Origin of the sequence: Klebsiella sp. GN_Kp190 (assembly GCF_040061795.1) — a bacterium.
GTDB classification, from domain to species: domain Bacteria; phylum Pseudomonadota; class Gammaproteobacteria; order Enterobacterales; family Enterobacteriaceae; genus Klebsiella; species Klebsiella michiganensis.
In genome coordinates, this window is the sequence record NZ_JBEAFN010000030.1 from 57,672 (window position 1) to 115,342 (window position 57,671).

The window sequence follows — 57,671 nt, forward strand, 5'->3', positions numbered from 1 at the left end:
CTTATTCTTGATATGTGGACAACGAATATAAAGTCTGATGGCACTCCGTCTTTTAGATGGCCCATCAAAGTTGATATAGCGAACTTAGATAAGATGATGGCCAGATGTACATGATCAGCCTGAACATTCAGTTCCAAAACCTCACAATTCTTTATTCCACAAAGAATATAGATCGACCTGTACAGCTCCTTAAATTGGTACTTGGGCGTCAAGACTGTGCGGTATTTACAACGCCAGTATACATATGATGAGCTCCTTTAAAGTCCCATGTCGGTTTGTCTCGTTTTACTTGTGGCTAGTAGGTAGAGATATTCCGACATGGGCATTCTTCAGGCTATAGCTTTACAGAAGCAATCACCAACTCCCTAGGAGATGGTTTAAAGATAACAATTACAAAACCCCAATTAAGAGTTTTTTAAGCAAAAACACCGTTATAGCTTGTGTATAACTGCCTAGCGGCGTACAACACTATAATCATAAATATCATAAATCTTGAATTTATTGCAAACTCTTTAATGAAGAAAGCTGGGAGTATGACGAATGTAAGAACACCTATATATGTGTATACTCGATTAGAAAACTCAACATTAAACATTAAAAGAAACCCAAGAAATAGCTGTACAGATGTTATTTTTAAAATGAAGTTTAACGCTCTATAATAAGCATCATCAAGGCTTTTATTTTTTACTCTAAAAAACATAAAAACCATGAGAATATAGTAAATCACACTTCCAAATCCAATTGCCACTGGTTTTACATCATCCAACTTTCCTGATGTAACTAGGTCAAAATACAATGATGCTTTGTAACTTATGAACTCAGGCATTATATTGAAAAAGGCACTAGCTATAGAAGGATTAGCTTTTATTATAAAGCCTGCCAACCCACCCAATATTGGTAAAATAATATAAAACTTACCAATCATCTTTCTTGGACGCACAAAAAAGAACAAAAAAGCTATCACTGTGGAATAATGGAATAAAACCGAAATGATACTTATACCAATCGCCTTTGATTTTTTTTCTGTCACCAAAAAATAAAAAATAAAAAATATAAAGCCACTAGCGAGTCCGATTCTAATCTGCATCATTTCGTGCACAATAAAATAAAGACCCACATAAAGAATAAAGCTTACAGGAAATGAAGGTGAAACTTTGTACATACCCCAAATTTTCAAAACCAATGCAATAAATGCATACAGCGTGAAGAATGTACCAACATTTCCATTTATAAGTTTATTTAAATATACGATTAACCAAAAACCGGGCTCTTTACTAAGAAATGACGTAACATTTCCCTCAAAGCTGTCCTTAACTATGTAAGCATACATTAATGAGTCATTATCAACGCCGATTTTCCTAGCACCTGCAATATATGCCATAACACAAATTAAAGATACACAAAAGAAAATAAGAATTATCCTCCATGCATATTTACCACTTAGCATATGTTATCTCACTGTTTATTTAGAAAAAAACATGATACGCAATCTATCACGTAGCCCTATATGCATCAATCGGAAGATTGATACGATCACCTCTTTGAGGTGTGAGGAGATCCGTGTCAATCTTACCTAATTTGTTGATTATAACAAAAAAAAGCATAAAAAAACCTATTGAAACAAAGTTTATTACAATTTACTTATTATTCATTGACTGAGTCAAATGGATGAGGTTATCTCACTGTGTAAAGCTAACTTGAGGATTCCGTATGAAAAGAAGAGATTTGCTGCTAGGTGCAGGTATTCTTGGTGCGTTCAGGCCAATGCTTGCAAAGGCTGATGCTGATGCTGATAGGAGAACTATTTGTCCGATACAAGATATTTCTGAAGTTATAGTTTTTAAAACTCCAGAAATGTTTGGCGCCATTGGTAACGGTATTACTGATGATACGGATGCTATTCAGAAGGCTGCGGAATGGTTAACTTCACATTCATTCTACAAGCTTATCTTCAACCCTGGCAAGACATACAGGATTACAAAGACTATTAATTTCGATTTTGATAAAGATGTTTTTGGATGCTGTATCGATATGCAAGGGCCAATAAAACCAGATAACCACACTGGAGATTGCATGGTTTTTAACCGCGCCGTTGGAGCAATTCTACATCTAAGTGTCATTGGCGATGGTGTAAGTGATGATGATGAGATACCAGATTATTCAAAGCCAGATCCTAAAAATGCACAACAGGCATTTGTAATCAATGCTTCAAGATCAACAAGAATAACCTGCATTGGTTTTGGATTCAAAGGTAGGGTTCTGCGGACTAAGTCAACAGGTGGATTAAAAACTTCATTTTTGGAGATAAATCTGTGGACTGGGGATAAAGATTTTGTATTCAAAAACGGTAGGTGTGGGCAAGCTGCATACCTCATAGGTGATACAGATGCATTTGGGCTAATAACAAATGCATATACAAACTGGGATGTTTACGGAAGTGTTCTCTATAAGTTAACCGACTTGACGATTGGTCATTGGGAGTTCGGCGCAGGAACTAAAAACCCAGCACTTAATATAATTGGATGCCAAACAGTTCATGCAGTTGTTCTTTCCGGCGGCGCATCATCAGCTAATTATCCAGTACTTAAAATTGAACCGGCGAAAGATCAAAAATGTATTGGGATAAACATACAACGGTTATTTATGACAAGTGGTAAAAACAACCTAGAGATTATTGGTGGTGGTATGGATGACATAACTAGAAAACCGCTAACTATAAATAGTCTGTATAGTTATAAATCAATAGAAAATGCAGTTTTAATTGATGGCGCTAGTAATATAGAAATTCACAACGCATATATTGACGATACTAAGAATGGAATTGCTATAAGTGGTATTTGCAGCAACATACAATTGAGTGGGTATATAAAAAATCCAACCGACTATGGCATTGTGTCATTTGAAGGTTCTGAGTTACGAGGTCTCCTTTTCTCGGGAAGAATATTATCATCCTCAACAACAAAATCGTGCATTGACTTTAGTAGATCCTTATTATCAAGAGCAACATTTAGGGATTCATATATTTTCGGTTCGCATGCAATATTTGAGTTAAACGAAAGAAATGAAGTAAGTGTTTTTGGTGGCCATATCGAAGGCGGTACCATATTCGTTGGTAGTAGGCCAAAGATTTTTAAAGACATCAGTGGAATTTTAACAAAAGCTACTGGAATTGTAAGAACTAACAAAGAAACTGTTATTACGCATGGATTAATAATGAGACCACACGAAATATATGTAACCCCTATGGGCATAAATAATGGTTTTTACATTTCTGATATTAATAATAAAACATTCACAGTAATAATAAATAATTCAAGCGATGAGTATGTAGATGTCATATGGACTGCAAGCTGCGAAAATCAGTAAAAGAAGCCACGACACACTTAACACCACATCTTAACATGTTAAATCAGAGTATCTGATTTAACATACTTTACAAAGAACCACGCACGATATGAAAAATGTATGCTACCCCATAAATAAACAATATAAATGAATGGGTTAACAGAGAGACACTGTAAGAGATAAAGAACCACTCAGAACCACTCAGAACCACTAAACAGTGAATATTCTACTTAGAACTTACACATTCATCACCGGTTCAATAATAGCAATGTACTTTAATTCAAAGCCTAACTATTTAACGACATTGAACATTTATTAGTGTTTTCAAATAACGATGTATAATACCTCATGCTTAACTTTCTGAATCAAGGTTGAGAAAATCGCGTCATATAACACACGATTAAATATCTATTATAAAAGAAAATACTTACTAACGATTTAAGAGAGCGAACAGTGCAAGGAATTTAAATTTTTGATTAATGACAATGAATGAAAAGTTGAAGCATTTTAGCCCAAGTTGATATAATAAATTTATTATTATTGTATAAACAGTTCTGCACACAAAGATTAACAAAGGAGGGTTGATAGAAATTCAAAAAAATGGAGAAGATAAACATAGCATTACTTACAATTAATTTGTAAGCGTTCTTAATTATTTACACAAAAAAATCCACTTAAAAAAAATAACAAAAATATGGATAATGACAAGCTTTAAATTTTTTAACATCCAGTTGGGTGACCGCTTGTTCGATCACCTTTACTGGATTACATATAACCTATTAATTATATAAAACAAAAATATTATGAAACATTTTTTATATCAGATTTATAGTATGCTTTATACCATTCAACAAAACTCTGTACTCCTTGTTTGACTGATGTCTGCGGCTTAAAACCAACAATGTCATAGAGCTGTTTTGTATCAGCACTTGTTTCAAGTACATCGCCAGGTTGAATAGGCAGCATATTTTTCTCCGCCACCATCCCCAGAGCCTCTTCCAGAGCAGTAATGTAATCCATGAGTTCAACCGGTGAGCTATTCCCGATGTTATACACCCGGTATGGCGCCGAGCTATCCGCTGGTGAGCCCGTTTCAACGGTCCATTCCGGATTAGGCTGCGGGATAATGTCCTGTATCCTTACAATCGCCTCAACGATATCGTCAATGTAAGTGAAGTCGCGCTTCATCTTGCCGTAGTTGTAGACATCAATACTCTTGCCTTCCAGCATGGCTTTCGTAAACTTGAACAGCGCCATATCCGGACGGCCCCACGGGCCGTAGACGGTGAAGAATCTCAGTCCGGTGGTTGGAATGCCATAAAGATGCGAGTAGGTATGCGCCATCAGTTCATTCGCTTTCTTGGTGGCGGCATACAGTGAAACCGGGTGATCAACCGAATCCTCCGTAGAGAATGGCATTTTTCGGTTCAGACCATAGACCGAACTGGATGAGGCATAGAGCAAATGCTCAACGTTATTGTGTCTGCAGCCCTCAAGTATATTCAAAAAACCTACAAGATTAGAATCAGCGTATACATTGGGGTTATCGATCGAATAACGAACGCCAGCTTGCGCGGCTAAATGGATAACACGATCAAATTTATCTTCTACAAAGATATTTGAAATATTCTCACGATCTGCTAAATCCATTTTATGGAAGCTAAAATATGGTGATTTAAGAAAGCTCAACCGAGTTTCCTTCAAACTAGTCTCATAATAGTCATTTACATTGTCTACCCCAACAACTCTATGCCCCATTTGTATAAGACGCTTACTTACATGAAAACCAATAAAACCCGCCGCACCTGTAACTAAAACTTTCATTTTTACCTCGAATAAAAACAATAAATTTAAAAACATAAATATTAAGCAAATAGATTTAGACGTTATGCTTGAAATACTTTCTATTATTTTTCATAGCAAAAAAAAAAAATCAAGATAAATATCACTTGACTTGAAAAAATTCGAATTAAAAAATCGAGATGACATTAAAAATGTTAACACCCCTTGCTCATAGGAAGAATCAACATAAATCATCTATAAAGTACAGCATTCGCCTTTCAATTACTCAATAATTTAAAAAATCTAATCACCTCACCCCCCTTTGGAACAGATAAATATACTGGAAGTACCAGTATATTATTATCCCTACTCTGAGAAATTTACTAGGTAATTAATGATTTTAATCACTACCGAATAAATCGCGAGTATATACCTTATCAGCGACATCAGATAGTTCTTCAGCCATTCGGTTTGAGACAATCACGTCAGCTTCTTGTTTGAACGCGTCGAAATCGCGAACTACGCGGGAATTAAAGAACTCATCTTCCTGCATAACCGGTTCGTAGATAATGACCGGGATACCTTTGGCCTTGATACGCTTCATGATGCCCTGAATTGAGGAAGCGCGAAAGTTATCGGAGCCACTCTTCATGATCAGGCGATAGATACCAACGACTTTAGGCTTGCGCGCCAGGATAGAGTCAGCGACAAAATCTTTACGCGTGCGGTTAGCATCGACGATGGCACCGATGATGTTATTCGGCACAGATTCATAGTTTGCCAGCAGTTGCTTGGTATCTTTCGGCAGGCAGTAGCCTCCGTAGCCAAAGGATGGGTTGTTATAGTGATTACCGATTCGCGGATCGAGACACACGCCTTCGATGATCTGTTTACTGTTCAGACCCTGGCTTTCAGCGTAGCTGTCCAGTTCATTAAAGTAAGCAACACGCAGCGCCAGGTAGGTATTGGCGAATAACTTAATCGCCTCAGCTTCGGTAGAGTCAGTGAACAGCGTCGGGATATCCTGCTTAATCGCGCCTTCTTTCAGCAGATTAGCAAAACGCTCCGCGCGTTCTGAACGTTCGCCAATGACGATACGAGACGGGTGCAGGTTGTCGTAAAGCGCGCGGCCTTCACGCAGAAACTCAGGGGAGAAAATGACGTTATCAATGCCCAAGCGCTCTTTAATATCACGCGTAAAACCAACGGGAATGGTGGATTTAATAATCATTACCGCGTCTGGGTTAATCTCGGTGACATCTCGAATAACGGCTTCAACACTTGTAGTATTGAAGTAGTTCGTTTTCGGATCGTAGTCAGTGGGCGTAGCGATAATGACATAATCTGCATCACGATAGGCATCATGCTTGTCAGTTGTCGCGCGAAAATTCAACGGTTTTTCCGCCAGATATTCCTGGATCTCTTTATCGACAATCGGAGAAACCTTTTGGTTAATCATATCAACTTTGGATTGAATGATATCCAGCGCCACCACTTCGTGGTTTTGCGCAATCAGGATGCCATTCGATAAACCAACATAACCGGTACCGGAAATAGTAATTTTCATTCGATCACACTTTAATCTGTTAACTGGAAGGTAGCACATTAGCCACTCTGATAAGCAACACTTGTGGCGGTTTTACTCCGCGACTGAAGGTATGTCAAGAAGGGACTTTACCTTCGTCAGTGTACATAAACAAAATGATAAATGGGGAGCACACTAGTTACGCGATTGTTAATCTCTGATTAATACGCATTAAAAATCCCAGCTAATAAGTAACCGGGATTTAGTTCTACATTAGTTAATTAAAATCAATCAATCCACTCGGTGTGGAACACACCTTCTTTATCGGTACGCTTATAGGTATGCGCACCAAAATAGTCACGCTGCGCCTGAATCAGGTTAGCAGGCAAGACTGCAGAACGATAGCTGTCGTAGTATGCGATGGCTGCAGAGAACGTCGGAACCGGAATACCATTCTGAACAGCATATGCAACAACATCACGCAGGGCTTGCTGATAATCATCGGCGATCTGCTTAAAGTATGGAGCCAGCAGCAGGTTAGCGATGTCGGCATTCTGCTCATAGGCATCAGTAATCTTTTGCAGGAACTGAGCACGAATGATACAGCCGGCACGGAAGATTTTCGCTATCTCGCCGTAGTTCAGATCCCAGTGGTATTCATCAGAAGCCGCGCGCAGCTGGGAGAAGCCTTGAGCGTAAGAGACGATTTTGCCCAGATACAGAGCACGGCGAACTTTCTCAACGAACTCCGCTTTATCGCCTGCACTCTTAGCCTGCGGTCCGGTAAGAACCTTCGAAGCAGCCACACGTTGATCTTTCAGAGAAGAGATATAGCGAGCGAATACAGATTCAGTGATGAGTGACAGCGGTTCACCGAGGTCAAGAGAGCTCTGGCTGGTCCATTTACCGGTACCTTTGTTTGCTGCCTCATCGAGGATCACGTCAACCAGGTATTTACCCTCTTCATCTTTTTTGGTGAAGATGTCTTTAGTGATGTCAATGAGATAGCTGCTAAGCTCACCTTCATTCCATTCGGTAAAGGTTTGCGCCAGCTCTTCATTAGAAAGCGCCAGACCGCCTTTAAGTAAAGCGTAGGCTTCTGCAATGAGCTGCATATCGCCATATTCAATACCGTTATGAACCATTTTGACATAATGACCAGCGCCATCGGCACCGATATAGGTTACGCACGGCTCACCGTCTTCAGCGACAGCAGCAATCTGCTTGAGAATTGGAGCAACCAGTTCATAAGCTTCCTTCTGACCACCAGGCATGATCGAAGGACCTTTAAGAGCCCCTTCTTCACCGCCGGATACGCCGGTGCCAATGAAGTTAAAACCTTCAGCTGAAAGCTCACGATTACGACGAATCGTATCCTGGAAGAAGGTATTACCACCATCGATGATGATGTCACCTTTGTCCAGGTAAGGCTTCAGAGAGTCGATGGCACTATCAGTGCCTGCGCCCGCCTTCACCATTAACAGGATACGGCGTGGAGTTTCGAGCGACTCAACAAACTCTTGCACTGTATAATGTGGGACCAGCTTCTTGCCGGGATTCTCGGCAATCACTTCTTCGGTCTTTTCACGGGAGCGGTTGAAAACGGAGACGGTATAACCACGGCTTTCGATGTTGAGCGCAAGGTTACGCCCCATCACTGCCATACCGACAACCCCGATCTGTTGCTTGGACATTACATACTCCTGTTTTTATTTAATTTTGCTAAACAACACACTATATCTTAAACATTATATTAACTTAAATAGTGTAAAGCGCATAGAACAAGTTCGAATAAATCATGAGTATCTATTAGAATTTTACGATCATGATACAATAACATCATATATTTTGCTTGAACAGACGCAATCCAATCGAAATTATTAAGATAATTACCGAGAAACACATTACATTACATCGTAAAAATCAGTTAATGATAATTATAAATACAAAAACCTCGATGTAGCAATAAAGATTTACATCACGGGAATCGTTTTCGATCTATAGAAAACACATTAATACCACATGAGTGACGGCTATTATTTTGGCAATCAAAAAAACAATAACGCAAATACATCAGCAAATGAGATAAGTGTAAACTGCATTCAAAGCATTGTGCATAAGCTGGATCATAAACAATATAATTAATCGTATCAATGATGCGCAACTATTCAGTACAAGTCGAATTAAGGCCAATCACTATTTAGAAATCTCAAAAAAGGCAAGTTGAAAATAGACCAAGGAGTTGTGTCATAACCCATCCACACTAAACTCTATAATTAGCCCCCTGCATCACTAATCAAGTTACTAATTGAATACATTACTGTAAGACAATTTTATGAATTTCGACATTAAGAACATCATTATAAATTTCAAATAAAAATAACATCTTAAAAGCTGTTAATAAATTTGACAACTTTCGCAGGGCAACCGACTGCTACTGCATTACTGGGGATATTAGAATTAACAAAACTGCCTGAACCAATGATGACATTGTCTCCGATAGAAACGTCTCCTAATATACAGGAATTCGCATATATGGTAACATTATTACCTATAGTTGGGTAAACCTCAATATCTCTGGATTTTACCCCAATAGTAACGTTCTGGTATATATTACATCTTTCGCCGAGTATGACATTTTTACCTATAACAATCCCAACCGGATGTGGTAAATGAGCTTTTTTCTGGTATAAGTACTTTAAACCAACCGTAATGTGACAACTATGAATCAACGACGAACTCCTAAAATAAACATATGCGTAGAACCTATCATTTGCCCATCTTGAAATCGTGTTCCATCGAATCTTTAGTAGTCTATAAAAAAATACCGCAATTGGATACAAATAATCGTTTTTTTGTAATAAAAATTTAATCTTTATCATTGTGTTTCCTTAAAATCCTTTGGCAAATAGTCAATACACCAGGGATTCCGAGAGTAATAATTGACATTAACTGCAAATAAAAACACTCCCAGGTTTTTTTATTAAGAAGATTCCCCAGAAAGGCCGAAAAAACCTGGCTAAAAAGAGATGCATAAGCAGCGCCTATCAATCCATATTTAGGAATCCACCATATATTTAATAAGAAATTTATGAACAATCCAACAGTAGCTCGTACCAACCTCATAAAGGTTAAATTAACTGTAACTAAATAATTAGTACATGCCCCCCCCATAACCGCAAACACTGTAGAAAAGACAGTAATCGATAATATAGAGAAACTTTCTGAATAAGATGCTCCAAATATTTTCTCCAGGAAAAGCCATGAAAAAATAATAACACCAATAGCTGCAGTAAATGAACTAAAAAAAACCAAATCAAAATACAACTTCAAATTTTTCGCACTATTATCATGTGTTAGCAACGGGAAAAAAGAAGTAGCTACCGCAGCAGGAATAAAAGCATAAGCATCAGAAATCCTTATAGCCACGCTAAATATACCTAGACTCTCAGTACCCATCATCTTTAAAATCATTATCTGATCTAGCCTTGTATAAAGAACTACTAAAAGCGAAGATAAGATAATTGGATATGATTTTTTTAACAATGAAAGAATAATGGTTTTTTCAAATAATTTTAGACGAATATATAATCGCTGCACTCTCATCTGATATTCAATAATAATGAAAGAAACAAGAACATCAAATGTATATGATACTGCATACCAAACTATTGAAACATTCTGAAAAATCAAAAATATTTTAACTATAGAGGATATTACCAAGGCAATCAAACTATATTTAGTAACAATATAAGACTTTGATTTTGCTTGAAAAAAAGAAAAAAAAGTATTTTGCGTTTGAAATACAAGGCTAAGCAACGAAATCACAAAAACAGACTTGCTAACATTCGAAATATTGGAAAAAAACAGTCCAGCAATACAAATAATTAGCACAACAATAGAGATAAGAAATTTTGATAGCATTACTGTTGAATACAGTTTCTGATCATCACTTGCATCTTTATTTTTAGAAAATTCGTTTATTAAAATACTATCTAAACCCAAACCTGTAACGCAAAGAAACATAATTGCAATGCTTTGACTAAAGTTCAAGATCCCAGTATCACTGGGACCAAGTTGTCGTGATATTAATGCAAATAAAACAAATGTAATTACTGTCCTTAATATTTTTTCTAAAAAAATCCAACCAGCATTTTTTATATAGGATTGCATGTAATAGTACTCTTTAATGAGGACAATTAATTTTTAAATCTTATGATACCGGACCAAGTTTATTTAAAATTGAATGTATTAGCCCCTTGAATATATATTTCATCTTCCTTTTTTTATCTTCTTCATATAAAAGAACACATAATGTCTCATGTATTACCCTCAAAACATTCAAATAAAAATAAGAAGGATATTCGAATAAATATTTAAAGCTTAAGTGTGTACCGTTTCTTGCTATATAATACTTCCGCTTAAAATTATGATGATTTGGTTTTAAAGTTACACCTAGAAATTTATGGACACTCCTATTTCCTATTTGATGCTCCAAACAAATATTATAATTAATATAAATTTTTATGCCATGAGTCGCAGCCTTCAGACACAGCTCGGTATCAACATGATCTATAATATATTTTTCAGTGAAAGGCCCGATGACATTCCATATATTAACATCGAACCCCATACCTGATGAAATAGCAAATGCAGTAACTTCCTCTTCCCTCGTTACAGTATATTTCCAACGGGTAAGTTTAACAAAAGCTGCATGAGTTTTTGAATTAATATCTATAAAATCCGGAACAACCATTTTAGCTTTCTTTTCGGAGATAAAAAGCTCCATAGAAGAAAAGAAATCATTAGGCAAAATGGAATCTTGATCAAAAGTAAATATATAGTCACAGCCTTTTGAAATAAGAGAGTTTATACCTTTATTGAATGCTCCCGCAATACCGCCATTATTCGCATTATGTATATATTCGCAACTATAAGGGATATTACTAATTTCCCTGCTATTATCAACCGTGCAAAGAACGATATCATCCCTAACATATTGCATCAAATTTTTTAATATTTCACCATCAGGCTCAAAAAGAACAACGACTACACCAAAACGCATATACTGAACTCCAATAAAATTAAAAAACGCTAATTTATTTTAAAAAACACAACTTTTCTTTAAATAAATATATAATTTTGTAAAGAAGATGTCTATCTCTATTTGCTCTCATATACAAATAGGTTCTTCGCAATAATGGAAGCTTTGATTCATTCAAATGTAACTCATAACGAAAATATTTATTTTTATTGCGTGATGTTTCATACATAAGTTTAACCGGGATTTTAAACTTCCATGAAAGATATAAAAGACTTAATTGGTCCCTCTTAGGTCCGTTTATAAAAAAATCCCACCATTTTTCCATAAGAAAAATTACATCTGGATCAGTATGTTTTCTCATTATTATATTATTTTCCCCCAAGCCGTAGGTTCGAGGGTATCCATCAGATTTCAATAAGTCATATAAATAGTCATATCCTTTCCTAGTAATTTTATTTAGTGCAATACATTCATTTAGTTCGTCATAAATACATGCTCTCTCGAAGTGTTTTGGTATGCAAATTTTTTCCTCACTGAGATACTTAATTAGAAGCTCAATTGGATTATTTATAACTCGAATATTTGAATCAATATATATACTATATTTATAATCTTCAAAAAACTTGTGAGGTAAAAACTTAATTTCTCTGTTAGCCTGAACTGGATCAGTAATATTTTCAACTAACCTGATATCCCAGATATCGGATTTTAGCGTTTTATCATCTGTATAACAAATAAAATCGCAGTTAGAAAACTTATACGCTGGTTCCACTAACTTATCATACGCACCAAACAATGCCGTATAAATGACTACATTATCATTCTCGAACAATTTCCACCTCAGTTGGCAAGTTACATTCACCTAAAGATATGAAGTAACAATATCTAACTTAGATACATCTTGTAAACTAAGTGGTGTCTATAAAATATTCTGTATAAAAATCACTACACTACTAACTAAAATCATCGTAATGAACACTACAACAGAATATTGTAGCAATGAACTGTCGCTATAAAATATTATAGAGTTTTTAAATACACTTTATCACCAGATTGAATATTTCACTTTGGACATTTAAAGCTTACAGCCTTTAAAAGGCTGTAAGCTTGTATTATACAAACATGACTCAAATACAAAAAATTATATTAACTTAGGTAGTATTAATTCTAGTGCTTTCTTCCAGTCAGATGGAGTAATACCTAACAATTCAATTTTACTGGTATTCAAGACGGAAAACGCAGGTCTTTTGACTGGCGTTGGATACTGATCACTATTTATAGCCGTTACATTAGGTATGTTATCCATCATTTTTGATTTATCAGCTATATCAAAAATAGTTTTTGCAAATCCAAACCATGAAGTCCTAACATCACCGCAATAGTGGTAAAGCCCCTTAGGAGTATTTTTAATCAACATATGTATAATTGCATTTGCAATATCTCCTGCATAAGTTGGACAACCAATCTGGTCATCTACGACGTTTAGGTTATCTTTATCTTTTCCATGCCTTAGCATTGTTTTTACAAAATTATTTCCATACTCGCTAAAAACCCAAGCCGTTCTCACAATAATAGCGCTGGGTGCAAAGTTAATTACTGCATTTTCACCCTCAAGTTTAGTCAGACCATAAACACCTAGAGGATTGGTTTTATCATTTTCTAAATAAGGAACAGCTGAGTTTCCATCGAAGACATAATCTGTTGAGACATGAACTAAAATTGAATTATATTTACTGGCAGCAATAGCTAAGTTTTCAGGGCCAGTCTTATTAACTAAAGCAGCAATATTATGTTCACTTTCAGCTTTATCTACTGCAGTGTAAGCAGCCGCGTTGACAATTGCATCGGGCTCATATTGTCTAACTGCACTCAATACGGCTTCTTTATTGGTTATATCTAATTCAGCAGTGTCTGTTGCCCACACTTCCCAACTGTCAGGGAGTCTATCCTGAAAACACCGTCCAAGCTGACCATTTGCCCCGGTTAACAGAATTTTCATGCAAAGAGCTCCTTCAAACGTTTACCTGCTTTATCTTTTTCTGAGAGCAATGGTTCTGATATTGGCCATTCAATCCCTAAATCAGGATCATTCCAAATTAAGCAACCTTCCCCTACAGGGGTATAGTAATCAGTACACTTATATTCAAAATCTGCGATTTCTGATAACACAACAAATCCATGTGCTAAACCTGGAGGTATCCAAAATTGCGTTTTATTTTCTTCCGATAGATAAACCCCCTCCCATTCACCAAATGTCGGAGAATTCTTACGGATATCAACTGCAACATCAAATACTTCCCCACGCACAACCCGAACAAGCTTGCCTTGGGGATTAACTGTTTGAAAATGTAAACCTCTTAAAACACCTTTAGAAGAACGAGAATGATTATCTTGGACAAAATCAAACTCTATACCAAGCATTTCTTGATAACGCTGCTTCTCAAAAGTTTCAAGAAAAAAACCGCGAGCATCACCAAAAATCTTAGGTTGAATTATTTTCACATCTTTAATTTTTGTATCAATAACCTGCATCGTTATTTCTCCTCAATTAACATCTTGAGATATTGTCCATATTGCGTCTTAGAAAGTACATTGGCCTGAGCGAGCACTTCCTTTGCGTTTAGCCAACCTTTTCTATATGCAATCTCTTCGAGGCAAGCTACCTTGAAGCCCTGCCGTTGCTCAATAGTATGTATAAATTGCGATGCTTCCAGAAGACTCTCATGAGTTCCAGTATCAAGCCATGCAAAACCACGACCGAGTTTCTCAACATGGAGATTACCACTGTCAAGGTACATTTCATTAAGTGTTGTAATCTCAAGTTCACCGCGTGAAGATGGTTTTACTTGTTTTGCCATGTCAACGACATTGCTATCATAAAAATAAAGCCCAGTAACTGCCCAGTTCGATTTTGGTAGCGCTGGTTTTTCTTCCAGCGATATGGCCCGATTATTTTCATCGAATTCAACAACACCAAAGCGCTCGGGATCCATCACTTGATAGCCAAAAACCGTTGCGCCTTCAGTTCTTTTCACAACGGATTCTAATTTACGGCCAAAGCTTTCACCAAAATAAATATTGTCTCCAAGTACTAACGCACAACTATCACCATTTATAAATTCCTCCCCAATAAGAAATGCCTGTGCTAGACCGTCAGGACTGGGCTGAATTGCATAACTAAAATTAACACCAAATTGGCTACCATCACCCAGCAAACGCCTAAAGCCAGGCATATCATCAGGAGTTGAAATGATCAGAATATCACGAATGCCTGCTAGCATTAAAACAGATATGGGGTAGTAAACCATTGGTTTATCATAAATAGGCAATAATTGTTTTGATGTGCCTTTAGTAATAGGATAAAGACGAGTACCGGAACCACCGGCTAAAACAATACCTTTCATTGCATAATTCCTGTCAAAATTAATGAGAGAGACCTAAGCGTTCACCAGCATATGAGCCATCTTTAACACGACTCCACCATTGTTCGTTAGCTAAATACCATTCAACAGTTTTACGAATTCCACTCTCAAAAGTTTCTAATGGTTTCCATCCCAACTCTTTAAATATTTTCTGTGCATCTATAGCGTAACGTACATCATGGCCAGGACGATCGGTGACATAAGTAATTAGATCAGTATAATTTGCTATACCGTTAGGTTTATTTGGCACCAATTCCTCTAAAAGTTGGCAGATTGTTTTCACAACATCAATATTTTTTCGTTCGTTATGACCACCGATATTATAGGTTTCACCGACCTCACCTTCGGTAACGACTTTATATAGTGCACGGGCATGATCTTCAACATATAACCAGTCACGTATCTGGCCACCATCACCATATACAGGAAGTGGTTTTCCTTCCAATGCATTTAAGATTACCAGTGGGATTAGTTTTTCAGGGAAATGGAACGGACCATAATTATTTGAACAGTTTGTTACGATCGTAGGTAGTCCAAAGGTCCGCAACCAAGCACGTACTAGATGATCACTTGATGCCTTTGATGCAGAATAAGGACTACTTGGTTCATAAGGGGTCGTCTCAGTAAACAAATCAGTTGTGCCATGTAGATCACCATATACTTCATCAGTGGAAATATGGTGAAAGCGAAATGCTTGCTTAGAATCGCTACTTAATTCACTCCAATACTGGCGTGCGGCCTCTAGTAAAATATAAGTCCCGATTATATTTGTTTCAATAAATGCCAAGGGGCCATCAATTGAACGATCAACATGACTCTCGGCTGCAAGATGCATTACAGCATCAGGCTGATGTTTTCTGAATACATGATCTACTGCATTTCTATCACAAATATTAACTTGCTCAAATACATAGCGAGAATTATCAGAAACAGATAATAATGAATCAAGGTTACCCGCATAAGTTAAGCAGTCCATAACAACCACTTCATCTTTAGTATTATTAATTATATGACGTACCACAGCCGATCCAATAAACCCAGCACCACCAGTAACAATAATTTTCATACTACCCTCTTCTATCTAATGAGTTTGCTTTATTAAATTTAAGCTATTCACAATATGCATAAATTATATTATTCACTTTAAATCCCAATAACGTTTATGCATACTAAAGGCTTTAATTAATTTAAAAGGTATTTTTTTATACTGTTGACCTAGCATGTAACCAATTATTTTCATGAAGTTATTTACACATGCAAGCGGTATCCACAACGGGTATTTTCTTACTAGGTATTTTAACTCCGATATGATAAATTTTTTACCTTCACCTTTAGCTCCTCCAAAGTCACGTCTTATCCATGGCTCATCCGTATGAAATACACCAATATCAAAATATCTTTTGAATTCTTCGACAGGTGTATAATTATGAGAATGACGAACAACTGCACCCGAGACATAGGCAACCTTGTACCCCGAGTTAACAGCCTTGGCTGTGTAATACATATCTTCACACAATATTGTATTTGATGGAAAGCCGTTTAACTTATTGAATACAGATAGTCTATAGGCTGAAAATGAGTTAGACATAAATACTGTTTTCAAACCCATCTCGGATACGTTGCTTTTATTGCATGAATATGATTGTTCTGGATAATTAAAATAACGCGCATGCGTTGCTATTGGGTTAGCATTTTCATGCGGGAGTTGTCGCCCATATGCACATGCGACCAATTCGTCATCGAAAACATCAATTATCTTTTCAATAAATCCTGGTTGAGGTATTGCATCTTGAGTCAAAAAAATAACAATATCATACTGATTAATATAATTTTTAATTGCCTGATTTCTTGTTCCGCCGTGATTAAAATCACTACTATCGATTATCATTACATCAAATGAAGCATTCTTTGCTACTTGCACAGTGTCATCTTTGCTACTTGAATCTATTACATGAACAAACAAATCATCTGGTGCATAATTTTTAATATTGGCTACAACTGAATGCCATATTTCTCCGCCATTATAAGTCGGTATTGCGACATAGTATTTCATATAATAACTCATTGTTTAATATAGGTACTTAATAAGCACCATCTTTTTTTAGTACTACGCCAATTGTTTTAAATAGAATGGCGATGTCATTCCACATAGACCAATTTTTCACGTACCATGCATCGAGATACACTCTAGTTTCATAGTCGACATCACTACGCCCGCTTACCTGCCATAATCCCGTCATTCCTGGTTTACTTAGAAGATAGTAATCAACCTCTTCATTATATCTTTCTAACTCTGCGGTGATGATTGGTCGAGGGCCCACTAGACTCATCTCACCTTTTAAGACGTTAAATAATTGTGGAAGCTCGTCCAAACTGGTTCGACGAAGAAAAGCTCCAATTTTAGTAATTCGCGGATCATTTTTTAATTTAAATGTTGCTTCCCATTCGTCTCTAGCACTTTTATCATTAGCCAGCAATTGCTCAAGCACCTCCTTTGAATTAATAACCATCGAACGAAATTTTAAACATTTAAATGCCTGACCACCTTTACCAATACGTTCATGGCCATAGATTGCTGGTCCACCATCCTCACGTACCTTCCGACTGATATATAATAATACAGGCGACAAAATAATAATAATTGCTACAGAACCTGCAATATCAAATAGGCGTTTCAGAAAACGTGATGACCACTTAGCCAGATTCTGCTGTACACGGAAAATCATTACCTCATGACTAAAAATAAATGACATATCAGTACTATCCAGGGGCATCCCTCGTAACGTTGGTATAACTGATATATAACGAAAACCTTTAATCATAAAATTACGCAGCCAAGTATTGCGCATTTCGCTTTCGTATGATTCCACTGCGACAATAAACTGCGTTTTTTTATGTTTAGTCTCTAACCACTGGATATCATTGACCAAAACGCTAATACCTTCGATATTCTCGCCTGCAGTTTTCCCTCCTTCACTAGCAATAAAACCTACAATATTCAATCCGAGATTACGCTCACTACTTATAGCCTTATAAGCCTCACGCGCATTCTCTCCACTGCCAATAATCCAAGTATCGCGTTGCCAATAGCCAAGTATATCTAAAATACGCTTGGTGGCCATACGTGCGGCAGGAACCAAAAGTAATGTAAATAACCATGTCAGCCCCCATTGATAGCGTGAAAATGACCAAGTGGTGAATGCAATAACAGCTATTTCGATAATCGCGAAAATAACAAGAGTTCGAAGTATTTCCTTCAACTCAAACCAAAAAGTTTTTCTATAAAAATAATGTCGCAAGCGCACTGAATACCAACCCACACAGCAAAAGGCTAACAGCCAATGCAATGCAATCCAACCCTCAGTTTGATTTAGTGGGATAAATTGATCATTATGATGTTGGGTAAAGGCTAGTAACCCGATAGCGAGATAGATAGATATAATAAAGCTGATAAAATCTGATAGTGCAAGTGCTGTACTGACTAAAAAACTCCTGCCGAGAAGCGTCATGTTACCCTCTCAATATAACGTATTATATAACTATTATAATTAACGGCAAAATCTTAAATATTAACTTAAGAAAAATCGGACCATTAGCGATCCGATTTTCTAGCTCAATCACTTATCATTACTATATGAATAACCATAGTGGCTATAGCCGTAGCCATAATAGCTACTAGCTTTTTTAACTATCCCATTTAGTATACAGCCTTTCACCTGCACACCACTCTGTTCAAAACGTTTGAAACTAACTTCAAGTTCTTTAACAGTGTTTTGCTCGAAACGGGCTACAAGTAATGTAGTCCCCACATAATGGCCTATAATCGCAGCATCAGTGACTGCTAATATGGGTGGCGTATCAAGGATAACCATATCATAATGTTGGCTAGCCCATGTCAGCAGCTCGTTGAAACGGCGATGCATTAATAACTCTGCCGGATTAGGAGGTGCAATGCCTCGAGAAATATAATCAAACCCCGCAGAAATAACAGTTTGCACCGCCTTTATGATTTCAACTTTTCCAGAAAGAATATCGGATAAGCCATTTTCATTGCTACGATTGAATAATTTGTGAGTGTAACCTTTGCGCATATCTGTATCAATAAATAATACTCTTTTCCCCGTTTGGGAAATTACTGCTGCAAGGTTAGTACTAACAAATGTTTTACCCGCATTCGGACTGGCACCAGAAATCATTAGTACATTATTCCTAGCTTCCATCATAGCGAAATGCAAACTGGTACGTAGGCCTCTGATCGCCTCGATAGCTAAATCTGCTGGGTTTTCTAACGCCAGAAAACTTTGATATTCAGGCACATCTTTTTTGCGCAATCCCGGTGTTTGAGTAGCAGTTTTTGCAAAACTCTCGGAGACAGGGATGCTAGCATAAACGCTAATGCCAACTTCTTCCAACTGTTCAGGATTTTCGATTCCCCGACGCAAAAATACACGTAGTAATACCAATCCTACTGATACTACCCCCCCCAAAACTACTCCAACTAATAAAATTATTACCTTTTTCGGTTTTACAGGCTTAGGCTGAAATACAGCATTATCAATGATTCGGACGTTACCAATCGCACTTGACTTAGCAATGTTTAACTCCTGCTGTCGATTTAAAAGTTGCATATAAACAGCCTGTCCTGAATCAACATCCCTGCTTAATTGCAATATGTCTTGTTGCGTTTTAGGCATTGCTGATACACGTTGGTTTAGCTTTGCCTTTTCATCCTGGAGAGTTTTACGCTTCTCCATAAGCGCTTTATAAGTTGGATGCTCTTTAGTATACAGTTGTGAAATTTCTGATTCACGAAATGTCAGCTCATTTAACTGATTATCAACGTTAACGATCTGTTCAAGTACTGATTTTGCCTCCAGAGATAGATCTACGGAGTCTTTTTGACGCCGGTACTGATTCAGTTTATCTTCAGCAATATCTAAGTCATTGCGCACCTTTGGCAGCTGTTCATTGAGGAACTCCAAGCTTTTTGCATCCTGTGCCGCCTGTCGTGCCACATTTTGTGCCAGATAATTATTACTTATACTATTTAGTATTTTCTCCAGTAACAATGGATCCGGACCAGTCAACGACAAACTTAACATGCCAGTATCCTTGCCTTGATCTGCTACCGATAGTACCTCTTGCAAGTCTGTGATGGCTTTTAGTTTACTCACATATGAAATGATAAATTCAGATCCAGGTTCTGCCTCGATTTTATCGACCTTAAGAGAAATACCATTGCTCTCTAGTAAAACACCAACCACTCCAACTATCTGATTATCGTTAAAAGCTATACTGTAATGATTTTTATCTTTAACCGTCAGTTTCAGCTTAGGGATATCCAAATCGCCATCCATGGGCAAATATAATCTGCTTACTGCCAAACTACCTGTATGTTTATTAGTTAGTCGTGCCCAGCCTTTGCCTAACAAAGGAAAAAAATCCGGCTCAATCCTAGCTTGTAGATTCAGATCATCAACTGTTTTACCCAAGATCATACGTGATTGAAGCAATGCAATTTCCGGGGCTGACTGAGGCTGACTATCAGGTAACATTTGACTCAAACTATTAAGAATTGCATTGCCCTGTTTCTGCTCTACTTGTAACAATGCGTCAGCTTGGTAAACAGGGGTGGCAAATAACGCGTATAGTAGAGCAACTAACGTAAATAATGCAGTAACTGAAACAATTAGCTTCCTATGGTCGATAAGCTCGCCAACTAATCTGCCTAAATCGATTCCTTCCGCCTCTTTCTCGACGGCTCTATTATTAACTGATGACATGCAGTGATTCCTGATAATTATGCGCCCAATTTCTCGACCCAACGTAATCCAGCCTGTTCAATCAACTGGTATACCGAAGCAAATGCTTCATCGCTTTTTCGATAAGGATCAGGGATTTCTTTTTGATTTATCCATTGACCGAATAACATCGTTTTCCCCCTGACTTCGGGTGCGATCCGACCAATTTGTTCAATATGAGATTTTTCCATTACCAAAATCAGATCATATTGCCGCCCCAAGGTAGAGGTAAATTGTCGCCCTTTATGGCCATCTAATGAAATACCATGTTTTTCCGCAATTCTGATAGCACTATCATCAGCACAATGTTCAACCAAAGCACCTGTACCTGCTGAATCAATTTTCTTATTGGGCAATGCTCGCCGCAAAAAACGTTCGCCAAGTGGTGAACGACAGATGTTTCCCGTACAAACAACAAGAATAGAATCAAACATTATTGCATATCCTTGATAAATTTTACGGTTTCAGTCATATCGTGAACTCCGCTAATAGTCGGAACTAACTGCGAAATGACACGGTTCCAACGGACCAGAGGTGCCGTAGTTACATAGACAATATCATAGGGTTGTAGCTGAAATTCAGTACCTAACACCATTGCGGATGCATCTTGCGCATTCAATTGATAGATGTTAGCAATCTTACCATGTTTATCTCCCTGCAATTGGCGAATAACAAACACACCCGTAGCATCGCTGAAGGCTTGTGACATTCCTTCCGCATTGCCTAGTGCTTCAGCCAACGTCATACCGCTGCGATCCATCTTCATGGTACTCTGTTTACCCACTTCACCCATGACAAATACTTTCAGATCGTCATTACGTGGCACAAATAAAATATCGCCAGGATAAAGCATATAGTTCTGAGTTAGGTCACCTTTCTGCATCAACGCATATAAAGAGATTTTAGTATCTTTACCATTATGCGTAAGTACAACGTTACGCCAATCTGCATCGGCTTCTAACCCCCCAGCTGCGTTTATGGCGTCCATAACGGTTAGCGGTATATTCGTAATTGGCTGCTGGCCTGACTTAGCAACTTCACCAGTGACATAAGCTTTCTGCGATCGAAACGCAGCAATACTGACGTCAACCTGCGGACTTTCAATATACGTAGTGAGACGATTGGCAATCTCTTGTCTCACTTGAGTTAAGGTCTTACCTGCGACCTGAACCTTGCCGATATACGGATAGAAAATAGTCCCGTCAGAATTTACCCAGTTGCCCGTGTCACTTGCGCTACGATACTGGCCTGCCGGGGTAGTGAGCTCAGGGTGATCCCAAACAGTAACCATCAGTACATCACCAACGCCAATGCGATACTCATAGCTTTTTAACAGACTATCCAATTGAGGATTCGAACGAGCAATTACAGGTTCGGGGCGGAGTTTATCTATAAGACCGGGCGTCATAGGATAAACATTCACTAGTTTATCCAGATCGTAATCGCTATCCGGTAGCTCAACCACATTCTTACGAAGGCTATTCAATCCCTGACCTGGCATGATTGTACAAGCAGATAAAACCCCTATTGCTAGTGCCAATGCCGAAAATCTAACAATTTTTTTCTTCATAATGTCACATCATCAGTAAACTAAAAGTGTCTCATTCCCAAACTACCGCGCATTTTTTAGCTCTTCACAGACAGCTGAAACCAGCGTTCATATACTAGCCTGCTGACATCCTAAATTTGCTGTAGCTGAGCTATAAATTAAATGGTATTTCAATCCCGGCACTGGCACCAACGTCATCGCTATCACTGTTATCAGCATCGGTGTACCAGAGGGAAGTATTTAAACGCACTGATTTATACACATCCCCGCTCCAGCCCAACTGCACTCCTTTCAGAGTATCCGATTGCGGGAAGGCTTTATTAATCGACTGACTTCTTGGATTGACCTTGGCATAAGCCAGGCGTGCGCTCCAACGTTGATTATCTTCTGTCACCAATTCAACCTTACCGGCATACAATTGACCATCTCCCCCCATTGCGTCACCCAGCGGATAACCCTGCTGGTAATACCCGTCGGTATAAATATGGTGGTTATAGCTGTAGTTCAGGCGGTCCATGTTGGATCGGGTGTCATGTGCTTCCACATACCAGTTGACGGCATCTTTACCCCAACCGTGGTGCCCCTCAACTCCTCCCAGGAACATATTTGCAGAGGGAAGATATCCGGCCTCGTCTTCACCAATAAGTTGACCATAGAAACTAATCGGCCAACCAAGCGTAGGCTCTAGCTTAAATTTAAAATCAAAACCGGCTAGCTGGTTACCCGGTTCATTCGCTGTACCGGTGTTATCTTTACCCGTAAAACCATCCCAGAAGCTGCTAAACGACTCCGGCCTCCCCTCCCCGCCCCACTGCATAATGCGCGATGCGCCCAGTTCAAGGGACTGGAAAGGAGAAAACGTCAGACGACCGCCGATAATTTTGGTATGCGGTACGGCGGTATATTGATTCATCTGGCTGGCGGAAATCTGATACTGCCACGGGCCAATCCAGCGCAGCCACCAGGTTTCCGGTGCGGCCTGTTCAGCACGCTGCATTAAAACGCCGGTCATTGGCCGCATCGCATCACCGCGGATCAGGCTGCCTTCATAACCCGGCCCCCACCACTGCGGCATCTGACCAAATGAGAGCCACTGGTTCCAGAACTTAACCGCGCCATAGGCGCCGTTAGCATTAAAACGTGAACCGTTGCTGATGCGTTCGTCACCTTCAACGTTGCCCTGCAGGTGCACATCCCACCATTCGCCGCTGTTATTAAAGGCTAATGATAAAGAGCTATCCGCAGGCTGATTCTGACCAAAGCCCTGCGGCGTTCCGGGCTTATCCGTTGAGGTATAGCCGCTCACCCGAAAATCCGCTTTTAAAGAGTCGAGGCGCTGGTTGATTCGCGCCAGAACAACCTGTTCGGAAGAGTAAGAGGGTTTTGCCTTCTTAAGGGCCCGGTTAATCTCTTCCTGGCTCAGCGGCCAGGTCGACAGGCTGAGATGAATAACGCCTCGATCGGAGAGCCACGCCAGATCGTTGCGCAGTTCGTTGTCATTCATCACTAACCCGGAGGCATAGGCAAGTGAGCTGGCAGAAGTAAGCAGCCCTAATGCGAGTGCGATTCGCGCAATTTTTATCATTGTACAAGATCCATTTAAAGCCCCGTTTTCGCAAGCTGGCGCGACAAGGGGAACACTGATAGATGCAGCGCCCTCTGACGCCAACCTTTGCTATGTTTGGTCTACAGGTATTGGCCCGAGAAAACGAAAGCATGCCGATCGGAACGCCGTGCTAAAGCTCGTTTTCTACTCGCAGGCTACCTGCAGTACACAATGTATGCGAAATTGTTATTGAAGGCTATTCCATCGCACCTCATACCCGCAGTTTATCTGCCCGCCTCAAGACGAATACGTCCTGATTTGATGACAACTCGCTAGTATATACAGGTTGCGAAGAGAATCACCTGCATGGAGTCCACTTTAGGAATTTCTGTCGCATAAAATGAGATGTGATATAGAGAAAAGGCCTGGTCGCAGGTACGCTACCGCCCTTGGCTTAACAGCTACCAATGCACTGTACTTCTTTCCCTGTAAATTCGATCGTAGATTCCGATAAATCGGCGATTAATCCATCAAAGCAAACAATTTCGCGGCCATAAGTTTACGAGATTCTACCCTCAATTGGGAGCGTAATCTCACATTATCAGTTACGTTGCCAGCGCCACGAACCAATTGCCGATAACGCTATTGTTTTCTGCTCTTCACGTAAAAATGGAACCAGTACAAAGCAACTGAATAATCTCAACTTTATGATTTTATTGCCTTTTTCACCACAAAAAGTGTGTTGACTTAGCTTCAAGTTAATTATAGTTAGTCAACTACAAAAATTGATAGTAAAAAGAAGTATGCCACGCTGTTGTTATCATTAATAAATTCGATATTTAGCCAGAAAACTTATTTAGGAAACATCCTGGCTGATTATCATTGCGCTAATTATTGCGCAGAATGACCCATCACAAATTTATTTCATGGATATGAAATATCGCCGCTACTGACACTTTCATCATAAATTTCATATTGCATACAATGTGAACACGACATGATTCTTTCTGAATCCTTCATCTTTTCCACGTTTGTCTGAATCAGTAAAATCGCTTATGCAGATCGGCTCGGGTAAAAGGTTTTTCCAGTGGGCCAATCTTCACCGCAATCTCGTTCAGCAAAGATTGGGTTGGCGCCTTCGCCCCCGTATTCAGCAGAAGCGCCGGGATAATCACCATGCTCGCCAGACTGCCAAAGGATAACCGCGCTGTATGAGTGGCGCGAACGCGTGACTGTAGCAGCAGAAAAATTGCGCTGCCTGCGGCTCCCAGCAGTAAGCCGGCAATGACTTCAGAAGTTGAATGTGCGTGGACCATCAGTCGGGAGTAGCCAACCAGTCCGGCCAGAGCATAACCCACTATGACAGCAGTAAAACGAAGAGCTGGTGTAGCACGCGCGCACAGCAGCCATAAGAGGATTGGCCAGAAAGCTGAAGATAATGCGGTGTGCCCGCTAAAGCCAGTGAAGTCCAGCTCGCGAATCCCAATACCCCAACCCATAAATGCCAGTTTTGATGCGCAGACAATTGCGCCGGTTATGCCAAACAGCAGCGCCCAGTGCCAGGCCAGCTGCTTTGAATCTTTTCGCAGAAAAAGCACGATAAACAATACTGCCGCACTGGGTAACAGTACGGTGCTATCGCCAAAAAAAGTGACAACCTGCCAGTTCATTTATCTTTCATCCTTTGACGATCTCTCCAGTTCGCAACGCCTTTCCCGCGACATTTGTGTGGGCGTATGCAATCCTTAAGTTCACATTAATATGCACACGCTACCGTTGTTTAATGCGCAAACATGATCTCAGTCAAGTTTTATTTTCATGTTACACCTTGACTAAGGGCTACTTACTTAAGAAAAATCTTAGTAAGTAATTATCAGCAAAGAGTAAATTTTGCTTGTCTGACCATTTCATCATGCTACGTCTTATTCGACTACCAGAAGTCTCCGAACATTTGCTGCGTTCAAAAGCGATACACTATAACAATAAAATCAGCTAACTCATTGTATTTATAGGGCTATTAACCAGTTCTACGCGCAGTATCTGATATTGTGAATCTGCCGTTGTGAACGGTCACGAATCCTCTTTTCGTCATCAGATAATTCGAACCGTTCACTCTCACGCGCTAATAAGCACTGACGCGAAAACTACGCCAGCAGCTTCTTAATACTCTCGCGGAATTTTGCCCCTTCTTTATGGTTACGCAGCCCGTAGCTGACAAAAGCCTGCATATAGCCCATTTTTTTACCGCAGTCATAGCTGTCGCCAGTCATTAACATCGCATCAACCGACTGTTTTTTCGCCAGCTCGGCGATTGCATCGGTTAACTGAATACGTCCCCAGGCGCCCGGCTCGGTACGCTCCAGTTCAGCCCAGACATCGGCAGAAAGAACATAGCGCCCTACCGCCATCAGGTCGGAATCCAGAGTTTGCGGTTCATCAGGTTTTTCGATGAACTCAACGATACGGGCAACCTGCCCCGCCGATTCAAGAGCGTCCTTGGTCTGGATAACGGAATACTCGGAGAGATCGCCTTCCATCCGTTTGGCCAGCACCTGGCTACGACCCGTTTCATTGAAACGCGCCACCATCGCGGCAAGGTTATAGCGCAGAGGGTCGGCGCTGGCGTCGTCCAGAATGATATCCGGGAGTACCACCACAAACGGGTTATCGCCAATCAGCGGGCGCGCGCACAGAATGGAGTGGCCTAAACCCAGCTGCTGGCCCTGACGCACATTCATGATCGTTACGCCAGGAGGACAGATAGCCTGCACTTCCGCCAGAAGCTGACGTTTTACGCGCTGTTCAAGCAATGCTTCCAGTTCGTAGGAGGTGTCGAAATGGTTTTCTACGGCATTCTTGGATGAATGCGTCACCAGCACGATTTCCTTGATACCCGCAGCTACAATTTCATCAACAATGTACTGCACCATTGGCTTGTCGACGATCGGCAACATCTCTTTCGGAATGGCCTTGGTGGCGGGCAACATATGCATCCCTAATCCTGCTACCGGTATAACTGCTTTCAAACTCACCATTTTCATATCCACCCGTATGGTTATAAACCTTTTGATCCTGTCAGTTTGTATGTATCACTGGCATTTATCAGTGATGATACACGCTTGATACCTGCCATTCTGTCCGTCAAATTCTGAAATTACACGCTGAATTTAAGAATACACGCAAAGTCTACATACCAATAGACAGTTTTAAGAAAATTCTTATACGCATACTTTCTAAAGAATTTCCATTTAATTACAATGAGTTACTCACCAGCAGCACCTTATTTTATTCATAAGGTAGCGTAATGACGCTCATCGCTTCTCCATCATTTCTCTTTTAATACCTTGTAATCTTTCATCATGAATTGACACAGAACAAGTGACTGCAAAAAAATAAAAATCCAGCCCAAATAATCAATTATATTGATAATAAAATTATTTAACGTACAAAAGCGCCTGAATTGCAGCCAATTACCCGTCACGCTTGACTTCACGGTCAGCAATGATATTGCTGAAAAAAACGACGGGCAGCCCGCTGACTTAAACCCTCTTCGCTGCTGTTTTTACCGCTCGCCATCACATATAACGCTCATTACATCGTCCTGCAAAAATTGATCTACGGCAAGCCACGACATTAAGTAGTATAAAAATCCAAATTCAAGAAAATCGTTGATATATACATCAAATCTATTGATTGACTCTCGCGTTATCTAAGTAACGTATCCGCCTTCTGCTGCAGAGCAGCATGGTCCATCACCGCTAGGGTGACATCTGGCTTAACAATCGAGCGTACCGTCTCCGCCCGTATCGCTGAAATTTCGCGCGTTAATTAATAAGTACCATCCCATAAGCGCATTGTGGAAAGGTTATATCCTGCACAACTGACTCTTTTATTTGCTGGTTTATTGGGAAGCGGGTTCGGGGCTGAGCTAATTAACAGCAGAAAATATTGCATTTTATCTATAGCTTATCCATGATCGATTCATGGCACTCTTAGGTTGTAAAGGTTTTAACTGAATATGGAATGGATTGCCGACCCCTCTATCTGGGCCGGGCTCATTACGCTTGTCGTTATTGAGCTGGTACTCGGTATTGATAATCTGGTTTTTATTGCCATTCTCGCGGAAAAACTTCCTCCCGCACAGCGAGACCGGGCCCGCGTCACCGGTCTGCTACTCGCAATGGTGATGCGCCTCCTGCTGCTGGCTTCGATCTCCTGGCTGGTCACGCTAACCAAACCGCTCATGACCTGGCACGATCTGAGCTTTAGCGCCCGCGATCTGATTATGCTGTTTGGCGGATTATTCCTCCTCTTCAAAGCCACCGTTGAACTTAACGAACGGCTGGAAGGGAAAGATAGCGATAACCCGACCCAGCGCAAAGGCGCCAGGTTCTGGGGGGTGGTAGCGCAAATCGTGGTGCTTGATGCCATCTTCTCTCTCGACTCGGTGATAACCGCGGTCGGCATGGTTGACCACCTGGCGGTCATGATGGCCGCGGTGATTATTGCCATTAGCCTGATGCTGATGGCCAGTAAAGCCCTCACCCGCTTTGTTAACAGCCATCCGACCATCGTTATTCTCTGTCTGAGCTTCCTGCTGATGATCGGCTTTAGCCTGATTGCCGAAGGCTTTGGTTTCCCTATTCCTAAAGGCTACCTGTACGCGGCTATCGGCTTCTCGGTCATGATTGAATCCTTCAACCAGCTGGCGATTTTTAACCGCCATCGCTTTCTCTCGGCCAACCTGACGCTACGCCAGCGAACCACCGAAGCGGTGATGAATCTGTTGAGCGGGCGCAAAGACAGTAGCGAGCTGGATAGCGAGACCGCCTCGCTGGTTGCCGATCGCGACGATAACCCACTCTTCAATCCGCAAGAGCGGCGGATGATTGAGCGGGTACTGAATCTCAATCAGCGTACCGTCAGCAGCATCATGACCTCGCGTCATGACATTGAACATATTGATCTCAGCGCGCCGGAAGAGGAGATTCGCGCCTTACTCGACAAAAATCAGCATACCCGCCTCGTGGTGACCGGCGGCGATGATGACGAGGATATGCTTGGCGTCGTGCACGTGATCGATCTTCTGCAGCAATCATTACGTCATGAACCGCTCAATCTGCAGGTTCTGATTCGTCAGCCGCTGGTGTTCCCGGAAACGCTGCCGCTGCTTCCTGCGCTGGAGCAGTTCCGCAGAGCCAGAACCCACTTCGCCTTTGTGGTCGATGAATTTGGCTCCGTAGAGGGGATTGTGACGCTCAGCGACGTCATGGAGACCATCGCCGGAAATCTGCCTAATGAAGCAGAAGAGATCGATGCCCGTCACGATATTCACAAAAACGGCGACGGGAGCTGGACGGTCAACGGGCATATGCCGCTGGAAGACCTGGTCCAGTCCGTTCCTCTGCCGCTGGATGAGAAACGTGAATACCATACGGTTGCCGGTCTGCTGATGGAGTACCTGCAGCATGTGCCGCAGGAAGGTGAAGAAGTGAAACTTGACGGCTACGTGCTGCGCACGCTGCAGGTGGACAGCCATCGGGTACAAAAAGTACTGATAGTGCCGCCGGCGCAGGATGAAGATGAACTGGATTATGAAGTGTGATGCTCTCTTTGATGAAGCATCAAAAGCCGGACGCAGGCGGGTTAATCGATTTTTAAGGGTCTGCTAATCTTTCTGCCGGGTAGTGGCTATCGCCTTACCCGGCCGTCAAAACCTAAATTCTCAACACATCCCTCGTTAGCCGTAGGCCCGCGCAGGCGAAGCGCCGCCGACAATTCCAGAGGAATGCGCATTGCCGGCAATCTTAGCACGATGCGCTTCTTCTGCTTTTCCTGGCTAACTTACAGTTTGTCGAGCAGCTTCTTCACATCCTTGCCGTCCTGGGTGTTTTTATTGCGTTCAGCCCATTCGCTAAGCCGTTTCCTGGCTTCATCCTGCAGCTGCTTGCGGAGTATCTGGTCAACCTGCAGGCTGTAGCTCAGCGTCTGCCAGTTACCATAAATTCGCAAAGGGATCGCCGTCTGCTTAAGCCTGTCGATGAGTTTGCTTTCGCCCTTCCAGCCGCCCAGTACCCGGACGTTGAAGAGCATATCACAATCTTCTTTCAGCAGGTTGAGCTCACCCTGACCGGTCAGCGCCATCATGTCAGATTGGCCCTGCATATGCGTCAAGGTGACCAGCCCATTATTCAGCGCAAACTCGGTGCTGACAGAGTCCAGACGGGTCGCATTGTCGTAATTTTCCTGCGCCTGAACGTTGGTGCTGCGCTCGACGGCCTGCTGTACCAGCTGCTGGAAGTTGAGCCCTTCAGTGCGCGTATCAGTGAGCTGCGTTACCGCCTGCCCCTGCCAGCTGCGGCGGAACTCGTCGGCATCGATCTTACCGCCGGAGAACTCGCCGGTCAGCGAGAGCTTACCGGTGAGGTTTATCGAATAATTAAACGCTTTCAGAATCGAGCCGATCTCGACGTTGTCGAGTTGCGGCTGGAAAGAGGCATGCGGCGTTGCGCCCCGCGCGTCGAGCGAGCCGGGGAGCGAGAGTCGTCCACCGTCCAGGCTCCCCTGCATCTGATGAATCGTCAGCAGCCCCTGCTGGTTGCTGATTTCACTTTTCACCTGGGTAAAGTGCATCCCCCGCCACTGCAGCTGGTCAGCCGTCAGGTTCAACCGGGCGTTAAAACTGCGCAGGGCGTTGTAATCCTGCTGAATATCGTTATCCGCAATAACCGGGCGCAGCTGCCTGTTCTGGCTTTGCCCCTGCTGGTTAACGCTATTATCGCCAGAGGCGGAGGCATGAGAAAGCAGGCTATCGAGGTTGAGCGTGCCCGCCTGAAGGTTCAGCGTCCAGTCAGGCTGGTCGCCCAGCACGACGCTGCCGTTGCCGGCAATGGTGCTGCCGTTAGCCGTTAAGTTCAGCCCATCGAAGCTGAGCTTTTTCGCATCCTCGACCCAACTGGCCTGCATGCTGGCCTGGCCGCTAATCCCTTCGGGGGGAAGCTCCGCGCCGCGAAGCTGCCAGTTGAGTTGTGAAATATCCGCCTTCAGAGAATGAGGATAATCACCGCCCTGCACCTGGGCGGAGAAGGAAAGCGCCAGATCGCGCTGATCGCGGTTCACCCGGCCAGAGAAATCGACCGTGGCGCGATGGCTGCTGTCCTGCTCCATCTGCAAACGGATATCGCGCACCGTAACCTGCTCGCCATCTTCATGCTGAAAAAAGAGCACGCTATCGGCAATCTGTAGCTTCTGGACATCATACGACCAGCCGCGATCCTCCGGCACCTGAGGCAGCGTATTGTCGTGCGGGACGACCGGAGCCCCCTTGCTACGCACGGCTTCGGTTTTGGAGGTCAGCTGGATCACCGCGCCCTTTAACATCACCTGCTTGACCTGCAGCTGATGGGAGATCAGCGGCAGCAGCCCGACGTCAAGGCGCATATTATCCGCGCGAATAACGGGTTCTTCAGCACCCGGCGCGGTCAGAGTCATGCGGCCTGAGAGAATGCTGAGCTGCGGCCAGACGTGCCAGCGCAGCGGCCCATTGAGCTCGAGCTGATAGCCGCTACGATCCGCCACCTCTTTGACCATATAGGCGCGAAAATCGTTGGGGTTGACCAGCAATACCAGCGCGGTAAGACCGGCGACAACTACCGCCAGTAAGATCATCAGCGTGGTCAGAATTCGTCTCATGGCATCCTCAGCAAACCGCTAAAATTATCAATCCTTGTCGATTCGACTCGCTACCGCGCCCTGCTGGTCGCGATATTTCGCATCTTCGCGGCGATTATAAGGCCGCATCGCAGGCCCGGATAACGGCTCAAAGCTTAACGCGCCGATCAGCATCCCCGGACGCAGCGCCAGCGGCAGCTTACCCGAATTATAGAATTCCAGTACGATGCAGCCGGACCAGCCCGGATCGATGCGGTGCGCGGTGACGTGCACCATCAGGCCCAGACGCGCCAGCGAAGAGCGGCCATCCAGCCAGCCGACGAGATCCGGCGGCAGGGTGACCGATTCAAAGGTCACCGCCAGCGCCAGCTCGCCCGGATGCAGGAAGAACGCTTCACCATCCGGCAGAACAATCTCTTCGCTCATCACGCGATCCAGCGCCGCGCTGACTTCCGCTTTAGGCCCGCTCAGGTCAATAAAGCCCGCCGTGTGCCCGCGGAAAGTCCGAAACTTATTTCCCAGCCGAACATCGACCGTCGCGCCGTTAATGCGCTCAACGGGCGGGCGCGGATTAATGGCCAGACGCCCCTCATCCAACCAGGCTTCTATATCTCGGTCGCACAGACGCATGAACGTTCTCCTTTAAGGCATTGCGCCCCTACGCCTTCCGGGGATAAGGGCAAATTGGCTTCTCTTTGCACGTTACACAATTCGTTCGTGTTATTCAAAGAACTGACTGATTTTGGCCTTCAATATATCGATGGCGATACGGTTCTTACCGCCGCGAGGCACGATAATATCGGCATACTGTTTGGAAGGGTCGATAAACTGCAGGAACATCGGGCGCACCGTTTTCTGGTACTGCGCCATTACCGAATCCATCGAACGCCCACGCTCGTTAACGTCTCGCTTGATGCGCCGCATCAGGCAGATATCCAGCGGGGTGTCGACAAAAATGGAGAAGCTGAGTTCGTTGCGCAGGCGGGCGTCGGTCAGCAGCAGAATCCCTTCGAGAATGATGACTTTCTTCGGTTCAATATGAATGGTTTCCGGCATACGGGTATGCTCAACGTAGCTATACACCGGCAACTCTATCGGCTGGCCGCTTCTCAGCATCTGCAAATGCTGAAACAGCAGACTATGATCCATGGAGCTTGGGTGGTCATAGTTGGTTTTTACACGCTCTTCCATCGACAGATGACCTTGATCCTTGTAATAGCTGTCTTCCGGAATAACGCCGATATGTTCATCGCCGACCTGTTCACGTAATTCACGATATAGCGTACTGGCGATAAGGCTTTTGCCCGAAGCCGATGCGCCGGCGATGCCTATAATGACGCACTGATGAGACGTATCAGTCATAAATTTTTGCGACCTGATTAACCTGGGAATGTAGGAAGGGTGGCGGTTGACCGCCAAACGCCGCAATTATAGGGATTTCAGCGCGTCGATACCAGTGCTAAGCGCCTCCCGGGTCTATTCCTCCTCCGGCGACCAGCCTTGCGTATACCAGATATGCAGTAAAGCGTACGAGCGCCAGGGGTGCCAGCGGCTGGCATAGCGCGCAATCCGCGCCGGCGTCATGCCGGGAAAACGCTGTTTAATCAGATAATCATCCGCCAGGAAGATATCCGGCGCCTGCCAGCCGCGCAGCGCGAAATAGTTCGCCGTCCAGCGGCCTATGCCGGGCAGCGTCTGCAGCTGCTTTATTCCGGCGTCAATATTCTCCGGTGCGGAGAGGGGGAGATCGCCGCGGATAGCCGCCTGCGCCAGGTGGATCAGCGCCTCCGCGCGCCGCAGGGGCATGCCCAGCGCCTTTAGCGCCAGCGGATCGGCCTGCGCCAGCCGCTGCGCGCTCGGGAAGAGATAAAAGCCCGGCGCGTCGGACAACGGTTCCCCGAAGGCGGCCACCACTTTCCCGGTGAGCTTTGCCGCCATGGCCACGCTCACCAGCTGGCCGAGCACCGCCCGTACCGCTTGTTCAAACGCATCCAGGGAGCCCGGCAGACGAAGCCCCGGCCTTGGCAGCGCAAGGCTTCCCAGCGTCAGGGCGATCTGCTGCGGGTCGCAGGACAAATCAAATAAGCGCGCAACCCGCGCCAGGCACGACTCTGCGACCGGCTGCAGCCCGGCGGAAAGCGTCACCCGCATGCCCTGCGCGGCGTCATCCGGCGTCACCGTGATAAGTCCGGCGTGGCCATTCAGGGCGAAGCTGCGGCAATAGCTGTCGCCGACAAAAGTTTCAATTCCCTGCACCGTACGCGCGCCAAGAAAATGAAACATCCATTGCCAGTCGTAGGGGGAATGCCAGGGTAGCAGCGTCATCATTTCTCCTTTTTTAGCGCTTCAATCATAGCGGCTCCGCGCCGCCTGCGCCTTGCTTTTAAATTCCAGTTGTCGCAGTGCCGTCAATCCGCTAAAGTCGCCCCCCTTCTTCACCGGCATGGGGATTTTGCAGGCTATGTTTATTGGTTTTGACTACGGTACCGCTAACTGTTCAGTGGCGGTGATGCGCGACAATACGCCGCAGCTGCTGACGCTGGAAAACGGCAGTTCACTACTGCCATCAATGCTTTGCGCGCCGACCCGCGAAGCGGTCAGCGAGTGGCTCTACCGCCATCACGACGTCCCGCCCAACGGTGATGAAAACCAGGCGCTGCTGCGTCGCGCGATAAGCTTCAACCGCGAGGAAGATATCGACGTACTCGGTAACAGCGTGCAGTTTGGTCTCGCTTCGCTGCATCAGTACGTTGAAGATCCGCAAGAAGTCTACTTCGTAAAGTCGCCGAAATCGTTTCTCGGCGCCAGCGGGCTTAAGCCGCAGCAGGTAGCGCTGTTTGAAGACTTAGTGTGCGCCATGATGCTGCATATCAAACTCCAGGCGCAAACGCAGCTGCCGGAAACCATCGATCAGGCGGTTATCGGCCGCCCGATTAACTTCCAGGGACTGGGCGGCGATGATGCCAACGCCCAGGCGCAGGGCATTCTCGAACGTGCGGCAAAGCGCGCGGGCTTTCGCGACGTCGTGTTTCAGTTTGAGCCGGTCGCCGCCGGTCTGGATTTCGAAGCGACGCTGAGCGAAGAAAAACGCGTGCTGGTCGTTGATATCGGCGGCGGTACCACCGACTGTTCGCTGCTGTTGATGGGGCCGCAGTGGCGGGAAAAAGCCGATCGCCAGCAAAGCCTGCTCGGCCACAGCGGCTGCCGCGTCGGCGGTAACGACCTGGATATCGCCCTGGCCTTTAAATGCCTGATGCCGCTGCTGGGGATGGGCGGCGATACCGAAAAAGGCATCGCGCTGCCGATTCTGCCGTGGTGGAATGCGGTGGCCATTAACGACGTGCCGGCGCAGACCGACTTTTACAGCGCCGCCAACGGTCGCATGCTTAACGATTTGCTGCGCAGCGCCCGCGATAGCGAAAAAGTCGCGCTGCTGCTGAAGGTCTGGCGTCAGCGCCTGAGCTATCGCCTGGTGCGCAGCGCAGAAGAGAGCAAAATCGCCCTTTCCGCGCAGCCGAGCGTCACCGCGGGGCTGCCGTTTATTAGCGACGAGCTGGCGACAGCCATCAGCCAGCAGGGACTGGAAGCTGCGCTGGATCAGCCGCTGGCCCGGATCATGGAGCAGGTTCAGCTGGCGCTGGATAACAGTAATGAAAAACCGGACGTGATTTACCTGACCGGCGGCAGCGCTCGCTCGCCGTTGATTAAAAAAGCGCTGGCGGCACACCTGCCGGGTATTCCGGTTGCCGGAGGCGATGATTTTGGCTCGGTTACCGCCGGGCTGGCCCGCTGGGCGCAGGTGATGTTTCGCTAAACATCCGCTGCGTTCCCGCACCACAGAACGCAGTGAATTTGTAGCCCGGCTCAGCGCAGCGCGAGCCGGGCTAAATCTTCCCGATTGCCCCCTGCTGTCACCCTTCACGCCGCGAAACGTAATCCCGCCGCTTTTCGCCGGTATAAATCTGCCGGGGACGATAAATATTCAGCGGCGCTTCGTGCATTTCGTTCCAGTGCGCCACCCAGCCAAGCGTTCTGCCTACGGCGGTAATCGCCACAAACATCGATGAAGGCAGCCCCATCGCTTTAAGGATCACCGCGGTGTAGAAATCCACGCTCGGCGACAGGCCATTTTCAACAAAGTAGGGGTCGGTCAGCGCCACCTCTTCAAGGGCCATCGCCACCTGTAGCGGCATATCGGACATCCCCAACTCCTTCAGCACCCGGTGACAGGTTTCGCGCAAAATAGCGGCGCGCGGATCAAGATGACGGTAGCGAGAGTTACCGAATCCCAGACGACGAAACGCCTGCGGATCGCGTTTCGCTTTGCTCAGGAACGCCGGAATTTGGTCGACGGTGTTGATCTCCTCCAGCATCCGCATACTGGCTTCATTCGCCCCGCCGTGGGCCGGTCCCCATAAAGAAGCGAGTCCGGCGGCAATGCAGGCAAAAAGATTCGCCCCGGAGGAGCCCGCCGCCCGGACGGTGGTCGTCGATGCGCACTGGCCGTGGTCGGCGTGCAGCACCAGGATCTGGTTCATCGCCTGCTCAATCACCGGATTCAGCTGATACGGCTCCGCCGGGATAGCAAACAGCATATGCAGGAAATTCCCTGCGTAGGAAAGATCGTTGCGCGGATACTGCGCCGGTTGCTCAATAGAAAACTTATAGCTCATCGCCGCCAGCGTCGGCATTTTCGACAGCAGGCGGGTGGCGGCCAGCGCGCGGTGCTCGGGATTTTCAACGTCCAGCACATCGTGATAGAACGCCGCCAGCGTGCCCACCAGAGCGCACATTAAGGCCATCGGATGCGAGTCGCGCCGAAAGCTGCTGCACATGCGGCCAATCTGCTCGTGTACCAGGCTATGGCGGGTAATCGTGTTTTTGAACGCCTGATAGCTGGCTTCGTCAGGCGCATCGCCCCGCAGCAGAATCCAGGCTACCTCAAGGAAGTCGCACTGGCGAGCCAGCTGATCGACCGGATAGCCGCGGTGCAGCAAAACGCTGTTTTCGGTATCAATCCAGGAAATGGCCGACGTACAGCCAGCGGTGTTAGCAAAACCGGGGTCGAAACTGCATATACCTGCGGACGCCAGCGGACGAATATCCATGCCGGGATAGCCCTGCGTCCCTGAGACCGTACTCAACGGAATGGACTGTTGTTCATCCAAAGACAGCGTTAGCGATTTCGTCGTCATCCTGTCAGGTCTCCTTGCACAACGAGTGAATGATTTACCTGGTCATTTCTCCAGGCGGAATAACCAACATAACCACAGTCGTCCGCGGATTCTTTGATGTAAATAACCAAAACATTGATAAAAGACCGCTATTACGGGTGGGGAAGAAACAGAAAATCGCCCTTTCAACCGCATAAAATACGCTTACCCCGAAATTACCCTCGTCTAAATTCTACTATCACGCCTTAGAATACTGATTTTATTTCATTGCAGGTCAATATATAACCATTTTATTTTTTGCCCGCATAAATCCGCTACTCGCACGCGGTGCCACGGTCTGCCGGTGTTAGTTTTTTATCACACGCTCGTCGGCGGTCTTTTATGAGGGTCTGTGCAACCGGTCATCCTATCAGCCGCGGTGGATTCATCGCCAAATGCGCCTCGCTCGCCGCAGATATTGTCCGTTGTCGTTATTTCATCGTAAATTAAACTTGAATATAACCCGCTGCTTTTATATGCGCTGATTAAATAATCTAATGCCAATTTTATATAGCTATCGCGTCAATTTATGGCATAACATCATAAACTCGTATGCTGTGCCTGAACTTTCAGGTTGCTTATTATGCACCTCCCTCCTACGTTAACGTTGATTGAGAATCTTCTTACATCAGGTCTGGCCAGTTACCCGGCGTGCAGATAACGCTGGAATAATATCTTCGGCACCAGCAGAATGCTGCGTTGCCCGGCCCTGGATGTTTATTTCGCGAATGCGGAGGGGTACCTGTGCCTGCGGCAGCGTTCCTCTGCGTTTATACCGTCTGATTGATTAATCCATGCCACAAGGGGGCGTGATTGAATCGTTTGTGCGCTTTTTATGATCTTATTCGCAGGAGCCGCAGCGCGCATTTCTGGGCATGGTGCGGCGTCATTATCGCTCTGCAGATAGGGGCGCCAGCCCGCGCGGAGGTCCGCCAGCTGGGTATTGATATTCCGGTCTACTGGTACGCCGACGCCAGCGACACGCTGACCCTCAACGCCTTTCTTTCGCTCCCTGAAGAGGCGCTAAAAACGGCGCCGCTTATCCCGTCGTTCGGCTACTCGACAAAGGCCTACTGGCTACGTACTTCGCTCCCGGCGGCCTTATTTGCTGGCGAACAGCGCTGGCTGCAGCTCGGTCCGTCGTTTGTCGATCGTTTGACCGTGTTTTATCGCCCCTACGGCAGCGACAGTCCATGGCGACAAAAAGAGTTTGGCGACCATGCGTCTGCCCGGGATAACGATCTCGACTACCGCGAAAGCGTTCTGATTTTACCGCCCCCGCCGACGGCGGCTGGCTACGAGATGGTATTCCGTCTCCAGAGCAGCAGCACCCTGATTCTGCTGGCGACGCTCTCCTCGCCGCAGGAGTTCGTGCGTTCGGCCACGCTCGATACCGCCTTCTGGAGCTTCTATTTTGGCCTGGCGGTAATTGCCAGCGGCATCGCCCTGTGGCTTGCCATCGCGCTGCGTCGGCGCCTGCTGTGGGGGATCTGCCTGTTCTCGCTAAACTATCCGCTCGTCGCGGCCCTGCATGGCTACCCGGAGTGGTTATTTGGCAGCGCCCTGCTGCCGGTTCAGGATTATATGATCAGCTGCCTGTCGCTGGTGAGCTACGCCACCGCGCTGTGGCTGCATAGCGAAGTTTTCGATCTCAAGAAAAATATGCCGCGGCTGCATCAACTGCTGCTGGCGGCGATCGGTTTAAACATCGTTCTGCAAATCAGTATTCCGCTGGGCTTTTACGGCCTGGCGATGCAGATAGAGGCCGGGATATTTTTTATCGCCGCCCCTATTCTGTTGATCACGTCATGGATGCTGTGGCGGCGCAAAGCGATTGATATCAATACGCTGCTGCTGGGGCTGCTGCCGCCGATATACGTCGTCTCCGCCGGGCTGGCGCTGCTCTCTATCCACGGCGTCATTCCGTTTCATAATGGGGTCTATTCCACCTGGCAGTACGCGCTGATTATTCATATCGTCACCGTCCTGATCATCGCCGTACTGCGGGTGCGGGCGGAAAACCGGACTCTGGTGCGCAAGCAGCAGCTGGCGCGAGAGCTACAGATTGAACGCGAGGCCAGCTTCCACCAGCGCCAGTTTATGGGAATGGTGGCGCATGAGTTCAGAACGCCGCTGGCGATCCTCCAGGCCGCGCTGGAAAACCTGCGCCTGTGCCCCGCAACGGTGACGCAGGGCTCGCGCCTCGACCGCATGCAGCGGGCGACAACCCGTCTGGTACAGCTTACCGATAATTGCCTGGCCGACGCCCGGCTCTCCTCGAGGGACCTGCACGCCGACAGGCAGGACGCAGCGCTGCTGCCGGTGATCTATATGGCCGCGACGGTCGTGGATCTTTCGCTTAACCATTATCTGGATGTCACCCTTGAGGGGCAAACTGTGGGTCCGGACTCCCCTTCACCGGTGCTGTTTATTGATAGCGGGCTACTGTGTATCGCCATCGCCAACCTGCTCGACAACTCGGTGAAATATGCCGCCTCCGGGGAGATAAGCATCGAGATTTATCCGCAGGAAAAACACGTGGAATTACGCATTGGCGATCGCGGTCCCGGCATCCCGCCTGAACAGGTCGAGCATATTTTCGAGCGCTATCGGCGCGGCGAAACGGATACCGCAACGCCGGCCGGGACCGGGCTTGGCCTGTATGTCGCCCGACAAATCATCCAGGCTCACGGCGGGGACCTGTGGCTGGCAGAGAACACGTCGGCCGGATGCAAATTTGCGCTCACGCTCCCGGTTAACGGACAGCAGAAGGACAAATCATGACATTACGCGTCGCAATCATCGAAGATAGCGCTGATTTACTCGACGAGCTGCTGGCTTTTCTGCGCCATCGCGGCTTCGATGCCTGGGGCGTGCGCAGCGCCGAAGCTTTCTGGCGGCAGCTGCATCGCGATCCGGTTGATATTGTGCTTATCGATATTGGCTTGCCGGGTGAGGACGGCTTTAGCGTGCTGGACTATTTGCACGAAATTGGCCAGTTCGGCCTGGTGGTGGTGACCGCCAGAGGGCATGAGCAGGATCGGCTCCAGGCCTTAAACGCCGGCGCCGATCTCTACCTCATCAAGCCGGTCAACTTTTCCGACCTCGCGGAGAGTATTCAGGCGCTTGGCTCCCGGCTTCGCCAGCAAAAACCGACGGAACGCGTCAACCCGGCGCTATCAGCAGAGCGGCCAGCGCCGTCTCACTGGGTACTCCAGAACGAGCGCCTTGTGGCGCCGTCTGGGCTGGCCCTGCCGCTCACGCAGCAAGAGTATCGGCTGCTGGAAGTGTTAATGCGTAACCGCAATGAGGTCTGCAGCAAGGTTGACCTGCACACCTCTCTGTTTACCGATGAAGGCGAACCGGAACTGCACCGAATCGACGTCGTGATCAGCCGCCTGCGCCACAAGGCCCGCCTTCATGGTATCACCCTGCCGATTCGCGCGATTTTTGGCAAAGGGCTGGCGTTTCTCTCCTGACCTTTCCCCGGCCGGCAGCAGCAGCGCTGCCGGTCAGTACCCCTCCATCCGCGCGGCGTCATAGCGAAGTTGTTTTCAGTTTCGCTCCTCTTGTTAATTTTTTTCAGTTTTTGAGAGGAATGAGAGAAATGAGACTGACAGCACATTAAGAATTTTCTTACATTGACATGGCGTCGTGAGCACACCGGCCCAAAGCGTCCCTGAGCAAACCGACTATTGCTGATCCAGCGATAGCTGAATTCAGGACGCTTGCCGTGCGCTTTTCGGCCGCGTATCGCGAGCACGGTTTAAAGAAGAGTATAAAAATATTCCCGTGCCGGCGAGGTACATTTTTAACACCTAAAATTAAGTTAAAGGATATCTATCATGGCCATGCAAACATGGTTAGCCTTATTGCTGTGCATATTTTGCCTTTGCGTGTCTGTTTACAGCCTTGTTTCCTATATCAGAGACAGGAGAAAACAAAAAATTCCGTTTTCAGCTAAGAATTCTTCGCGCAGAAAATAACTAAAGCCCCGCGAATAATAACCAAATCTGTCCAGCAGCAGCCACCGCATACGCCCGGAGGATTGATCACAACATGGCGTTATGTTGATTTATCAGGGAAATAACGCCATGAAAAAAATAAACATCGCTATCAACACCAGGAATACCTTTCTCCGAGAGTCGTTGGTTGCCATAGTCAATGAGCTCATCAGCCGCAGCGGTAACCTTAAAGCCGCTTTTTCTTATAAGCATAATGATTTTTTAGATAAGGACATCATCATCGCTGAAGTTCTTCCCGGCGAGATCTATCTGTGCAATACCAGTATAAAGAACCGTAAAAAAAACAGTTCGGTGATTATATTGCACAGCTATGACAAACTTCCGGAAAAGGAGCTGATCGTCAACTGCCTTAAGGGCGTTATCTTTGTCTCAATCAAAGCCGTTAATATCGATAAGATGTTTGAAATTATTGCCCACGAGCTGAAAAGAAGTGAACTGCTTCCTCTGGCGCAGAGGATCGACTCGCCGCTAATTTGCACAAACTGCCCGCATAAGATGTTGTCCAAATCGCAGGTAGCCGTCGCCACCGGCATTATTCATGGCTTTGATATCGGTAAAATTTCTGCTCTCAACAAAGTCACCCCCAAAACCATCACCTGGCACAAAAGCAAAATTATGGAAAAATACAGCCTTAATAACAATTATGACTTTTTCCAGTTTATTAACTTATTAAAAGAACGCTGGTAAACGCGCGCACGCGCCATCGACGATCGCATTATGTACCGTAAAATTAAGAATTTGCTGGCTTGCGAGGAACGGGATTCCGAAAAAGATCGGTAAAATGAAAAACATCTACTCAGGCGTTACGGGCAGCGGGTAACATGACCCGGTTCCCTGGTATGAAAATACCGGAGCGTATTTTTATACAATAAAAAATGCCTCTACCAGGGAATCTGTTACTTCGTCACATTGCCCCTGGCGTGCCTGTCAGGGGCCTCTTTTTCTGCGCAAAAAGCGACCCCGTCAGAGAGGCCGCCCGACGATCAGGCTTGCGCCTGCTGAGGCGCGACTTCAGCCTCGGGTACCTCATTCTGCGACAGACCTTCATTTTTTGACAGCATCGCCGTCGCAATCCCGTTACCCAGCACGTTAATCGCTGAACGCCCCATATCGAGGAAATGGTCAATCCCCATCAGCAGTAAAATACCCGCCACCGGAATATTGAAGCTCGGGATGGTCGCCGCCAGCACCACCAGCGCCGAACGCGGCACCCCGGCAATCCCTTTCGAAGCCAGCATCAGCGTCAGCATCATCACGGTAATCTCGCTAAAGCTCAGCTGAATATTGTAAGCCTGGGCGATAAACATGGCGGCAAAAGAGCAGTACACCATTGAACCGACCAGATTAAAGGAGTAGCCAATTGGCAGCACAAACGACGCGATATTACGCGAGCAGCCAAATTCCACCAGACGCTCCAGGGTCTTCGGATAGGCCGCCTCGGAGCTGCTGGTCGTGAACGCCACCAGCACCGGATCTTTGAGCATGTTCAGCAGGCGAAAAACCTCTTTTTTGAGCACCATATACCCCACCGCCAGCAGCACCGCGCTGGTCAGCAGAATCGCGACATAGTATCCGCCGATAAACGAGGCGTAATTAAGCAGGATCCCCAGCCCCTGCGAGGCGATAACCGAAGAGATCGCGGCGAAAATCGCCAGCGGCGCGACGTACATCACGTACCCGGTCACCTTCAGCATAATATGGGAAACCACGTTCAGCGCCGCCACCAGCGGGGCGTTGAATTTCTCCCCCAGCGATGCCCCGGCAATACCGAAGAACATCGAGAACACCACGATTTGCAGAATCTCGTTGTTGGACATCGCCTCGGTAATGCTGGTGGGGATGGTATGGGTCAGAAAGCCTTTCAGGCTCATCCCGCTCACCGCCAGCCCGGTATCCACGGACTCTTTCGGGATCGCCAGGTTCAAACCGGCGCCGGGATGCTCGAGGGTAACAATCACCAGCCCGACCAGAATGGAGAGAATGGACGAGGTAATAAACCATACCATGGCTTTACCGCCGACCCGCCCAATGGTCGCCGTTTCGCCCAGCCGCATAATGCCCACCGTCAGGGTACTGAACACCAACGGCGCAATGACCATCTTAATCAGGCGCAGAAACACGTCGGTAAGTAGCGTAATGTTTTCCGACCATGCGGTAATGGTCGTTTGCCCGGCGTAAGCGTGGATGGCCGCGCCGGAGAGGATCCCCAACAGCATGAAGATGACGATGAACAGCGTGAGTTTGTTTGCACTTGCCACAAAAATTAACCCCTGATTTATTTAACGTGTTGTTTTTTAATGTATATATGCTTTATTTATTGGAATACATTAAATATTCACCACATAAATTGAATAAAAGCAGGCGGGGTTACAACTCTTTTTTAGTTTTTATAGTAAAAGTTAATGTGCTCGTTGATGTGCATCAAACCGTGTCGCGCCGCCGGTAAGATGAAAAAGGCGCCGGCGTCAGAGGACAACCGGCGCAAAGAGGCATTAGTGTTTTACGGTATCCTCCAGGAAGAAACGTCCCAGCGGATTCTGATAAAAACCGTCGATATTTTTGCGGCTGACGTTGCGGTACGGGCTGTAATACAGATCGACCCAGTTCACGTCGGCCTTGGCCATTTTTTGCAGGTCGATATACATCTGCTCGCGCTTTTTACTGTCCATTTCAACGCGCGCGGCGGCCACCAGCGCTTTAACCTGGTCGTTATGATAGCGGGTCATATAGTTCATATTGGCATCGTGACCCAGCACGAAGGTGGTTTTCTGATCGGGGTCGAGAATATCGTTGGTCCAGTACATCACCGATATATCGTACTCCCCGGCCACCAGCATATCCCAGCTCTGGCTCGGGTCGACTTTTTGCAAATTCACCGTCACCCCGGCTTTTGCCAGCTGCTGTTGTAGCAAAATGGCAATTTGCTCATCGACTTCATCCCCGGCATTGACCACGTAGTTCAGCTTCAGGTCGGCAGCGCCCGCCGCTTTCAGCATCGCTTTGGCCTTTTGCGGATCGTATGGCCGGCGAAGATTATCCTGATAGTGGTAAAGCGCTCCGGCGGGAATATAGGAGTTGGCCACCTGACCGTAGCCAAAGGTCACGGTTTTCACAATCGCGTCTTTATCAATCGCGAAGTCCAGCGCCTGACGGACTTCCACCTTGCCCAGCGCGCCGTGAGAATGATTGATCAGCAGATGGTCCTCGCGAGTAGAAGGATCCAGCTCCACCTTCAGATTGGCATCCTTTTGTAACGATGCAATGCGCGAGAAAGGCACGGTCAGCGCGGCGTCAAGTTCGCCGGCCTGCACTTTCAGCATGCGGGTATTGTCGTCCGGAATGGTTAACCACTCCACGCCATCCAGGCTGACGTTTTTCGCCTGCCAGAAGTTCGGGTTCTTCACCAGCACGATCTTTTCTCCGCGCAGCCACTCTTTCACGCTAAACGCGCCGGAGCCCACGGGCTTTTCGGCAAACGCCTCTTCGCCTTCCGCCTTCATCGCCTGCTGGGAAATCACCGAAGCGTTCGGCAGCGCCAGCTGCGATAAAAACGGCGCTGAAGGCGATTTCAGCGTCACCACCAGCGTGCGCGGGTCCGTGGCTTCCGCTTTGGCAATAATGCTATAGGAATCCCGCCACAGCGAGCCTTCATCATCGCGGATACGGATCAGGCTAAACGCCGCATCGCTGGCGGTCAGCGGCGTACCGTCCGAGAACCGGGTTTCGCGAATTTTGAAGGTATAGACTTTGCCATCCGGGGAAATCGTCCAGCTCTCGGCCACGCCCGGCTCCAGCTTCGTCCCGCTTTTATCCACCCGCACCAGCGGGTCAAAGACGTTGGAAAAGACCCAGTTATCCGCATTTTGCGCCGATTTTATCGGGTCAAACGTGGTGCTGTCCTCCCGGCGGCCAATGGTCAATACGCCGGCCGCCTGAGCTATTTCACTCACCACGCTGAGCGCCAGAAAAACGCTCGCCGCCAGTAACTTAATCTGCCTGTGCTTCATCAAAAGATCCCCCAGTTAACGGAAAAACGGTCTCATCGCCCGCGAGGTTGAGCACGCAGGCATAAGCGCGATCGGCAATCTGCCGGGTTGGTGGTGGTGCGCCGGTGCGGCACTGCACCTGCGCATAAGGGCAGCGCGGATGAAATGCACAGCCTTGTGGAACGGCTACGGGACTGGGCGGCTCGCCCCCCAGCAAATTTTTCGGCAGCGGTTTATCCGGGTCGATTTCCGGGATCGCCGAGACCAGCGCGGCGGTATAGGGATGCAGCGGTCGAGTGAAGACCGCTTCTGCCGGCCCCTCTTCCACAATTCTCCCGAGATACATCACCGCAACGCGATCGCAGAGTCGCCGCACAATCGCCAGATCGTGGGCGATAAACAGAATCGCCAGCCCCATCTTTTCCCGCAGATCCATCAGCAGGTTGACGATCTGTCCCTGAATAGAGACGTCCAGCGCCGCGACGCACTCATCGGCCACGATCAGCCGCGGCTCCATGGCCAGCGCTCTGGCAATACCGACGCGCTGGCACTGGCCGCCGCTTAGCTGAGACGGTTTCGCGCTGGCCTGCTGCGGACGCAGGCCGACCAGGGTGAGCAGTTCCGCAACCCGCAGCGCTTCCTGCCCGCGCGGGACTTTCTGATGCACGCGCAGCACCTCGGAGATGCTTTCTCCTACGGTCTGCCTGGGATTCAACGAGGCATAGGGATCCTGGAAAATCATCGCGCTTTGCTGGCGCAGACGGGCAATATCGCTGGTTAAGCCATGGGTAATGCGCTGTCCGGCGAACCGCACCTCGCCATCGGCAACCCGTTCAAGCTGTAACAGCGCTCGGCCAAGCGTGCTCTTACCGCTGCCGGATTCGCCGACAAGGCCCAGCGTCTCGCCAGGAAAGATCTGCATCGTGACCCGGTTTACCGCGTGTACGACCCGCTTCGGCCGCCAAAGGCCGCCGGAAACAGGGAAGGTGACGCAAAGATTATCGGCCTCAAGCAGCGGCCAGCGAGCGTTAACCATTATCCCTCCTGCCGTGCTGGCAAAATGTGATGGCAGGCCACCGCGTGGCTATGGCAATCCTGCCCGTAACGCAGCAATGGCTGGCTCTGACACGCCTCATCGGCGCGGCGGCAGCGCGGGTGAAAGCGACACCCTGATGGGAAGTGGTCGGCGCTGGGCGGCTGGCCGTCGATGATCGTCAACCTCCCCTGCCCGCCTTCGCTGGCCGGCTGACAATCAATGAGCCCGCGGGTATAGGGATGCAGGGGCCCGCCAAGCACTTCGCGTTTGCCGCCCACTTCACACAGCCTGCCGCCGTACATCACCGCAATCCGGTCGCAGGTTTGCGCCACCACCCCGAGATCGTGGGTGATCATAATGACCGCCAGCCCCAGCTCGGCGCGCAGATCGCTGAGCAGGCGCAGAATCTGCATCTGCACGGTGACATCCAGCGCGGTGGTCGGTTCGTCGGCAATCAGCAGCCGGGGTTCCGGCGCGAGGGCAACGGCGATCATCGCCCGCTGGCGCATGCCGCCGGAAAATTCGTGCGGATAGCTATTGAGCCGATTCTGCGGGTCCGGGATACCGACCTGGCGCAGCAAGGCCAGCGCATCCTCCCGCGCCTGACGGCGGTTTGCCGCAAAGTGAAGGCGGCGACTTTCTGCAATCTGTTCTCCAATGGTCATCACCGGATTGAGATGGCTGGTCGGGTTCTGGAAAATCATACCGATTTCCCGGCCGCGCACCGCCGACATTTGCCCTTCGCTGAGGGACAAGATATCCCGGCCGTCCAGCAGAACCTCACCGCCGGTAATCCGCAGTCCGGCCCCCGGCAGCAGGCGCATCAGCGCCCGGCAGGTCACGGTTTTTCCCGACCCGCTTTCGCCAACCAGCCCAAGCATCTCCCCGGCTTCAAGCGTTAACGAGACGTTATCCACCAGCGCGACATCCTCGCCGCGCATGACCGTCAGCTGATTTACCTTCAGCAAGCTCATACGCGTTCCCCTAACTTATCGCCCAGCCCATCGGCCAGCAGGCTGAAGCCCATCGCCAGCAGCACGATGGCAAGCCCCGGAAAGGTGGTTATCCACCATGCGGTAGTGATAAAGCTCTGCCCTTCGGCCACCATAATCCCCCATTCGGCGGTAGGAGGCTGCACGCCGAGCCCGAGATAGCTCACCGAGGCCCCGTTCAGCAGCACCAGAACGCAGTCGGACATCGAAAAAATGATGGCTCCGGTTAGCGCATTGGGCAGCAGATGGCGGAACAAAATCCGCAGATGGCCGTAGCCCAGACTGCGGGCCGCCAGAATAAAATCGCGCTGTTTCAGCGTCAGTACCTGAGCGCGTACCAGCCGGGCGTAGGAGACCCAGCCCACCATCGCCATCGCCATATAAAAGCTGCTCAGCCCCGGCCCGAGGATGGCGATAATCGCCAGCATCAGCACCAGAAACGGAAAGGCCAGCACGATATCAATAACCCGCATCACCAGCGCATCGGCCACGCCGCCGATATAGCCCGCCAGCGCCCCCAGGGTGGTGCCGAGCATAAAGGGGAACAGGACCCCCAGCAGGCAGATTTGCAGATCGACCCGCGCCCCCCACAGCACGCGGGAAAAAACGTCGCGGCCAAAGTTGTCGGTACCGAAGAGATGCGCGCCGCCCGGCGGCAGCAGACTGGAAGAGGCGTCCTGGGCAATCGGATCGAACGGCGCTATCCACGGCGCCAGACAGGCGACCAGTAGCCATAGTCCGACTATCGCCAGCCCGGCGAAGAGCGCCTGCTGACGCGGGATCGCCCGCTGACGCAGGCGGGAAAAGGTCGCTATCGCCTTCATAGTTTTATCCTTGGGTCGAGGGCCACGGTCAGAATATCCGCCAGCAGGCTGACCGCCACGGTGGCAAGGGCAAAGACCATTACCACGCCCTGCACCACCATGTAGTCGCGGCTAAAAATCGCCTTAACCAGCAGCTGTCCGAGGCCGGGGATAGCAAACACGCTTTCAATCACCACCGTACTGCCTATAAGCCAGCCAATATTCACCGCCAGCAGATTGATGGTCGGCACCAGCGAGTTCGGCAGCACGTGCCGCCAGAAGATACGTCTTTCCTGCTGCCCGCGCGCCCGGGCCGCCACCACATAGTCGCTATTCATCTCCATCAGCAGGCTGGCGCGCAGGTTGCGAATCAATACCGCCGACAGCGCCAGCGCCACGGTCAGGCACGGCAGAACCATATGGTGCAGCTGGTCTAAAAAATCGCTGCCGTAGCCGGAGACCGGAAACCAGCCAAGCACGATACTGAACAGCAGAATCAGCATGATGCCGAGCCAGAATGCCGGGAATCCGAGCCCGGCGGTCGTAAACAGACGAATCAACCGATCGGCGAGACGCCCGCGCTGGCGTGCGGCTATCGCCGCCAGCGGCACCGTCAACGCTACCGCCAGCAGAACGCTGCCGAGCACCAGCCACAGCGTCGGTTCCAGCCGCGAGGCAATCAGCTTCAGGGTATCCACCCGGTATACAATCGACTTCCCCAGCTCGCCCTGCAGCAGGTTGCGCAGAAAATAGCCGTACTGAACCCACAGCGGTTCATCAAGGGCAAACTGCGCGCGAATGCGGGCCAGCGCCGCCGGCGTGCTGCGCACCCCCAGCAGAATACGCGCCGGATCGCCGGGGATCGCGCGCACCATCATGAAGGTGATCAGGCTGATACCCAGCAGAACCGGCAGCAGCTGTAGCGGGCGAAAAAGCAGAAAGCGGTAACGATGCATTAACAGCCTCCCGCGTCGCGCTGGCGCGCCAGAAAATCGAGCAGCACCGGGTAGTAAGCCTGCGGCTCTTCGTAAAACGGCATATGGCTGCTGTTGGCAAAAATGGCTATTTCAGCGTTCGCCAGCCCCTGCTTCATTTTCAGGGCGCAGGCGGGCGTCAGTTCATCGTGCTGGCCGCTGGTGATCAAACAGGGCACGCGGATTGACGCCAGCTCAGCGCTGCGGTTCCAGTTTTTTAAATTACCGGTATAGAGGAATTCGTTCGGCCCCTGCATGGTGATATACGGGCCCATATTCCAGTCCCCAAGCGAGCGGGTAACCGGCTCTGGCCAGACGTCAAGACGGCACACGTGACGGTAATTCAGCAGCGTAATCGCCGCCTGATAGGCCGGATGGTCTAGCCAGCCGAGCGCTTCGTAGCGCTGCATCATCGCGACGGTTTCTGGCCCCAGCGCCCCGCGCAGACGGTTCAGCTCCTGCACCAGATGCGGCATATCGGCGACGGTGTTTTCCAGAATCAGCGAGCGAATTGCGCCAGGATGGTGCAATGCCACTTCAATCGCCAGCCATCCGCCCCACGAGTGACCAAGCAGATGCACCTGACCAAGGCCCAAAGTCCGGCGGACGGTCTCCACTTCACGCACATAGCGCGCCATCGTCCACAGGCTGGCGTCATCCGGCCGGTCGGACTTTCCGGTCCCCAACTGGTCAAAGGCGATCACCCGATAGCCGTGCTGTTTCAGACAAGCGTGGGCTTCACGCAGATAGTCGCAGGGCAGCCCCGGTCCGCCGTTGAGGCAGAGAACGGTCTCATCGCCGTCGCCAAACTGATAGGCCACGACGTTATAGCCTTCCACCGCAATGTTATGGCACCGGTCGGGCGCTATTTCGCTCCACATGGTCTATTCCTCATCGTCGATGGTAAGAGGGTTGGGGTCTGTCTTAACGCTAACGGCAACCCCGGACGCTGAACAGTTAGCAAAAATACTAGTTTTGCGCCGCGCCGGAACGGCACCGGAATTGCATATCTTTGGGCCAGCTACTGACGGATTTGCACAAATCGTGCCCGTCGCAGGTCTCGTTTTAGGTGAAGGGGGTTATATGCGACTGGAGTTTGACCACCCCGGCAGCGCGCGGGCGGCCAGCCTGGATGACGCATTCAGCGGGCTTTTTCAGCACACCCGGAGGTTGGGATTTGAGGCGGTGATTTACGATTACACGCCGGTTCCGCGTTCTCTGGAAGGAGAACTGATTACGCCCTCGCTGCTGAAAACGTTCAACGTGCCGGAAGATATGCGCCAGCTATGGTGCGAGCGCGGATATTACCAGGTGGATCCGGTACAGCACTGCGCGCTCGAGAGCTGCGCGCCTTTTGTCTGGTCCTATCAACGGCCGGACAGCAGCATGCTGCGCGGGAGGCTGGACAATCATCCCACCGCGGTCACCGACTATATGCGCGAACACAATATGCCCTGCGGCGCGACGGTTCCCCTGCATCTCCCCAACGGGGGGTTCGTGACCCTCACCGGCATCCATACCGGCCAGCGTCAGGAGCGGGAAATCAGCGCCACCCTGGCGCAGCTGATGCTGCTCGCCTGGCAGTTTCAGGAGTCCGCCTTCCCGCTGTTCGACAGCGCTATGCTCACCTGCCGTCACGTCAAGCTGAGCAACCGCGAGCGCGAATGCCTGGCGTGGTCCGCCGAGGGGCTTACCGCCAAAGAGATCGCCCGCAAGCTGCATCGCTCGGTGGCGACGGTGACGCTGCATCTCAATACCGCGGCCAAAAAGCTGGGCGCCAGCAACCGCGTGCAGGCGGTGGTCCGCGCCCTGCACTACCGTCTGCTCGACAGCTAAGAACTAGCATTTTTGCTAGTGTTCAGCCGCGGTTGCCAGCCTTTACCCTGAAAGCCGGTCCACTTAGCAGGGTAAAGATGATTCATGTATACCATCCGCGAAGGTTACGCCCCGTTTCGGCACTATCAAACCTGGTTTCGCGTTTGCGGCGATATCGATAGCGGACTCACGCCGCTGGTCGTCGCCCACGGCGGGCCGGGGTGCACGCATGATTACGTCGATGCGTTCCGCGATATCGCCCTCAGCGGGCGAGCGGTGATCCACTACGATCAGTTAGGCAACGGGCGTTCAACCCATTTACCGCAGCAGCCCGCCGACTTCTGGCAACCGGCGCTGTTTCTTGACGAACTGGCTAACCTGCTGCTGCATCTCAATATTGCCGATAATTACGCCCTGCTCGGCCAATCTTGGGGAGGTATGCTCGGCGCGGAGCACGCCGTGACGCAGCCAAAGGGGTTAAAGGCGCTGATTATCGCCAACTCCCCGGCATCGATGGCGCTGTGGCTGCAGGGGGCGGCAAAGCTGCGGGCGCAGCTGCCCGCCGACGTCCAGCAGACGTTGCTGGACCATGAGGCGGCAGGAACGCTGGACAGCGCGGAATATAAGGCGGCAAGCGCAGTATTTTATCAACGCCACGTCTGTCGGCTCGATCCCTGGCCGGCGGAAGTGCGGCGCACCTTCGATGCCATGGATGCCGACCCGACGGTTTATCACGCCATGAATGGCCCCACCGAATTCCACGTTATCGGCAGCATGAAAGCATGGACGATTATCGACCGCCTCGCGCGCATTACGGTTCCGGTTCTGCTGATTTCCGGGCGCTACGATGAAGCCACGCCGGAAGTGGTACAACCCTTTATGGACCATATCTCCGGCGCCGAGTGGGTCATTTTCGAAGCTTCGAGCCATATGCCGCACGTCGAAGAGCGCGAGCTGTGCATGAAGACGGTAAACGACTTTTTAGGCCGAGCGATATCATAAAAGCCGCTTACAGCGCCAGTCCGCCTCCGCCGCTGAAGGGCCGCTCGCCGGCGATTTTCATCACTTCAGCCCCTAAAGTGACAAACGGCGCCCGACGGCTGGCATAAATCAGGCCGCCCGATGTCGGCCGCACCGCTTTGACCATATCGGTCAGCGGATCGATGATTTCCGCGACGACATCGTCGGCGCTGACCCACTCGCCGGGATGTTTTAGCAGCACCAGGATGCCGGTCGCCGGCGCGGTGACAATCTCCCCGGCGGCAAACGGCAGCATCACCGTTTCCTGCTGCGGAACCTCGGGCCTGGCGCCCGCCAGCACGCCGCGGTACTGCAGGTAACGGTAAATACGTTCGGCGTCGTCGCAGGCGGTGGCGTGATTCACCTCCTGCTGGCCGCGCAGCTCGACGGTCACCGCCATGCAGCCGGGCTGCTGCTGGCGCCACGACGGATTCCTCGCGCAAAGACGCTGCCACGGCAGGCCGCAGGCTTCATCAAACGAGTTGCCCCCGCTCTCCTGCGACAGCAGCATGGCGCCAATACCGAGGAAAGCCGCCAGAACTTTCGCCTCGCGTTGCCAGGCCGGGTCGGCGTAAAGGTGCAAAATCGCCTGGTCATCGCAGTGCAGATCGAGCACCAGATCGGCATCGCAGGCGAGACTCAGCAGATGGTGGCGCAGGGCCTGCGCCTCGCTCACGGCGGGAAGCGCCGCCAGCGCCTCCCGCATCGCCGCGCGCACCCGCTGCAGATACTCGGGGCGCGTACCGGGCAAATCCGCCGGTAAACCGGCCTGCGCCAGCGCCGCCAGATCGGGAAAATCGCGGTTAAAATTGCGCCCGCTCGCCAGATCGAAACGGCCAATACCGCTGCTGAGCAGCACCTGGGCCAGCCCCGGCGGGTTGGCTACCGGCACAAGAATGATTTCGCCGCGCAGTTCGCCGCGCCGTTCCGCCTGGCTGAGTAATCTTTTAAGATAATGCAGAACCAGCATGCCCGGGATTTCATCGGCGTGCAGCCCCGCCTGCAGATAGACCTTCTCTCCCGTGCCGGGCGCGCCGAAATGAAAATGGCTTAATTGCCGCTGCCCACCGAGTGCATGTTCAGGTAATGTATAGTGTTTAATTTTCATTGGACGTCCTGGTTGTGGAAAAGAAAGCCCGGCTTGACCGTATCGATCATAAGATCCTTGAAATTCTGCGCCGGGATGGCCGCATTTCTTATCAGAAGCTCTCGGAGCAGGTAAACCTCACCGCCCGTCCATGCCTGGAGCGGGTGCGCGGCCTCGAGCGCGACGGCATTATTCGCGGCTACAGCGCCATTGTAGAACTGCCCGAGCCGGAGCACGCGTTTGTGGTACAGGCGCAAATCGCGCTGGCCGACCACGGGCGCTCGCAGCCGGTGTTTGAACAGGAGATGCGCCAGACGCCCGAAGTGCTGGACTGCTGGCTGGTCAGCGGCAGCTTCGACTTTCTGGTACGCATCGGCTGCCGCAGCATGGCGCACTACTGCCAGCTGGCGGATAGCTGGCTGACCAGTAAAAAGTTTCACGTCGATAAAATCGTCACCCTGACCGAACTGCAGGCCATTAAGCGCTCCTGACTAGCCGCGCCGGATAAACGCCAGCCAGCGCCGCTCGGCGCGGGAAAAGGCGAAAATCAGCATAAAGGTGCAGAGCAGATACAGCGCCGCGGCCATCAGAAACGGAATAAACGGCGAATAGGTCATGGCGTAGAACGCGCGGGCCACGCCGGTAATATCCAGCAGGGTGACGGTGCTGGCCAGCGACGTGGCGTGCAGTAAAAAGACCATTTCATTATTCAGCGCCGGGATCCCGCGTCTGAGCGTCGCAGGCAGCACCAGACGACGAATAATCTGCCATTTCCCCATCCCGTAGGCTTCCCCGGCGACCCACTCCTGGCGCGGAAAGGTCACCATCATCCCCGCCAGCAGCTCCGCGACGTACGCGGCAGTGTTGAGGACCAGCGCCAGCGTGGCACAGAAGGTCGCATCGCGGAACAGCAGCCAGAACGGCTGGTCGTTCATCCAGCCCGTCTGCACGATATCGAACTGCGACAGGCCGTAGTAAATCAGCATCAGCTGGAGATAGAGCGGCGTGCTGCGGAAAAAATACGTAAAACCACGGATGGGCAGCGCCAGCGCGCGCGGGCCGTACACCTGCCCCACCGCCATCGCTATCGCCAGCGCCATCCCGGGAAAGATGGAGAGCAAAAACAGCTCCGCCGTTACCGCCAGCCCGCTGGCGGCGCCGTTGCCGTCGCTCCACAAAAAGCTCGGGATCGCATCGAGAAAGGTTTGCAGATTCATAAGGCCGTCCCCGCCGTGGAAGAGCGCAGCGCGTAACGCTTCGCCAGGCGGCTGAACAGCCAGCTGGAGAGTGCGGTAATCACCATGTAAATCAGCGAGACCAGAAAATAGAAGAGGAACGGCTTTTGCGTGGCGCGCCCGGCCTGTTCGGCCAGCCATACCATATCCTCAAGGCCCAGGATCGACACCAGCGCCGATGCTTTCATCAGCCCCAGCCAGTTGTTGTTGATGCCCGGGATCGCGAAGCTCAGCATCTGCGGCAGCATCACCCGGCGGAACACCGTCCACGGCCGCATCCCGTAGGCCTGCGCGGCTTCGGTTTGCCCGCGATCGACGGTCAGAAAGGCGCCGCGAAAGGTCTCGGTGTAATAGGCGCCGAAAACAAAGCCGATCGCCAGCACGCCGGAGATAAAGGTATTGAAGCGCACCGGCCCGAGCCCCACCAGACCCAGCAGCAGGTTCACCAGCATCTCGCCGCCGAAAAACAGCAGCAGCATAATCACCAGCTCCGGGATACCGCGTACCAGCGTGGTGTAGGCGGTGGAAAACAGGCGCAGCCACGGCGGGCCGAAGAGCTTAATTAGCGAGTTAATCAGCCCCAGCAGCAGAGCGACCAGTAATGAAGAGAGCATCACGCACAGCGAAAGCGCCGCGCCGCGTAACAACAGGGGTAAATAGTCTGCGACCATATTCAGCCTTCCGCGGAGGTCGTAAAGGGGCGCAGGCCATCACCCGCGCCCGCATCTTCACGACTTATTTGCCATAAATATCAAAGCTAAAGTATTTTTTCTGGATCGCGTCGTAGGTGCCGTCGGCGCGGATTGCCTTAATGGCGCCGTTCAGCGCATCGCGCAGCGCCGGGTTGTCTTTATTCACCGCAATCCCCACGTCGGAGGAGATGCCGCCGTCCTGGATAACCGGACCGGCAAAGGCGAATTTCTGCCCGCGCGGGGTATCAATAAAGCCGGTCGCCGCCTGGATATTATCCTGCAACGCGGCGTCGATGCGCCCGGAGAGCAGGTCGAGGTAGACGTTATCCTGGTTAGCGTAACCGACAATTTTCACGCCATGATTGGCCCAGTTGGCCTTCGCAAACGCTTCATGGGTGGAGCCGGTCTGGACGCCGACGGTTTTGCCTTTCAGGCTGGCGACGTCAGGCAGCAGCGGGCTGCCTTTGCGCGCCACCAGCTGCGCCGCGCTGCGGTAGTAGCGGTCGGTGAAATCCACTTCCTTTTTACGCTCATCGGTAATATTGAGCGAAGCGATAATGGCATCGAACTTATGCGCGTTGAGGGCGGCGATCATGCTTTCGAACGGCTGCTTCACGAAAACGCATTTGGCTTTTAGCTGGGTGCACAGCGCATTGGCGATATCAATATCAAAGCCGGTAATTTCACCGCTGGGCGCCAGCACGTCAAACGGCGGATAGCCGCCATCGACGCCAAAGCTGATGGTGTCAAACTGCTGGGCGGCCAGCGGCGCGCTGAGCGCCATGCAGGCCAGTAGTGCGGCAAGGCGTATTTTCATTTCGATCTCCCCGGTGTTGGCGCGGTGATTAAAAACGCAGTGAGAGGCAGGTCAGGCCGCCATCCATTTTCTTAAATTCGCTGGTGTCGAGCTGCACGATAGGCATTCCCAGCTTGCTGATTTCGCCCAGGGTATAGGGGTAGCCCTGCGGCGTAATTAAGGTATCGTTGATCCACAGCGTATTTCCGGCGTAGGCCTCCTCTTCCGGGATCACGATGCTGTTGAAGCCGCTAAACGCCGGATGGTTAACGTAGCCTTCCGTCAGCAGCAGCGTATTGCGGCCCACATAGTTGACTATCGATTTCAGATGCAGACCGGCGCTCACTTCAATCGCCGCGACCTGATAGCCGTGCGGCTCAACGGCGGCGGCAAACTCGCGGATCCCCTGCTCATCGGTGCGCGCCGTCAGGCCGATAAAAAACTGCTTATCCACTAACAGCACGTCGCCGCCGTCCATATGCCCGCGCTCGCTCATCCGCGCCAGCGGACGGAACCCCGCCAGAACCGGCGCAATGGTATCGACCTCGCCCTGACGGCTCGGCGCGCCCGGATGGGTGATCACCGCCAGTTCCGGCATCACCACCGCGGTATCTTCAACAAAGTGCGCATCAGGATAATCCGCCGCCGCGGGCAGTACGGTGACCTTCAGGCCAAGCTGCAGCAGGGTTTCTACATAGGCGAGAAACTGGCGGGTGGTGGCGGCGATATCCGGCGCGCCCAGCCGGGCGGTAGTTTGTCCTGCGCCGCAGGTGGCGGCCGGGAGACGGGCGATAGCTTGGGTAAAATGCATAAAGAACCCTCTGGTAGTGGTCGCATTGCTTAAGGCAAAATCGTGAGTGAATTTGATTATCAAACAGATGCCGCCGCCAATCAGGCTGAATCACTTTCCGGGGCCGCTTATTCACGCTGTATATCAGTTCAGATTCGACGTATTCCGCTGTGACCCTTAAGAAACAGCGGATGACGGGCAATAACTAACCTGATTCATCGCCCGGCTAAGCAAAATCATTAAGCGAATTTTACGCCTAACTATTCACCGTAACCGGCTCTGCGAAAAGCGTTTTTTACAGACATATCTGGACAGTCTTTTCATAATTCCTCCATTTTTAAGCAGCGTTCGCTGGCTAAACTAGTATCATTCCGTGAAACGTTTCAGGATGAGATAGCAAATTAATGAAAGGTAGCAATAAAAGCCGTTGGGCTGCGGTGCTGGTGGTCGCGATCGTCGCGGGCGCCGCGTACTGGTTCTGGCAGGGTCGCGAAGCGGCAAACAGCGGCGCGCCGACGGCATCAGGCGCGCGTCAGCAGGGGCCCGGAGGCGGACGCCCCGGTCGTTTTGGCGCCGCCCTCGCGCCGGTACAGGCGGCCACCGCCACCAGCGAAGCGGTACCCCGCTACCTTTCCGGCCTCGGCACCGTGACGGCGGCGAATACCGTCACCGTCCGCAGCCGCGTCGACGGCCAGCTGCTGGCCATCCACTTTACCGAAGGCCAGCAGGTCAAAGCGGGCGATCTGCTCGCGGAAATCGACCCCAGCCAGTTTAAAGTCGCCCTCGCCCAGGCCGAAGGCCAGCTGGCGAAAGATCGGGCCACCCTGGCCAACGCCCGTCGCGATCTGGCGCGCTACCAGCAGCTGGTCAAAACCAATCTGGTTTCCCGGCAGGAGCTGGACACCCAGCAGTCGCTGGTCAGCGAAACCCAGGGTACGATCAAAGCGGACGAAGCCGCCGTCGCCAGCGCCCAGCTGCAGCTGGACTGGAGCCGCATCACCGCGCCAATCGACGGCCGGGTCGGCTTAAAACAGGTGGATATCGGCAACCAGATCGCCAGCGGCGACACCACCGGGATTGTGGTGCTGACGCAAACCCACCCGATCGACGTGGTCTTTACGCTGCCGGAAAACCAAATCGCCACGGTGGTACAGGCGCAAAAGGCGGGGAAAAAGCTGGCTGTCGAAGCCTGGGACCGCACCAATAAACAGAAAATCAGCGAAGGCTCACTGCTGAGCCTCGATAACCAGATTGACGCCACCACCGGCACCATCAAGCTGAAAGCGCGCTTTACTAACCTGGACGATGCCCTGTTCCCGAATCAGTTCGTCAACGCCCGTATGCTGGTCGATACCGAGCAGAACGCGGTGGTGATCCCAACCGCCGCGCTGCAAATGGGTAACGAAGGCCATTTCGTCTGGGTACTGAACGATGAGAACAAGGTCAGCAAGCACACCGTCACGCCGGGTATTCAGGACAGCCTGAAAGTGGTGATCAACGCCGGGCTTTCCGCCGGCGATCG

Annotated in this window: 48 protein-coding genes and 1 pseudogene (2 of these 49 cut by a window edge); 11 read left to right on the plus strand and 38 right to left on the minus strand. The window is 49.0% G+C overall.

Annotated features, from left to right (window positions below; genetic code table 11):
- Window positions 1-212, minus strand: a pseudogene (gene tnpA, locus ABLU67_RS18880) (IS200/IS605 family transposase) (it extends 105 nt beyond the left edge of the window).
- A gap of 203 nt (window positions 213-415) precedes the next feature.
- Window positions 416-1,447, minus strand: a complete 1,032-nt coding sequence (locus tag ABLU67_RS18885; protein WP_200519225.1) for an EpsG family protein — start codon at window positions 1,445-1,447, stop codon at window positions 416-418.
- A gap of 263 nt (window positions 1,448-1,710) precedes the next feature.
- On the opposite strand from ABLU67_RS18885, the gene ABLU67_RS18890 reads away from it, so the two are divergent.
- On the plus strand, window positions 1,711-3,366 hold the full coding sequence (locus ABLU67_RS18890) for a hypothetical protein (RefSeq protein WP_348852451.1): 1,656 nt from the start codon (window positions 1,711-1,713) through the stop codon (window positions 3,364-3,366).
- A gap of 780 nt (window positions 3,367-4,146) precedes the next feature.
- Here ABLU67_RS18890 and ABLU67_RS18895 read toward each other — a convergent pair.
- From ABLU67_RS18895 to galF, 19 genes are all read right to left on the minus strand, one after another.
- Window positions 4,147-5,169: an NAD-dependent epimerase gene (locus ABLU67_RS18895; protein ID WP_348852452.1), complete on the minus strand. Its 1,023-nt coding sequence runs from the start codon at window positions 5,167-5,169 to the stop codon at window positions 4,147-4,149.
- Between the two features lie 358 nt (window positions 5,170-5,527).
- The gene (gene ugd, locus ABLU67_RS18900) at window positions 5,528-6,694 is read right to left on the minus strand and encodes a UDP-glucose 6-dehydrogenase (RefSeq protein WP_082236985.1); all 1,167 of its coding nucleotides are present in this window, start codon (window positions 6,692-6,694) and stop codon (window positions 5,528-5,530) included.
- Window positions 6,695-6,939: 245 nt separating this feature from the next.
- Window positions 6,940-8,346: an NADP-dependent phosphogluconate dehydrogenase gene (gene gndA, locus ABLU67_RS18905; RefSeq protein WP_348852453.1), complete on the minus strand. Its 1,407-nt coding sequence runs from the start codon at window positions 8,344-8,346 to the stop codon at window positions 6,940-6,942.
- A gap of 693 nt (window positions 8,347-9,039) precedes the next feature.
- Window positions 9,040-9,534 (minus strand): serine acetyltransferase, encoded by a 495-nt coding sequence (locus ABLU67_RS18910; protein WP_200519235.1) that lies wholly within the window; start codon window positions 9,532-9,534, stop codon window positions 9,040-9,042.
- Window positions 9,521-10,825, minus strand: coding sequence for a flippase (locus ABLU67_RS18915; RefSeq protein WP_200519236.1), 1,305 nt, complete (start codon window positions 10,823-10,825; stop codon window positions 9,521-9,523). The genes ABLU67_RS18910 and ABLU67_RS18915 overlap by 14 nt, the downstream gene beginning before the upstream one ends.
- A gap of 40 nt (window positions 10,826-10,865) precedes the next feature.
- The gene (locus tag ABLU67_RS18920) at window positions 10,866-11,717 is read right to left on the minus strand and encodes a glycosyltransferase (protein ID WP_200519237.1); all 852 of its coding nucleotides are present in this window, start codon (window positions 11,715-11,717) and stop codon (window positions 10,866-10,868) included.
- A 34-nt stretch (window positions 11,718-11,751) separates the two neighbouring features.
- Complete coding sequence (locus ABLU67_RS18925) at window positions 11,752-12,528, minus strand: glycosyltransferase domain-containing protein (protein ID WP_200519238.1); 777 nt, start codon at window positions 12,526-12,528, stop codon at window positions 11,752-11,754.
- 309 nt (window positions 12,529-12,837) lie between these two features.
- Window positions 12,838-13,695, minus strand: a complete 858-nt coding sequence (rfbD, locus tag ABLU67_RS18930) for a dTDP-4-dehydrorhamnose reductase (RefSeq protein ID WP_200519239.1) — start codon at window positions 13,693-13,695, stop codon at window positions 12,838-12,840.
- Window positions 13,692-14,228, minus strand: coding sequence for a dTDP-4-dehydrorhamnose 3,5-epimerase (rfbC, locus tag ABLU67_RS18935; protein WP_200519240.1), 537 nt, complete (start codon window positions 14,226-14,228; stop codon window positions 13,692-13,694). Before rfbC ends, rfbD begins: the two co-directional genes overlap by 4 nt.
- Window positions 14,229-14,230: 2 nt before the next feature.
- Window positions 14,231-15,100 (minus strand): glucose-1-phosphate thymidylyltransferase RfbA, encoded by an 870-nt coding sequence (gene rfbA / locus ABLU67_RS18940; RefSeq protein WP_200519241.1) that lies wholly within the window; start codon window positions 15,098-15,100, stop codon window positions 14,231-14,233.
- Window positions 15,101-15,119: 19 nt separating this feature from the next.
- Entirely contained in the window at window positions 15,120-16,184 is a 1,065-nt protein-coding gene (gene rfbB / locus ABLU67_RS18945) for a dTDP-glucose 4,6-dehydratase (RefSeq protein ID WP_200519242.1), read from the minus strand.
- 72 nt (window positions 16,185-16,256) lie between these two features.
- Window positions 16,257-17,171, minus strand: coding sequence for a glycosyltransferase (locus ABLU67_RS18950; protein ID WP_200519243.1), 915 nt, complete (start codon window positions 17,169-17,171; stop codon window positions 16,257-16,259).
- 28 nt (window positions 17,172-17,199) lie between these two features.
- A complete protein-coding gene (wbaP, locus tag ABLU67_RS18955) occupies window positions 17,200-18,627 on the minus strand; it encodes an undecaprenyl-phosphate galactose phosphotransferase WbaP (RefSeq protein WP_200519245.1) in 1,428 nt (475 codons plus the stop codon).
- Window positions 18,628-18,735: 108 nt separating this feature from the next.
- Entirely contained in the window at window positions 18,736-20,901 is a 2,166-nt protein-coding gene (locus tag ABLU67_RS18960) for a polysaccharide biosynthesis tyrosine autokinase (protein ID WP_348852454.1), read from the minus strand.
- A 17-nt stretch (window positions 20,902-20,918) separates the two neighbouring features.
- Window positions 20,919-21,353 carry a protein tyrosine phosphatase gene (locus tag ABLU67_RS18965; RefSeq protein ID WP_200519249.1) on the minus strand — a complete coding sequence of 145 codons (435 nt, stop codon included), beginning with the start codon at window positions 21,351-21,353 and terminating at the stop codon, window positions 20,919-20,921.
- Window positions 21,353-22,489: a polysaccharide export protein gene (locus ABLU67_RS18970; RefSeq protein ID WP_200519251.1), complete on the minus strand. Its 1,137-nt coding sequence runs from the start codon at window positions 22,487-22,489 to the stop codon at window positions 21,353-21,355. The genes ABLU67_RS18965 and ABLU67_RS18970 overlap by 1 nt, the downstream gene beginning before the upstream one ends.
- A gap of 130 nt (window positions 22,490-22,619) precedes the next feature.
- Window positions 22,620-24,053, minus strand: a complete 1,434-nt coding sequence (locus tag ABLU67_RS18975; RefSeq protein WP_049080018.1) for a capsule assembly Wzi family protein — start codon at window positions 24,051-24,053, stop codon at window positions 22,620-22,622.
- Between the two features lie 1,001 nt (window positions 24,054-25,054).
- Complete coding sequence (locus tag ABLU67_RS18980; protein ID WP_016946204.1) at window positions 25,055-25,684, minus strand: phosphatase PAP2 family protein; 630 nt, start codon at window positions 25,682-25,684, stop codon at window positions 25,055-25,057.
- A 474-nt stretch (window positions 25,685-26,158) separates the two neighbouring features.
- On the minus strand, window positions 26,159-27,055 hold the full coding sequence (gene galF / locus ABLU67_RS18985) for a UTP--glucose-1-phosphate uridylyltransferase GalF (RefSeq protein ID WP_016946203.1): 897 nt from the start codon (window positions 27,053-27,055) through the stop codon (window positions 26,159-26,161).
- Window positions 27,056-28,032: 977 nt separating this feature from the next.
- Between galF and ABLU67_RS18990 the strand changes: the two genes are divergently transcribed.
- The gene (locus ABLU67_RS18990) at window positions 28,033-29,619 is read left to right on the plus strand and encodes a TerC family protein (protein WP_014230075.1); all 1,587 of its coding nucleotides are present in this window, start codon (window positions 28,033-28,035) and stop codon (window positions 29,617-29,619) included.
- Window positions 29,620-29,858: 239 nt separating this feature from the next.
- Here the strand turns inward: ABLU67_RS18990 and asmA are convergent, their stop codons facing one another.
- The 4 genes from asmA to alkA form a co-directional block, all read right to left on the minus strand.
- Window positions 29,859-31,706: an outer membrane assembly protein AsmA gene (asmA, locus tag ABLU67_RS18995; RefSeq protein ID WP_348852455.1), complete on the minus strand. Its 1,848-nt coding sequence runs from the start codon at window positions 31,704-31,706 to the stop codon at window positions 29,859-29,861.
- Window positions 31,707-31,733: 27 nt separating this feature from the next.
- Entirely contained in the window at window positions 31,734-32,315 is a 582-nt protein-coding gene (dcd, locus tag ABLU67_RS19000) for a dCTP deaminase (RefSeq protein WP_004852489.1), read from the minus strand.
- A 90-nt stretch (window positions 32,316-32,405) separates the two neighbouring features.
- Window positions 32,406-33,047: a uridine kinase gene (udk, locus tag ABLU67_RS19005; RefSeq protein ID WP_004122537.1), complete on the minus strand. Its 642-nt coding sequence runs from the start codon at window positions 33,045-33,047 to the stop codon at window positions 32,406-32,408.
- A gap of 114 nt (window positions 33,048-33,161) precedes the next feature.
- A complete protein-coding gene (gene alkA / locus ABLU67_RS19010) occupies window positions 33,162-34,010 on the minus strand; it encodes a DNA-3-methyladenine glycosylase 2 (RefSeq protein WP_348852464.1) in 849 nt (282 codons plus the stop codon).
- Between the two features lie 136 nt (window positions 34,011-34,146).
- Here alkA and yegD point away from each other — a divergent pair, with 136 nt between their 5' ends.
- On the plus strand, window positions 34,147-35,499 hold the full coding sequence (yegD, locus tag ABLU67_RS19015) for a molecular chaperone (protein WP_348852456.1): 1,353 nt from the start codon (window positions 34,147-34,149) through the stop codon (window positions 35,497-35,499).
- Window positions 35,500-35,596: 97 nt separating this feature from the next.
- Here yegD and ABLU67_RS19020 read toward each other — a convergent pair whose 3' ends face one another.
- Entirely contained in the window at window positions 35,597-36,880 is a 1,284-nt protein-coding gene (locus ABLU67_RS19020; RefSeq protein ID WP_025107768.1) for a citrate synthase, read from the minus strand.
- A gap of 840 nt (window positions 36,881-37,720) precedes the next feature.
- Here ABLU67_RS19020 and ABLU67_RS19025 point away from each other — a divergent pair.
- From ABLU67_RS19025 to ABLU67_RS19040, 4 genes are all read left to right on the plus strand, one after another.
- Window positions 37,721-39,682: a sensor histidine kinase gene (locus ABLU67_RS19025; RefSeq protein ID WP_227626792.1), complete on the plus strand. Its 1,962-nt coding sequence runs from the start codon at window positions 37,721-37,723 to the stop codon at window positions 39,680-39,682.
- On the plus strand, window positions 39,679-40,377 hold the full coding sequence (locus ABLU67_RS19030) for a response regulator transcription factor (protein WP_103814562.1): 699 nt from the start codon (window positions 39,679-39,681) through the stop codon (window positions 40,375-40,377). Before ABLU67_RS19025 ends, ABLU67_RS19030 begins: the two co-directional genes overlap by 4 nt.
- A 366-nt stretch (window positions 40,378-40,743) precedes the next feature.
- Window positions 40,744-40,884: a small membrane protein gene (locus tag ABLU67_RS19035; RefSeq protein ID WP_139134470.1), complete on the plus strand. Its 141-nt coding sequence runs from the start codon at window positions 40,744-40,746 to the stop codon at window positions 40,882-40,884.
- Window positions 40,885-40,992: 108 nt separating this feature from the next.
- Window positions 40,993-41,610: a transcriptional regulator gene (locus ABLU67_RS19040; protein ID WP_048261035.1), complete on the plus strand. Its 618-nt coding sequence runs from the start codon at window positions 40,993-40,995 to the stop codon at window positions 41,608-41,610.
- A gap of 296 nt (window positions 41,611-41,906) precedes the next feature.
- On the opposite strand, the gene ABLU67_RS19045 is transcribed toward ABLU67_RS19040, so the two are convergent.
- The 7 genes from ABLU67_RS19045 to ABLU67_RS19075 form a co-directional block, all read right to left on the minus strand.
- Window positions 41,907-43,181: a dicarboxylate/amino acid:cation symporter gene (locus tag ABLU67_RS19045; protein ID WP_004852509.1), complete on the minus strand. Its 1,275-nt coding sequence runs from the start codon at window positions 43,179-43,181 to the stop codon at window positions 41,907-41,909.
- A gap of 234 nt (window positions 43,182-43,415) precedes the next feature.
- Window positions 43,416-44,930, minus strand: a complete 1,515-nt coding sequence (locus tag ABLU67_RS19050; RefSeq protein WP_025107772.1) for an ABC transporter substrate-binding protein — start codon at window positions 44,928-44,930, stop codon at window positions 43,416-43,418.
- Window positions 44,911-45,945 (minus strand): ABC transporter ATP-binding protein, encoded by a 1,035-nt coding sequence (locus tag ABLU67_RS19055; protein WP_014230084.1) that lies wholly within the window; start codon window positions 45,943-45,945, stop codon window positions 44,911-44,913. The genes ABLU67_RS19050 and ABLU67_RS19055 overlap by 20 nt, the downstream gene beginning before the upstream one ends.
- Entirely contained in the window at window positions 45,945-46,919 is a 975-nt protein-coding gene (locus tag ABLU67_RS19060; protein WP_014230085.1) for an ABC transporter ATP-binding protein, read from the minus strand. The genes ABLU67_RS19055 and ABLU67_RS19060 overlap by 1 nt, the downstream gene beginning before the upstream one ends.
- Window positions 46,916-47,761 carry an ABC transporter permease gene (locus ABLU67_RS19065; protein ID WP_047723290.1) on the minus strand — a complete coding sequence of 282 codons (846 nt, stop codon included), beginning with the start codon at window positions 47,759-47,761 and terminating at the stop codon, window positions 46,916-46,918. Before ABLU67_RS19065 ends, ABLU67_RS19060 begins: the two co-directional genes overlap by 4 nt.
- Window positions 47,758-48,696, minus strand: a complete 939-nt coding sequence (locus ABLU67_RS19070; RefSeq protein ID WP_004852520.1) for an ABC transporter permease — start codon at window positions 48,694-48,696, stop codon at window positions 47,758-47,760. The genes ABLU67_RS19065 and ABLU67_RS19070 overlap by 4 nt, the downstream gene beginning before the upstream one ends.
- The gene (locus tag ABLU67_RS19075) at window positions 48,696-49,595 is read right to left on the minus strand and encodes a proline iminopeptidase-family hydrolase (protein ID WP_014230087.1); all 900 of its coding nucleotides are present in this window, start codon (window positions 49,593-49,595) and stop codon (window positions 48,696-48,698) included. Before ABLU67_RS19075 ends, ABLU67_RS19070 begins: the two co-directional genes overlap by 1 nt.
- A 202-nt stretch (window positions 49,596-49,797) precedes the next feature.
- On the opposite strand from ABLU67_RS19075, the gene ABLU67_RS19080 reads away from it, so the two are divergent.
- Both ABLU67_RS19080 and ABLU67_RS19085 read left to right on the plus strand, forming a co-directional pair.
- Entirely contained in the window at window positions 49,798-50,550 is a 753-nt protein-coding gene (locus ABLU67_RS19080) for a LuxR family transcriptional regulator (RefSeq protein WP_064357856.1), read from the plus strand.
- 84 nt (window positions 50,551-50,634) lie between these two features.
- Entirely contained in the window at window positions 50,635-51,531 is an 897-nt protein-coding gene (locus ABLU67_RS19085; protein ID WP_057173273.1) for a proline iminopeptidase-family hydrolase, read from the plus strand.
- A gap of 7 nt (window positions 51,532-51,538) precedes the next feature.
- Here the strand turns inward: ABLU67_RS19085 and ABLU67_RS19090 are convergent, their stop codons facing one another.
- Window positions 51,539-52,657 (minus strand): succinylglutamate desuccinylase/aspartoacylase family protein, encoded by a 1,119-nt coding sequence (locus tag ABLU67_RS19090; RefSeq protein WP_102803395.1) that lies wholly within the window; start codon window positions 52,655-52,657, stop codon window positions 51,539-51,541.
- Window positions 52,658-52,671: 14 nt separating this feature from the next.
- Between ABLU67_RS19090 and ABLU67_RS19095 the strand changes: the two genes are divergently transcribed.
- Window positions 52,672-53,127 (plus strand): Lrp/AsnC family transcriptional regulator, encoded by a 456-nt coding sequence (locus ABLU67_RS19095; RefSeq protein WP_025107779.1) that lies wholly within the window; start codon window positions 52,672-52,674, stop codon window positions 53,125-53,127.
- On the opposite strand, the gene ABLU67_RS19100 is transcribed toward ABLU67_RS19095, so the two are convergent.
- The 4 genes from ABLU67_RS19100 to ABLU67_RS19115 form a co-directional block, all read right to left on the minus strand.
- Window positions 53,128-53,853 carry an ABC transporter permease subunit gene (locus ABLU67_RS19100; RefSeq protein WP_102803394.1) on the minus strand — a complete coding sequence of 242 codons (726 nt, stop codon included), beginning with the start codon at window positions 53,851-53,853 and terminating at the stop codon, window positions 53,128-53,130. It lies immediately after the preceding gene.
- Complete coding sequence (locus tag ABLU67_RS19105) at window positions 53,850-54,542, minus strand: ABC transporter permease subunit (RefSeq protein WP_016946939.1); 693 nt, start codon at window positions 54,540-54,542, stop codon at window positions 53,850-53,852. Before ABLU67_RS19105 ends, ABLU67_RS19100 begins: the two co-directional genes overlap by 4 nt.
- A gap of 64 nt (window positions 54,543-54,606) precedes the next feature.
- Window positions 54,607-55,380, minus strand: a complete 774-nt coding sequence (locus tag ABLU67_RS19110) for an ABC transporter substrate-binding protein (protein ID WP_014838973.1) — start codon at window positions 55,378-55,380, stop codon at window positions 54,607-54,609.
- Between the two features lie 28 nt (window positions 55,381-55,408).
- Window positions 55,409-56,170, minus strand: coding sequence for an arginine deiminase family protein (locus tag ABLU67_RS19115; RefSeq protein ID WP_014838974.1), 762 nt, complete (start codon window positions 56,168-56,170; stop codon window positions 55,409-55,411).
- Between the two features lie 383 nt (window positions 56,171-56,553).
- Here ABLU67_RS19115 and ABLU67_RS19120 point away from each other — a divergent pair, with 383 nt between their 5' ends.
- Window positions 56,554-57,671: the 5' portion of an MdtA/MuxA family multidrug efflux RND transporter periplasmic adaptor subunit gene (locus ABLU67_RS19120; protein ID WP_014230096.1), read on the plus strand. 136 nt of this gene lie beyond the right edge of the window; the window shows 1,118 of its 1,254 coding nt (coding positions 1-1,118); its start codon is at window positions 56,554-56,556; its stop codon lies beyond the right edge, outside the window.

Bases quoted from the DNA above. Each gene is read 5' to 3' on its own strand.
- ABLU67_RS19070 (WP_004852520.1), bottom strand. From the start codon at position 48,696: ATGCATCGTTACCGCTTTCTGCTTTTTCGCCCGCTACAGCTGCTGCCG.
- rfbB (WP_200519242.1), bottom strand. From the start codon at position 16,184: ATGAAAATTATTGTTACTGGTGGTGCTGGGTTTATTGGATCGGCTGTG.
- gndA (WP_348852453.1), bottom strand. From the start codon at position 8,346: ATGTCCAAGCAACAGATCGGGGTTGTCGGTATGGCAGTGATGGGGCGT.
- ABLU67_RS19060 (WP_014230085.1), bottom strand. From the start codon at position 46,919: ATGAGCTTGCTGAAGGTAAATCAGCTGACGGTCATGCGCGGCGAGGAT.
- ABLU67_RS18890 (WP_348852451.1), top strand. From the start codon at position 1,711: ATGAAAAGAAGAGATTTGCTGCTAGGTGCAGGTATTCTTGGTGCGTTC.
- alkA (WP_348852464.1), bottom strand. From the start codon at position 34,010: ATGACGCTGCTACCCTGGCATTCCCCCTACGACTGGCAATGGATGTTT.
- ABLU67_RS19035 (WP_139134470.1), top strand. From the start codon at position 40,744: ATGGCCATGCAAACATGGTTAGCCTTATTGCTGTGCATATTTTGCCTT.
- rfbD (WP_200519239.1), bottom strand. From the start codon at position 13,695: ATGAAAATTCTGTTAACCGGGGCAAATGGTCAGCTTGGACGGTGTTTT.
- ABLU67_RS19050 (WP_025107772.1), bottom strand. From the start codon at position 44,930: ATGAAGCACAGGCAGATTAAGTTACTGGCGGCGAGCGTTTTTCTGGCG.
- ABLU67_RS19080 (WP_064357856.1), top strand. From the start codon at position 49,798: ATGCGACTGGAGTTTGACCACCCCGGCAGCGCGCGGGCGGCCAGCCTG.
- dcd (WP_004852489.1), bottom strand. From the start codon at position 32,315: ATGCGTCTGTGCGACCGAGATATAGAAGCCTGGTTGGATGAGGGGCGT.
- ABLU67_RS19020 (WP_025107768.1), bottom strand. From the start codon at position 36,880: ATGACGACGAAATCGCTAACGCTGTCTTTGGATGAACAACAGTCCATT.
- ABLU67_RS18970 (WP_200519251.1), bottom strand. From the start codon at position 22,489: ATGAAGAAAAAAATTGTTAGATTTTCGGCATTGGCACTAGCAATAGGG.
- ABLU67_RS18980 (WP_016946204.1), bottom strand. From the start codon at position 25,684: ATGAACTGGCAGGTTGTCACTTTTTTTGGCGATAGCACCGTACTGTTA.
- udk (WP_004122537.1), bottom strand. From the start codon at position 33,047: ATGACTGATACGTCTCATCAGTGCGTCATTATAGGCATCGCCGGCGCA.
- ABLU67_RS19090 (WP_102803395.1), bottom strand. From the start codon at position 52,657: ATGAAAATTAAACACTATACATTACCTGAACATGCACTCGGTGGGCAG.
- rfbA (WP_200519241.1), bottom strand. From the start codon at position 15,100: ATGAAAGGTATTGTTTTAGCCGGTGGTTCCGGTACTCGTCTTTATCCT.
- ABLU67_RS19105 (WP_016946939.1), bottom strand. From the start codon at position 54,542: ATGGTCGCAGACTATTTACCCCTGTTGTTACGCGGCGCGGCGCTTTCG.
- galF (WP_016946203.1), bottom strand. From the start codon at position 27,055: ATGAAAATGGTGAGTTTGAAAGCAGTTATACCGGTAGCAGGATTAGGG.
- asmA (WP_348852455.1), bottom strand. From the start codon at position 31,706: ATGAGACGAATTCTGACCACGCTGATGATCTTACTGGCGGTAGTTGTC.
- ABLU67_RS18885 (WP_200519225.1), bottom strand. From the start codon at position 1,447: ATGCTAAGTGGTAAATATGCATGGAGGATAATTCTTATTTTCTTTTGT.
- ABLU67_RS18965 (WP_200519249.1), bottom strand. From the start codon at position 21,353: ATGTTTGATTCTATTCTTGTTGTTTGTACGGGAAACATCTGTCGTTCA.
- yegD (WP_348852456.1), top strand. From the start codon at position 34,147: ATGTTTATTGGTTTTGACTACGGTACCGCTAACTGTTCAGTGGCGGTG.
- ABLU67_RS18990 (WP_014230075.1), top strand. From the start codon at position 28,033: ATGGAATGGATTGCCGACCCCTCTATCTGGGCCGGGCTCATTACGCTT.
- ABLU67_RS18895 (WP_348852452.1), bottom strand. From the start codon at position 5,169: ATGAAAGTTTTAGTTACAGGTGCGGCGGGTTTTATTGGTTTTCATGTA.
- ABLU67_RS19055 (WP_014230084.1), bottom strand. From the start codon at position 45,945: ATGGTTAACGCTCGCTGGCCGCTGCTTGAGGCCGATAATCTTTGCGTC.
- ABLU67_RS19040 (WP_048261035.1), top strand. From the start codon at position 40,993: ATGAAAAAAATAAACATCGCTATCAACACCAGGAATACCTTTCTCCGA.
- ABLU67_RS18960 (WP_348852454.1), bottom strand. From the start codon at position 20,901: ATGTCATCAGTTAATAATAGAGCCGTCGAGAAAGAGGCGGAAGGAATC.
- ABLU67_RS18910 (WP_200519235.1), bottom strand. From the start codon at position 9,534: ATGATAAAGATTAAATTTTTATTACAAAAAAACGATTATTTGTATCCA.
- ABLU67_RS18950 (WP_200519243.1), bottom strand. From the start codon at position 17,171: ATGAAATACTATGTCGCAATACCGACTTATAATGGCGGAGAAATATGG.
- rfbC (WP_200519240.1), bottom strand. From the start codon at position 14,228: ATGCAGGTTATTGATACAAAAATTAAAGATGTGAAAATAATTCAACCT.
- ABLU67_RS18915 (WP_200519236.1), bottom strand. From the start codon at position 10,825: ATGCAATCCTATATAAAAAATGCTGGTTGGATTTTTTTAGAAAAAATA.
- ugd (WP_082236985.1), bottom strand. From the start codon at position 6,694: ATGAAAATTACTATTTCCGGTACCGGTTATGTTGGTTTATCGAATGGC.
- ABLU67_RS18920 (WP_200519237.1), bottom strand. From the start codon at position 11,717: ATGCGTTTTGGTGTAGTCGTTGTTCTTTTTGAGCCTGATGGTGAAATA.
- ABLU67_RS19065 (WP_047723290.1), bottom strand. From the start codon at position 47,761: ATGAAGGCGATAGCGACCTTTTCCCGCCTGCGTCAGCGGGCGATCCCG.
- ABLU67_RS19030 (WP_103814562.1), top strand. From the start codon at position 39,679: ATGACATTACGCGTCGCAATCATCGAAGATAGCGCTGATTTACTCGAC.
- wbaP (WP_200519245.1), bottom strand. From the start codon at position 18,627: ATGACGCTTCTCGGCAGGAGTTTTTTAGTCAGTACAGCACTTGCACTA.
- ABLU67_RS19115 (WP_014838974.1), bottom strand. From the start codon at position 56,170: ATGCATTTTACCCAAGCTATCGCCCGTCTCCCGGCCGCCACCTGCGGC.
- ABLU67_RS19085 (WP_057173273.1), top strand. From the start codon at position 50,635: ATGTATACCATCCGCGAAGGTTACGCCCCGTTTCGGCACTATCAAACC.
- ABLU67_RS19100 (WP_102803394.1), bottom strand. From the start codon at position 53,853: ATGAATCTGCAAACCTTTCTCGATGCGATCCCGAGCTTTTTGTGGAGC.
- ABLU67_RS18975 (WP_049080018.1), bottom strand. From the start codon at position 24,053: ATGATAAAAATTGCGCGAATCGCACTCGCATTAGGGCTGCTTACTTCT.
- ABLU67_RS19075 (WP_014230087.1), bottom strand. From the start codon at position 49,595: ATGTGGAGCGAAATAGCGCCCGACCGGTGCCATAACATTGCGGTGGAA.
- ABLU67_RS19110 (WP_014838973.1), bottom strand. From the start codon at position 55,380: ATGAAAATACGCCTTGCCGCACTACTGGCCTGCATGGCGCTCAGCGCG.